Source organism: Nonomuraea sp. JJY05, assembly GCF_043496855.1.
Lineage (GTDB): Bacteria > Actinomycetota > Actinomycetes > Streptosporangiales > Streptosporangiaceae > Nonomuraea.
In genome coordinates, this window is the sequence record NZ_JBIEIS010000012.1 from 7,773 (window position 1) to 63,066 (window position 55,294).

Consider the following 55,294-nt stretch of genomic DNA (forward strand, 5'->3'; position numbering starts at 1 on the left):
TCTCTCCCCTCCCCCCCCCCCCCCCGGCCGCGTTTGCGGGCGGCCCGCCCTCGCGCAGCCGTCGCCCAATCAGTAGAATCTTGTTCGGTTTCGAGCGAGGAGGCTTTGTGGACGCGTTTGCTCTCACCGGAAAGAACGCTCTGGTCACGGGTGCGTCGAAGGGGATCGGGCGGGGCATCGCGCTCGCCTACGCGCAGGCGGGGGCCGACGTGGCGCTCGTGTCCCGGTCGGCCGAGAGCCTGGCCGAGGTGGCCAAGGAGGTCGAGGCGCTGGGCAGGCGCGCGGTCGTCATCCCGGCCGACCTCACCGACCGCGACGCCGCCGCGGGGGCCGTCGCGGCGGCCATCGACGGGCTCGGGCACCTCGACATCGTGGTCAACAACGCGGGCGGGTCCAACTTCCTCGTGGAGTTCAAGGACCTGCGGCTGTCGGGGTGGGACAAGCTGATGCGGCTCAACCTCGACTCGGCGATGACCGTCTGCCACACGGTCGCGCCCCACCTGCTGGAACGGGGTGGCGGCACGGTCATCAACGTGGCGTCGGTGGCGGCGCTCGGCGCGCCCTTCCTCGCCCCGTACGCCGCCGCCAAGGCCGGGCTGGTGGCGCTGACCAAGACGCTGGCCGTGGAGTGGGCGGGGGCGGGGGTGCGGGTCAACGCGCTGTGCCCCGGCTGGACGGCCACCGACCTCAACCGGAACCTCTGGGAGGACGAGACCTCCGGCGCCGCCACGGTCGCCACCGTGCCCATGCGGCGCTGGGGGACGGTGGCGGAGATGGCCCAGCCGGCCGTGTTCCTGGCCAGCTCGGCTTCCGCGTACATGACGGGCCAGGTGCTGTTCGTGGACGGCGGCGCGACCGCCATCTAATTGGGTACGCGATTATTCACCGGCCAGTGCCAGTTTTATAGCTGACATTGGCGAAATGCCGCCTTTATAGGGAGCTTTAGCGAAGCGGTCTCGGTTTTCGGCAGATATAGGCATACGACATTGAGTGCTTGCGGCCGTGAACCGGGCTACCGTGTGGTCCGTGCAGCTCTACACGAGATCGGCCGGAACCGGGCTCCCGGTTGTGCTGCTTCACGCGTTCCCGCTCTCGTCGGCCATGTGGCTGGCCCAGCGCGAGGGGCTGGCCAAGGCCTGCAGGGTCATCACGCCCGATCTGCGCGGCTTCGGCGGGTCGCGGCTGGGCGACGACGAGCCGTCGCTCGACCTGATGGCCGACGACGTCGCCGGCATGCTCGACGACGAGGGCATCGAGCGGGCGGTGGTCGGCGGGCTGTCGATGGGCGGCTACGTGACCATGGCGTTCTGCCGCCGGCACCCCGACCGGGTGCTCGGCGTGATCCTGGCCGACACCAAGGCCGGCGCCGACCCGCCCCCGGCGAGGGAGAACAGGGAGCGCATCGCGCAGGCCGTGCTCTCCGAGGGCAGCGAGGTGCTGGTCAGCGAGGTGCTCCCGGCGCTCATCGGACCGACCACCAAGGAGCGGCGGGCCATGGTGTTCGGGCGCGTCAAGGGGCTCGTGCAGTCCGCGCCGCCGGGCGCGGTCGCCTGGGCCCAACGGGCCATGGCCGCGCGGCCCGACTCGTTCGACACGCTGAGCGCGCTGAAGGTGCCGCTGCTGGTCGTGGTGGGGGAGGAGGACGAGCTCTCGCCCCCCGCCGACGCGGAGGCGATGGCGCGGGCCGTGCCGGACGGGCGCCTGGAGATCATCCCGAAGGCCGGCCATCTGAGCGCAGTGGAGCAGCCGGAGGCGTTCAACACGGCGGTCACCGAGTTCCTCCGCACCGACCTCGTCACCCCCCGCCCCTGACCAGCCCCCGCCACTGCCCGACCGCGTCCCCGCCCGCCCGCGCCCCTGACCGACCGTCCCTGACCGACCGCGTCCCTGACTGACCGCGTCCCTGACTGACCGCGTCCCTGACTGACCGCGTCCCTGACTGACCGCGTCCCTGACTGACCGCGTCCCTGACTGACCGCGTCCCTGACTGACCGCGTCCCTGACTGACCGCCCCACCACCCGGCCCGGAGGTCGCGGCCTTCCTCGGCCCGGGGAGCGCGCCCGTCCCCGATCCCAGGGACCTCAGCTTCCCCTCTCCCTCCCGAAGGACCTCAGCCGGAGTGCGGCGGGTGACGAGGGCATCGGCGGGGAGTCCACGCGGCCCCTTCCCCCGAAGGACATCAGCTTTCCCTCTAGCCCCCGAGGAGCTCAGCCGAAGTGAGACGGCCGACGGGGACGCGGCGGCCACCGAGGGCGGGCTGTCCCCGGGAGGCCCTCAGGCTTGGTCCTGGCGCGGCAGGACCACCTCCCGGACGATCAACGCGATGGCCGCCGCCACCGGAATGGCCAGCAGCGCTCCGACGATCCCCAGCAGCGCCCCGCCGAACAGCGCCGCGATCACCGTCACCGCCGGCGCCACGTCCACCGAGCGCTTCATCACCCTCGGATAGATGAAGTAGTTCTCGACCTGCTGATAGACCACGAAGAAGACCGCGCAGGCGATCCCTGCCGGCACCGACTGCAGCAGCGCGACGCCGGTCACGAGCACCGCGCCGATCGTGGCGCCCACCAGCGGGATCAGGTCGGTCAGGGCCACGACCAAGGCGAGCGCGAGCGCGTACTGCACCCCTGCGACCGACAGGAAGATCCAGGTCAGGAAGCCCGCGATGACCGAGATGAGCACGTTGCCCGCCACGTACCCGCCGATGCCGGAGAGGATCTGCTCGCTGATCGCCCTCGTCCGGGTCCTGCGGGTGGCCGGTACGAGCTTGAGCAGGTAGTCCTTGATCGTCTGCAACGAGCCGAGGAAGTAGAGCATGAGCACCAGCAGCGTCACCGTGGTGTAGACGCCGTTCAGCACCACCAGCCCCGCGCCCATGATGCCGCTGGCAAGTGACGGCCCCAGCGTGCTCGTCACGAACGTCTTGAGCTGCGCCAGGATCTGGTACTCGGAGTCGAGCTGGTGCAGCGTGGGATTCTTGCCGAGCTCGGTGACGTACGTGGGCACCGCCGCCACGAACTCCGACAGCTGCTGGCTCACCGGCGGCACCACGGCCAGGCCGAACAGCGCGAACGCCACGATGACCCCGGCGAACACGATCGAGATCGCCCCGCGCCGGGCGAGGCCCCGGCGCTGGAGGGCCTCGACGGCCGGGTTGAGGCCGACGGCCAGGAACATCGCCACGACGACCAGGATGATCGTGCTCAGCGACGCGACGACCATCTGGGCGATCGCGATCGCCGTCAGCACCCCCAGGCCGCCGACCAGCCCGAACAGGAAGGGGCCGCGGGCGAGCGGCTTCCCGGGCAGCCCGTACGGCTGCGGCCCGCCGTCGCCCTCCTGGGCCCGGCCGGCCCTTCCCGCGGCCGTGGATTCTGCGGACTGCTCGGGCTCCGGGGCGGTGGATTCTGCGGACTGCTCGGGCTCCGAGGCGGTGGATTCTGCGGACTGCTTGGGCTCCGGGGCGGTGGGTTCGACATCCGCGGACAAGGCGACACTCCCGAGATTGTCGGCAAATAGCAAAGAGAGAGCCTAGCGACCATCGGATCGCCAGGCTCTCTCCAGCCTGCTCTTCAGCCCCCGTGTGCAGTCCCGACCTGTGGGCCGGTGGTTACTCCTGCCACCATTCGGCGTCGTCCTCGGACTTGGTCTCGACCTTCGCCGCGGGCGTCGTGGCCGGGGCCTCGGCCGCGGGAGCGGCGAGCGCGGGCTTGGCCGGGGCCGCCGTGACCGCGGGCTCCGGCTCCATGCCGGGCAGGGCCGCGCCGCCGAGCAGCTGGCGCAGCTGGGCCAGGTGGCTGGTGATGCTGTCACGCTGGCGGGTGAGCTCGTCGACCTGGCGCTGCATCGTCGTGCGGGTGCGCTCGGCCTCGTTCTTCGCCTCGGTGACGATCGTGTCGGCGCTCGCCTTGGCCTCGGCCACGATCGTCTCGGAGCTCTTGCGGGCGTTGGCGACGAGCTGCTTGGCGTGCAGGTCCGCCTCGCGGCGGGTCTGCTCGGCCTGCTGGGTGGCCTTCGTGGCCCGCGACTCGGCCGTGGCCGCGCGCTGCTCGGCCTCGGCGACCATGCGCTGGGTGTTGGCCTGGGCGGTGGCGTGGCGCTCGGCCTCCTGGCGCTCGGCCTCCTCGCGGCGGGAGGCGAGCTGGATCTCGAACTCCGCCTCGTCCTGCGCCCGCTTGGCCTCCGACTCCTCCAGCACCCGCTGAGCCTGCGCGCGCATCTCGTCGGCCTGCCGCTTGGCGGTGGTCAGCACCTCGTCGCGCTCGCGCTTGGTCGAGGCCCGCAGCTGGGCGACCTCGCGCTCGGCGGTGGTGCGGAGCTTGGCGATCTCCCGCTCGGCGTCGGCCCGCTTCTCCGCCACCTCGTGGTCGGCGGTGGCCCGCAGCTTGGCGACCTCGCGCTCGGTGGTGTTGGTCAGCTCGTCGGCCTCGCGGCGGGCGGTCGAGCGGGTCTCCTCGGCGTCGCGGTCGGCGGCGGAGCGCATCTCGTCGCTCTCCCGCGTGGCCACGGCGCGCTTCTCGGCGGCCTCGGCCTCGGCGGCGGCCCGCAGGTCGGCGGCCTCGACCTTGGCCGCGGCCTTGATCTCGTTGGCCTCGGACCTGGCGGCCTGGACGAGCTCGGTGGCCTGCTCCTCGGCCAGGCGGAGCAGCTGCTCGATACGGGCACCGAGGCCGGAGTAGGTGGGGCGCTCCTGCTCCTGCAGCTGGCGCTGGGAGTCGGACAGATCGCGCTGCAGGCTCGCCACCTGCTCGCGGGACTGCCGAAGCTCTCCGTCTAGCTGCTTCAGATGATCGTGGACCTGATGCCGGTCGTAACCGCGGAGCACCACGTCGAACTCGCGTGCGGGGGCGTCCTCGAAGAAATTGTTGAGCTGGGCGTCGATGTCGGACTGCATGGAGGCTCAATCCTGGGTTGTCGAGACGGCTACACGGGCCGGACGGGGGGTTCGGGGCATCCGATCCAGGAGCCTGTGCCTAAGGGCAGGCTCCATGTCCGGTGGAAGGTCAAGCGTACTCCGCTGGTGCCACCTGCGAAGCCCCGTCCAACTTTCTGCGTGACTAGTTACATATGAACGTTTTTTAACATTTGTCAGGTCCGGTGTTAGGGCCTGGCCGCCTGCACCAACTCCGTCAGCATTCCTCCCACGTCCTTGGGGTGCAGGAACGCGATCTCGGAGCCCATCGACCCGTGCCTGGGACGCTCGTCCAGGAGTCTCACACCCTTCTCGTTGATCTTAGCCATCGCCTGCGCGACATCGGGCACCCCGAATGCCACATGGTGGACACCCTCGCCCCGCTTGGCGAGGAATTTTCCCACAGGGGAGTCCTCAGAGAGAGGTTCCAGAAGCTGAATGTAGGAGCCCCCACCTTCGCCGTCGGAGATGCGCAGCATGGCCTCCTTCACGCCCTGCTCCTCGTTGACCTCCCTGGCGACCACGGTCAGCTCGAACGTCTCCGAGAAGAACGCGATCTTCTCTTCGATGTCCTTGCACGCGATTCCGATGTGGTCGATCCGCATGAACATATGTGGCCCACCTCCATAGCGAGCGTCCGCCTACTCGTGGGTATGGTGTCAAAGAACCCGACGTGAGCGTAGGAGGCCCCTGTCATGTCCAGTTCCGTCATCGTGGCCGGAGCTCGCACGCCCATCGGCAAGCTCCTGGGATCCCTGTCGGGGTTGCCTGCCGTGGATCTCGGGGGCATCGCCATCAAGGCCGCGCTGGAGCGTGCCAGGGTCGCGCCGGAGGCCGTCGAGTACGTGATCATGGGCCAGGTCCTGCAGGCGGGCGCGGGCCAGATCCCCTCCCGCCAGGCCGCCGTCAAGGCCGGCATCCCCATGACCGTCCCCTCCATCACCATCAACAAGGTCTGCCTGTCGGGCCTGGACGCCATCGCGCTGGCCGACCAGCTCATCCGCGCGGGCGAGTTCGACATCGTGGTGGCCGGCGGCATGGAGTCCATGACCAACGCCCCCCACCTCCTGCCCGGCCTGCGCAAGGGCGTCAAGTACGGCGGTTCGCAGGTCGTCGACTCGATGGCCCACGACGGCCTGTTCTGCGCGTTCGACCAGCGCGCGATGGGCGAGTCGACCGAGCACTACAACGCCCGGCTCGGCATCGGGCGCGAGGAGCAGGACGCGCTGTCGGCCCGCTCCCACCAGCTGGCCGCCGCCGCCATCAAGAACGGCCTCTTCGACGAGGAGATCGTCCCGGTGGAGATCCCGCAGCGCCGCGGCGAGCCGCTGATCGTCAAGGAGGACGAGGGCGTACGCGGTGACACCACCCCGGAGACCCTGGCCAAGCTCCGCCCGGCCTTCGCCGCCGCCGGGACGATCACGGCCGGCTCGGCCTCGCAGATCTCGGACGGGGCCTGCGCCGTCGTGGTCATGTCGAAGTCGAAAGCCGAGGAGCTGGGCCTGGAGTGGCTGGCGGAGATCGGCAGGCACGGCAACGTCGCGGGCCCGGACGCGTCCCTGCAGTCCCAGCCGGCCAACGCCATCAAGCACGCGCTGTCGAAGCAGGGCGCGACGGCCGCCGACCTGGACCTGGTGGAGATCAACGAAGCCTTCGCCAGCGTGGTCCTGCAGTCCGCCAAGGAGCTGGACGTGCCGCTGGACAAGGTCAACGTCAACGGGGGCGGCATCGCCCTGGGCCACCCGATCGGGGCCTCGGGCGCGCGGATCGTGCTGACGCTGGCGTACGAGCTGAAGCGCCGGGGCGGCGGCCTGGGCGCCGCCGGGCTCTGCGGCGGCGGCGGCCAGGGTGACGCCCTGATCATCTCGGTCCCCAAGCAGTAAAGAGTCGCGCAGGCCCCGGGGAGAGCCGCCCCGGGGCCTTTCTCATGCGATGCGATAAACGTGCGCCCGCGAGGACCGGCTCACGCCGATCCCGGGCGACCTCGCGCTCGAGCCCGCGGCGGGGCGGTGGCCGGCCGGCACCGACCGCCATCCGCCTCGGCCCCGGACAGCGCGATGCCCCGGTCCGACCAGGAATGGACCGGGGCTCCGCGATTCAGGGATCCACCAGGATTCGGATCCCTGACGTCGCCCCCTACGGGGGCTGTTCAGCCCGGCCGCGAGGGAGGTTGCGGCCGGGCTGCTTGTGGACGGTCATGAGGCGAGGAACTTGGCGAAGACCGAGCGGCTGCGGCGCTCCGACCGCAGGCTCTTCTGCGCCTCGCGCACCCGCCGCTGCTCGGCCGCGGCGCGGCGGAGCTCGGAGGCGTGGTGCTGCATCACGGTGTACTCGAGTTCGGCGTTCATGGAGGCCCCTTGTGGCTCGTGTTTCTTCCCTGCACTCTTAAGACTCCTCCTAAGGCCCTCCCGGACACATCGGGCGGATGCCTTATCTCCGGGCGTAAGGGCAGATAGGGAGGTACTTAGGCAGGCGCACGAGGCGACTAAGGCGGCCGTGAGCCGCCCTTAGGGCTCGTCCGTGTACTTCACCGTGACCTTCGTGAAGCCGAGCGACTTCAGCAGGCCGGTCATCATGGCCTTGGTGTTGGCGTCCGCCCTGGCGCGCAGGTCGCTCGCCACCGCCGCCTCCGTGATCTTCTTCTCCGCCAGCAGGTAGAGCTCCCGCTGGTCCCCGGGCGACCCGGACAGGAAGTCCTGCACCCGGTCGAACAGCCCGCGCTGCTGCGCGAACACGTACGAGCGGCTGTTGTCCAGGTTGGGCTTCTCCAGCTGGGCGCGGGGCAGGCGCACGGTCGCCTGGGTGCGGTCCTCCGAGACCGTCACGGCGTCCCCGGCCAGGCCGGAGAAGTCCACGTACGCGTCCACCCCGCCCGCTCCGACGAACAGCGTGCGGGTGCCCTTGATCGCGTCGGGCAGGAAGTTGGCGTCCTTCTCGAGGTCCACGACCACCTGGAAGTTCCCCGTGGCGGCCTCGAAGCGGCTCAGGTCCTTGATGGACTGCAGGAGCACCGGCTGGCTGCGGTCGATGGCCTGCTCGCCGAGCGGGTTGAGCCAGGTCCAGGCCAGGCGGCCGCCCACCACGAGCAGGACCGCCAGGACCAGGAAACCCGCCACGTATCGCCACCTGCGGCGCCGCGCGGATGTCACCTCGAGCGGCGTCGTACGGGAAGTCGTCATGCGTGCATGACTACCCTCCGGGCGATCATCATTGCCAGCCGTTTGGTGACATCTTCCGATCCCACGCCGACGCCCGCCTAGCTGAGACCGGCCATGGACATGCTGGGGGCCGAGTTCGGAGTGCCTTCGCCCTCCGGATAAACCGGGTAGACGTGGCTCGACTCCGGGGTCGGGCGGGCCGACGGCGCCACCTGCACCCGCGCCGTGCCCCCGCCGCCGAAGTACATGCTCGACAGCCCGCAGTTGCGGAAGTCGCTGTAGAACATCCGCAGCCACTCCCTGCGTTGGTGCTCGCTCAGCCACGAGAACCACGACGCCGCGTACTGGTGCTCGGGCAGCGGCCCGCCGGGCAGGGGCTCCCCGCGCAGCCACGCCATGACGATCTCCCGGTAACCGTCCGCCACCGTGCCCGGGCAGCGGGCGGCCAGGGACTCGATGTACTCGTACGCCGCCTCCTCCGCGAACCCCGCCGACAGGTCGGGCACGTGGATGGGCGCGAGGCCGTTCGACGGCTTCAGCTCCTCCCCCAGCGGCCGTTGCTCCACCCGGGTGAACGCGGCGGGCGTGCCCGCCAGCCGGGAGGCGATCTGCGTGAACGCCGCCCCCAGCTCGGTCAGCCCCGCCCGCATCCCCGGGTGCACGCACACCGTGATCGGCCAGTCCTGGCAGCTGTAGGCGATGTCCACGGCCGCGGCCGGCTTCGGCTGGGCCAGCACCCGCGACACGCCCATCCCGGCCGCCAGCACGGACAGCAGCGCGCACGCCAGCACCAGCGCCTGCCTGGTCACCAGCGCCGCCCAGCCGAGCAGCAGCGCCGCCGTGATGCCGAGCAGCCAGATCGTCTGGTCGAAGAACGGCGCCCCGCTCAACCCCTGGAACAGGTCGTACGGCTCCCCGGTGCCGGGTGCCAGCTTGTCCGCCCAGCCCCGGTCGTCGGCCAGCCACGAGAACACTCCATAGCAGGCCAGCCCGGCCAGCGGCGGCGTGAACACCTTAGGCACCACCCAGCCGGCCACCCAGCCGATCACCGAATAGAGGGCCAGCCCCGCCATGCCCATGCCCAGGCCGGAGAGGCTCAGCCGCCCCGACTGGTCGGTGAGCACCGTCTTGACCGCCAACACCAGCACCGTCGCACCGAACGAACCCAGCACCACCACCACGATCGCCAGCGGCGCCTTGAGCGCCCGCCACGTCGTGAGCGAGCGCCCGCGCAACGCCCTGCGCTTGCGCAGCGCCACCCATGCCGCGAACGCGGCGGCCACCGGCCCGGTCATCCGCAACGAGCCGATGACCGCGGCCACGATGTTCTCCCACGCGTCCACGCCAGGTATCAGGACGTTCCACGCCGCCAGCAGCCCGAGCGCCAGGAGCACGGCCACCGTGACGGCCGCGCTCTGCTTCAGCTCCTCTCGTGAAACGCCCGCGTGCTCACGCACCCTTTTCCCCGTTGACCTTCATCAAGCACCCCCCGTGCCCCTCGGCAAGGCCGAAGCGAATGAGTCCGGCCTGTCCCCACAGGCCGATGGACTTGGCTTCTGCGTCACCATACGTACGAGAACCATAACTGAGCGTGATGATTGACGTCCGGATTCTTGGTCAAGCGGGGAAGCCTGTCGCTCCAGGTCACCAGACGAACCGGGACGAGGGGCGCGCTAGCGTATGCGCTGTGTCGCACCCCAAGCCGCTCAACCTGCCGTTCGACCCCATCGACCGGGCCGCGGAGAGCTGGCGTGCCCACTTCGGGCCCTCCGCCGCCATGGCCGCCGTGACCTCGATCATGAGAGCCCACCAGATCCTGCTGTCGCAGCTCGACTCGCTCCTGAAGCCGTACGACCTGACCTTCGCCCGGTACGAGGCGCTGGTCCTGCTGACGTTCAGCAAGACCGGCGCGCTCCCGCTGTCGAAGATCGGCGAACGGCTCATGGTCCACCCCACCAGCGTCACGAACACGGTGGACAGGCTGGAGAAGTCCGGTTTCGTCTGCCGGCTGCCCAATCCGCGGGACGGGCGCGGCGTGCTCGCCGAGATCACCAAGACCGGCCGGGACGTCGTGGAGCGGGCCACCCGCGACCTGATGGGCGCCGAGTTCGGCCTGACCATGTACGCCGAGGACGAACTCGACCGGATGTTCACCCAGTTGCGCACCCTCCGGGTGGCGGCGGGCGACTTCCAAGAGGGCGGCGGGTGACTGCGCCGCCCCGGTGATGCGGCAAGATGAAGAGCATGGCGGACTTCTCTAGGCCCGGGTCGCTCTACGGAGCGATTGACCTGGGCGCGCGCAAGCAGGCCCTCGAGGCGCAGGCCCGGCGGGAGGCGGCGGGTCCCCAGGCGGCCGCGTCGGCCTCGATCGTGGACGTGACCGAGGAGACGTTCACGACCGAGGTCATCGACCGCTCGATGACCATGCCCGTGGTCCTCGACCTGTGGTCGCCGCGGGCGCCGGGCAGCGCCCAGCTCAGCCCGGTGCTGGAGAAGGTCGTCGGCGATCTCGGCGGCCGGGCCGTGCTGGCCAAGGTCAATGTCGACACCAGCCCGCAGATCGCCCAGGCGCTGCGCGTGCAGGCCGTGCCGACCGTGCTGGCCATCTTCCAGGGGCAGGCCGTCACCGGTTTCCAGCAGGTGCTGCCCGAGCAGGAGGTGCGCCGCTGGCTCGACGAGCTGATGGGCGCGGTCGAGCAGTTCTACCAGGCCAACCCCGACGCCCGGCCCCCGGCGGCGGCCGGCGAGGAGGAGGCGCCCGCGGGGCCGCCCGCCGACCCCGACCTGGTGGCCGCCGAGCAGGCCATCGACAGCGGTGACCTCGACGCGGCCGCGGCGGCGTACGAGCGGCTGCTGGCCCGCGCGCCGGGCAACGAGGACGCCAAGATGGGCCTGGCCGGCGTCAGCCTCATCAAGCGCACCGAGAGCGCCGACCCCGCCGACGTCCAGCGGCGCCTGCAGGACCCGGCCGACATCGAGGCGCAGCTGCTCGCCGCTGACCTGGAGATGCTGTCCGGCTCGGTCGACGAGGCGTTCAGCCGCGTCATCGCCGTCGTCAAGCGCACCTCGGGCGACGAGCGCGACAAGGCCAGGCGCCACCTGCTCGGCTTGTTCGACGCGTTGCCGGCCGACGACCCATCTTTGGCGAAAGCCCGTAGAGCTTTGGCGAGCGCACTGTTCTAACCTGGTTCTATGCGGGTTGTCACCATATCCGCGACATACGGCACGGCCGGTAGCCAGATCGGCCCGGCCGTCGCGGAGCGCCTCGGCGTGCCCTTCGTCGACCGCGCCATCCCCAGCGCGGTCGCCCAGGAGCTGGGCTGCACGCTGGAGGAGGCGCTCGCCCACGACGACCGGGCCGAACACGGCCTCGGGCGGCTGCTCTCGGGGGCGATGCGGCTACCCACCGTCACGTTCGGCGGCGTCGACATGTACGTGCCCGGCGCGATGCCGCACGCGCCGGAGGAGTTCGTCCGCCGTACCGAACGCATGCTCAAGGACATGGCCCGCGACCAGGGCGGGGTGTTCCTCGGCCGGGCGGGGGCCGTGGTGCTGGCCGACCATCCGGGCGCGCTGCACGTCAGGCTCGACGCCCCGCTCCAGCGCAGGATCCGGCAGACGGCCACGCTGGCGGGGATGAACGAGCGCGAGGCGCGCCGGATCATCGAGGACAACGACCGCGCGAGGATGGCCTACGTACGGCACTTCTATCGGGCGGATCCGACGGACTCCTGTCAATATCATCTGGTCGTCGACAGCACCACAATCCCCGTTCCCACCTGCGTCGAGGTCATCGTCACAGCTGCCGAGGCACTGGATTGACCTGGCGCCCCCTATCATGGGGGAATTCTTGGTCAGTCCCGAAGGAGCGATTGACGTGGCGACCGTCCCGAGTGTGTCGTACTCCATCACCGTGCGTCTCGAGGTGCCGGCCGGCGGCAAGGCCGTCAGCCAGCTCACCCACGCCGTAGAGTCGGCCGGGGGCGTCGTAACAGCCCTCGACGTCACCAACGCGGGCCATGAGAAGCTCCGCATCGACGTGACCTGCGCGGCCAGGGACACCGACCACGCCCAGGCCATCGTCGACCAGCTCGAGGCGGTCGAGGGCGTCGTCATCCACAAGGTGTCCGACCGCACGTTCCTCATGCATCTCGGCGGCAAGATCGAGATGAAGTCCAAGGTGCCGCTGCGCAACCGCGACGAGCTGTCCATGGCCTACACCCCGGGTGTGGCGCGCGTGTCGATGGCCATCGCGCGCAACAAGGAGGACGCCCGGCGCCTGACCATCAAGCGCAACACCGTGGCCGTCGTCACCGACGGCTCGGCGGTGCTGGGCCTGGGCAACATCGGCCCCGAGGCCGCGCTGCCGGTCATGGAGGGCAAGGCGGCGCTGTTCAAACGCTTCGCGGGCATCGACGCCTGGCCGATCTGCCTCGACACGCAGGACGTCGACGAGATCGTCCGCACGGTGCAGGTGATCGCGCCCGGGTTCGGCGGGATCAACCTGGAGGACATCGGCGCGCCGCGCTGCTTCGAGGTGGAGCGGCGGCTGCGCGAGCTGCTCGACATCCCCGTCTTCCACGACGACCAGCACGGCACGGCGATCTGCGTGCTCGCGGCGCTCACCAACGCGCTGCGGGTCGTCGACAAGGACATCGCGTCCGTCAAGATCACCATGGCGGGCGCGGGAGCGGCCGGCAACGCGGTGCTGCGCCTGCTGCTGGCCGCCGGGGCGCGCAACGTGGTCGTCTGCGACTACCTGGGCGCCGTCCACCGCGGGCGCGACGACCTCGACGAGTCGCTGCAGTGGATCGCCGACCACACCAACGCCGATGGATACTCGGGCGACCTGCGGGGGGCGGTCAAGGACGCCGACGTCTTCGTGGGCGTCTCGGCGCCGGGCATCCTGACGGGTGACGACATCGCGACGATGGCCAAGGACGCGGTGGTGTTCGCGCTGGCCAACCCGGAGCCCGAGGTGTCGCCGGACGACGCGCGCGAGCACGCGGCCGTGGTGGCCACGGGGCGCTCCGACTACCCCAACCAGATCAACAACGTGCTGGCCTTCCCGGGCGTCTTCCGCGGGCTGCTGGACGCGCAGGCCAACGGGGTGACGCAGGAGATGCTGCTGGCCGCCGCCGGCGCGCTCGCCGCCGTGGTCACGCCGGAGGAGCTGGGGCCCAACTACATCATCCCCAGCGTCTTCCACCCCGACGTGGCGGGGGCCGTGGCGGCCGCGGTGCGCGAATCGGCCGGCGGGCGCGCGCGCGGCTTCACCGAGGCATAAGAAGCATCATCATCTTTTACGGCGGCGCACGGGGGGCCGCCAACCGCCGCCCGTGGCTGAGGGCCTCCAGGGAGACGCCCGTGACCCGCACGTGGCGGGGCACCGTTACGGCGATCCTTTGACCGTCTCCGCGGCCTCCACCCGTTCCGCCGTCCCCGTGCGCCGGATTGCACTGGGCGCCCGGCCCGCCGTTCGCGTGTGCCCGGCGCCATTGCGCGCTGGTCCCGCCGTCCGCGTTTCGCCGCGCCCGTCCCGCCGCCTGTCCCGCCGCGCCCGTCCCGGCGCCCGCGTTGCGCCCGGCTCCTCCGTGCGGCTGCTCGCCGTACCGGGTGCCCGCGAGGTGGGTGTCGTAGGGCGCGTGATGCCGCCCGTTCGGCGGTCGCGTCCGTCCGTTGGTTCGCCCGTCCGTTGGTGTGCCCGTTTTGAGGGTTCTTCGGTGTGGGTGTTAGGCGGGTTGGGTGGTTATGGCTGGGATGAGGTGGTAGCTCTCCTGGAAGACGAGGTTGTGGGCGTCGCCGGCGGCGATGGCGCGTAGCGTGTCGAGCTGGGACTCGGCGTCCGCGGGGTCGAAGACGTTCAGCGGCCAGTCGCCCACCGTGTTGCCCCGCAGGTGCGGGTGGTGGAAGTCGCAGCCGTAATGGGCGACGATCGCGATCGGCTGGTTGTGGGTGGCGCGCTGTTGCGGCCACGTCAGCGACCACATCGCGTTGAGCCCGCCCTCGCGCGAGCGGGTGACCCCGCTGGCCACCACCTCGCCGGTGCCGAGCAGCAGGTCGGCGTTGAGCTCGTCGAGGGCTCTGCGTGCCACCGGGTCGAGCAGCTCGGCCGCCGTGGCGAAAACGTGTTCCTTGTCCTCCCGCGTGACGGCCCCTCCGTGGTCGCCGTCACGCAGGTCGCGGAAGTGCCTGAGCAGGGCTTCGTTCATCGGAGTGCACATGACTACCCCCTGCCCAGATCCGGGTCAGGTGAGCAGGGCGGCGATGCGATCGCGCACGTCAGGCGTGTCGAGCCCGCGCACCGTCAGCGTCGTGCGGCGGCGTACGACGTCGTCCACCGTGGCCGCCCACTCGCGGTCGCGCGCGTAGACCGCCTGGGCCCAGATGTCGGGGCCGTCCGGGTGGATGCGCTCGCCGAGGGCGGGGTCCTCGCGGATGAGGCGGGCCAGGTCGAACGCGATCGACCCGTAGTGCGTGGCCAGGTGCCTGGCCACCAGAGGATCCATGCGCGCGCCCGGGTCGCGGTCGGTCCACAGCCGCAGGGCCACCGCGTCGGGGCTGGCCAGGCCCGGCAGGGGTACGGCGGGCAGGATGTCGGCCAGGTCGTCGCCCAGGGGCCGGCCGGGCAGGTGGGCGAGCGTGTCGAGGACGTGCCTGCCGATGTGGCGGTAGGTGGTCCACTTGCCGCCCGCCACCGAGAGCATGCCACCCGCCCCCCGGGTCACCACGGTCTCCCGCTTGGCGGCCGTCACCTGCCCGGGGCCGCCGGGCAGGACGCGCAGCCCGGCGAAGGCGTAGGTGATGTCCTCGCGCCTGAGCTGGGCGTCGCGCACGGAGTGACCGGCCTCGTCGAGGATCTGCGCGATGTCGGCCTCGGTGGCGCGCACCCCGCCCGGATCGCCCTCGTACGCCTCGTCCGTGGTGCCGAGCAGCAGGTGGTCCTCCCACGGGATGGCGAACGACACCCGGTACTTGTCGATCGGCGTGGTCAGCGCCGCCTTCCACGGCTCGTGGCGGCGCAGCACCAGGTGGGCGCCCTTGGACAGCCGGATGCTCGGCTCGGCGTCCGGGTCCTCCATCCGCCGCAGGTGGTCCACCCAGGGCCCGGTGGCGTTCAGGACGAGCCGGGCGGAGACCCCGAACTCGGCCCCGTCGAGCCGGTCGCGCAGGTCGGCCCCCGTGACCGTGCCGCCCGTCTTGCGCAGCCCGACGACCTCGGCGTGGTTGAGCACGACGGCGCCCGCGTCCACGGCGGCCCGTACGGTCATGACCGCGACGCGGCTGTCGTTCATCTGGTGGTCGCCGTAGACGGCGGCGGCCCGCAACCCCTCGGTACGCAGGGCGGGCACCTTGGCCAGCGCCTGATGGGGCGTGATCACCTTGCCCATGCCGTCGCCGAACACCGACAGCGCCGAATACAGGAACACCCCCGCGCCCAGCTTGGCCGCCCCGTGCGGCCCGCCCTTGTAGATCGGCACCAGGAACGTCAGCGGCTTGACCAGGTGCGGCGCGATGTCGGCGGCCAGGGCGCGGCGCTCGCGGTGGTTCTCGGCGACCAGCCGGACGTTGCCGGTCTGCAGGTAACGCAGACCCCCGTGGACGAGCTTGGAGGAGGCGCTGGAGGTCGCGCCGGCGAAGTCGCCCGCGTCGACCATCGCCACCCGCAGCCCGGCCTGGGCGGCCATCCAGGTCACGGAGGTGCCGAGGATGCCGCCGCCGATCACGAGCAGGTCGTAGGCGGCCCGCGAGAGCTCCGCGCGGATCTCCGCGCGGTCGGCGGCGGTCGTCGTCGTCATTGCCATACTCCCTAGTGATTGCCCTGCTGCTCGACCGGCTACTGCTCGACCGGTTACTGCTCGATCCAGTCGAGGGTCCGGGCCACGGCCCTCTTCCAGTTGCGGTATTCGTGCTCGCGCGCGGCCTCGTCGATGGCCGGGCGCCACTCGGCGGCCTTGTGCCAGTTGAGGCGCAGGCTGTCGACGTCGGGCCAGTAGCCCGTCGCCAGCCCGGCGGCGTAGGCGGCGCCCAGAGCGGTCGTCTCGGCCACCATGGGCCGGATCACCGGCACCGCGAGCACGTCGGCGAGGGTCTGCATGAGCAGGTTGTTCGCGGTCATGCCGCCGTCGGCGCGCAGCGTGGTGAGGTCGAGCCCCGAGTCGGCGTTCATCGCGTCGACCACCTCGCGGGTCTGCCACGCCGTGGCCTCCAGCACGGCCCGCGCGATGTGCCCCTTGGTGACGAACCCGGTCAGCCCCGCGATCACGCCGCGCGCGTCCGAGCGCCAGTGCGGCGCGAACAGCCCCGAGAAGGCCGGTACGAAGTAGCAGCCGCCGTTGTCGTCGACCGTCCTGGCCAGCGTCTCGATCTCGGCCGCGCTGGAGATCAGGCCCAGGTTGTCACGCAGCCACTGCACCAGCGACCCGGTGACCGCGATCGCGCCCTCCAGCGCGTAGGTGGCCGGGCCGTCGCCGATCTGGTAGCCGACCGTGGTCAGCAGGCCGTGCTTGGAGACGACGGGCTCGTGGCCGGTGTTCATCAGCAGGAAGCTGCCGGAGCCGTAGGTGCTCTTGGTCTCGCCGGGCGCGAAGCACGTCTGGCCGAACAGCGCCGCCTGCTGGTCGCCGAGCGCCGAGGCGACGGGGAGGCCCGCCGTGGTGCGGCCGTAGACCTCGGCGGACGGGCGGATCTCCGGCAGCATCGCGCGGGGCACGCCCAGCGCGTCGAGCAGCTCGTCGTCCCAGGCCAGCGTGTGGATGTTCATCAGCATCGTACGGCTCGCGTTGGTCACGTCGGTGACGTGGCGGCCGGTGAGGTTCCACAGCAGCCAGCTGTCCATCGTCCCGAACAGCACCTCGCCGCGCTCGGCCCGCTCCCGCAGCCCGTAGGCTTCCAGCAGCCAGCGGATCTTCGGCCCGGAGAAGTACGTCGTCAGCGGCAGCCCCGCCTTCTCCTTGAACAGCCCCTCCTGCTCGGCCAGCGCCCGGGTCAGCTGGTCGGTGCGGGTGTCCTGCCAGACGATCGCGGGGCACACGGGCCGGCCGGTCGCCCGCTCCCACAGCACGGTGGTCTCGCGCTGGTTGGTGATGCCCAGCGCGGCGATCTGGCCGTCCTCGATGCCGGCGCCGCCGACCGCCTCGGCCAGCACGCCCTGCACGGCCTGCCAGATCTCGGCCGCGTCGTGCTCGACCCAGCCGGGCTTGGGGAAGATCTGGCGGTGCTCGCGCTGGGCGACGGAGATGATGTTGCCGGCCTGGTCGAAGACGATGCAGCGGCTGGAAGTGGTGCCCTGGTCGATGGCTGCGACGTATTGAGGTCGAGGCACGGGGTTCCTCGCTTGGTTCTGGTTCGGCAATGCCGAACGAATGCTATTTCGTGGCCTTAGGGATGTTCAAGTGAGCGGGTGATCGCGCGGGCGGCGTCCCGTACGTACGAGACGAACTCCATGTGCAGGGTGCCGTCGGAGGCCAGCCGCTCGACGGCGCCGCGGATGCCGATGGCGCCCACTACCAGGCCGCGCGGGTCCTTGATGGGCGCGGCGATGGCCACCTCGCCCTCGGTGAGCTCCTCCGTCTCGGCGGCCCAGCCGCGCGTCCTGACCAGGCCGAGCTCCTTGTCCAGCGCCGTGGGGTCGACGATCGTGTTCTTCGTGTACGGCTGCAGCGGCGGCGCGGGCGGCTCGCCGTACGGGTCGTGGGCGAGCAGGACCTTGCCGAGCGCGCTGGCATGGGTCGGCAGGTAGGTGCCCACCTGGAGGGTCTGCATGCTGTCGTCGGGCCGGAACACGTGGTGGATCACCAGCACGTGGCCCTCGTGGAGGGTGCCGATCCAGGCGCTCTCCCTGCTGCGCCCCGCGAGGGCGTCGGCCCAGTTGATGGCGCGGGTGCGCAGCTCGTTGACGTCGAGGTAGCTGCTGCCGAGATGGAGCAGCGTGGCGCCGAGCCGGTATTTCCCGCTCGCCGGGTCCTGCTCGACGAACCCGACGTGGACCAGCGTGCGCAGGATGCCGTGCAGCGTGCCCTTGGGCAGGCCCAGCGCCCTGGCCAGCTCGGCCACCCCGAGCTGGCGCGGCCCCGAGGCGAGCAGCCTCAGGATCGCGGCCGCCCGCTCGACCGACTGAATCGTCTCTCCCACAGCTCGCACACTAGCGCAGCTTCGTTCGGTATTGCCGAACGGCCTCCGGAATGGAACCGATCTTCGCATGGCAGCGTCCAGGAGGTGGGGGAAATGCGCCGTCAATCCTTAATGGGATGACAGTTCCGTTAAAGTGGAACGTTGCGACAAGGAGACTAGATGGACCAACCTTCCCGTTCGGCGGGAACCGTGCGGCCCGGGGGCCGTACGGCGCGGGTGCGCGCGGCCGTCATGGAGGCCACGCAGGACGAGCTGGTCGAGCACGGTTTCCATGGCCTGACCATGGACCAGGTGGCGGCCAGGGCGGGCGTCGGCAAGACCACGGTCTACCGGCGCTGGGGGAGCAGGGCGGGTCTGGTCACCGATCTCATGACCGAGCTGGCCAACCAGTCCACGCCCCATGCCGACACGGGTGGCGTCGAGGCCGACCTGCGGGCCAACGCGCTGTCCGTCCTGGGGGCGATCAACGACGGGCGGCTCGGCGCCACGTTCCAGGCGGTGATCGCCGCCGCCACGAGCGACGAGCAGGCCGCCGGCGCGCTGCGCGCCTTCTACCTGCGCAGGATCGCGGAGTGGGCCAACGTCGTGGACCTGGCCGTCAAGCGGGGCGAGCTGCCCGCGGGCACCGACGGCGCGGAAGTGATCCGCGCGATCTCCGCCCCGCTCTACTACCGGCTGGTGGTCACCAGGGAGCCGGTGACCGAGAAGGACGCCGAGCGGTCCGTGGCGCGCACGCTGGCCGCCGCCAGGGCCGGCGCGTTCGTCGTGACAGAGCCCTAGCTCACGGGGTCGAACGCGGCCAGATGGAGCCGTACCACCACAGGATGCCGCCCACCACGATCAGGCCGCCCGCCGTCGCCAGCTTGCCCATGAGGTCGGCGGGCGGGCCGGTGAAGGGCAGGTTGTTCAGGTGGTGGCCCCACGGGCAGTCGTTCTTGACGCGGGTGGAGTCGACGAGCGTGTTGCGCTGCGGGTCGCCCAGCGAGTACGCCTCGACATCCGCGGTGCTGCCCTTGGCCACCGGCACCTGCCTGACGATCGTCTTGTGCGCCGGGATGGCCCCGTTCGCCACGCTGACCCCGTCGGCCTGGACGTCGAAGCGTGCGGGCTGCTCGGTCAGGTTGTGCAGGGAGACGTGCGCGCGCCCCGAACGGCAGTGCACGTCGTCCACCGTCATCGTGAACGGGTCGCCGTGGTCCTCATGCCAGGGCCACGCCTGCGCGCTCTCGGGGAGGAGCAGGACCGCGCACACCGGGAGTGCGGCCAGCAAGAGACGTGTCCTGATATGCATGAGCTCCCCCCAACGAGTGATCTTTGCTACAGAAGGTGCCCAAGTGTGCACGAAAAGTAACATCGGCACACTGGGGGAGCGCGAGCCTCGCGAACCCTTCATGATGGAGGTATGGCGGAAGCGATCTACGTCGGCGGTTTGTTGGTGGCGACGCCGCTTCTCGACGACCCCAACTTCCGGCGTAGCGTCGTGCTGATTCTCGAACACGACCACGACGGCGGCACCCTGGGTGTGGTGCTCAACAGACCGAGCGACATCTCGGTGACTCAGGTGCTGCCCGTGTGGGATCCGCTGGTGACCGGGCCCTCCGTGCTCTTCGAGGGCGGCCCCGTGCAGACGGACAGCGCGCTCGCGCTGGCGGCGGTCCCCAGCGGTGAGGAGCCGCTCGGCTGGCGCAGGCTGCACGCGGGCACCCCGGCCGTCTCGAGACTCGGGACGGTGGATCTGGACGCGCCGCCCGAGATCCTGCAGGGGGAGATCGCGCAGATGCGCATCTTCGCGGGGTACGCGGGCTGGTCGTCGGGCCAGCTGGAGAGTGAGATCGCCGAAGGCGCCTGGTATGTGGTCGACTCCGAGGCCGGCGACACCTTCCACGCCGATCCCCGAGCGCTCTGGCGGCACGTGCTGCGGCGGCAGCCCGGCGAGCTGGCCTTCGTGGCGACCTGCCCGGACGACCCGACGATGAACTAGCTAGCGGTCCCAGCCGGGTCGCAGCGAGCGCTCGGCCAGCTCGATGGTCTCCGCCATCCGCTGCGTGATCTCCGGCAGGCCGCTGTCGCGCCGCGGGCACTCGAAGCCGACGCGCAGGGTGCAGGCGGCGAACGCCACGATCAGGGGCGTGAGCTTGTCCTCGTCGGGGTCCACGCCCCGGCGGGCGGCGATCACCTCGATGAGGCGGCGCTCGGTCGCCGCGCCCCTGGCCACCGACATGCCCACCAGTCTCGGATGGTCCTCCATGAGCCGCCGCAGCTTCAGGAACCTCGCCCGGTCCTCGGGCGTTGACCCCTCCAGGTCGCCCACGACCGCGCGCATGGCGTGCATGAGCGCGGTGAAGGGCGACTCATCCTCCGGGCGGGACGCCAGCGTCTCGAGCATGATCTCCTCCCCGTGGTCGTGGTGCCACAGGACCAGGTGATCCTTGCTGGTGAAGTAGCGGAAGAACGTGCGCGGTGAGATCTCGACCGCCCCCGCGATCTGCTCGACCGTGGTCGACTCGTATCCTTGTTCGAGGAACAGGTCGAGCGCGGCGTCGAGGATCGCCAGGCGCGTCTTCTCCTTCTTGCGTTCCCGTAGACCCACAGCGGTCACTCCCTCGAAACCTTTCTGTCACAGTGTGCCATAAGTCATATGACGACGAATAAAACTGGTTTGTCATTAGTCAGTGGCTGCCATAGATTACCTGAGGCTTACGAGATCTATGCCCCGGTGTGGGGCTGTTCGTGTACTTAGGGGGACCTCATGGCTCAGGCGAAGGCGGTGGATGCGCCGTCGTCGCACGGCGCGGTGAAATCGGGGGCCGGCGGCAATCCCTGGCTCGTGCTGCTGGCGGTCAGCTTGGGCGTCATCATGGTCATGCTCGACGGCACCGTGGTGGGCATCGCCAACCCGTCCATCCAGGCCGACCTGAAGGCTTCGCTGTCGGACCTGCAGTGGGTGACCAGCGGTTACCTGCTGGCGCTGGCGGTGTTCCTGATCACCGCCGGCAAGCTCGGCGACCTGTTCGGGCACAAGCGCGTCTTCCTGATCGGCGTGGCGGGGTTCGCCATCTCCTCGGTGGGCATCGGGCTCAGCGCCGAGCTGGCCGACATCATTCCCGGCCTCTCCCCGGTGGGCGCGCTGATCGCCCTGCGGGTGCTGCAGGGCCTATTCGGCGCGCTGCTCCAGCCGGCCGCCCTGGCGCTGCTGCGTGGAGCGTTCCCGGGTGAGAAGCTCAACCAGGCCATGGGCGCCTGGGGTGCGATCATCGGCCTGTCCAGCGCCGCCGGCCCGATCGTGGGCGGCCTGCTGGTCGAGAACGCGAGCTGGGAGACGGTCTTCTTCATCAACGCCCCCGTCGGCCTCGCCGCCCTCGTCCTCGGGACCATCCTGATCAAGGACAGCCGCGCGCAGACGCTGGCGCGGATCGACTGGCTCGGCGTGCTGCTGCTGTCCGGCGCGATGTTCTCGCTCGTCTGGACGATCATCAAGGCTCCCGAGTGGGGTTGGGGCGACAGCACGACGCTGACCTTCGCGGCCCTGTTCGCGGTGCTGATCGGCGCGTTCGTCTTCTGGCAGAGCAGGGCCAGGCAGCCGCTGGTGCCGCTGTCGCTGTTCAAGAACGCCTCGATCTCCATCGGCACCGTGCTGATGATGATGGTCGCGTTCGCCATGTTCGGCGCGATGTTCTTCCTCGGCTTCTTCTTCCAGGGCGTGCACGGCCTGTCCCCGCTGGAGGCCGGTCTGCGCATGCTGCCGATGAGCGCCGGCATGATCGTCGCCTCGCCGCTGGCGGGCATGGCGATCGGCAGGCTGGGGCCGAAGATCACGATGGCGGCGGGCCTGCTGATCACGGCCTTCTCGATGTTCCTCATGTCCCAGCTCAGCATCGACGCGTCGTTCATCGAGAGCGGCATCCCGTTCCTGCTGCTGGCCTTCGGCATGTCGCCGGTGTTCGTGGGCGCCACGGAGATCATCGTGGGCAACGCCCCGGTCAATCTGACCGGCGTCGCGGGTGGCGTGCAGCAGTCGGCCATGCAGGTCGGCGGCGCGCTCGGCACCGCGATCCTGGGCGCCGTGATGGCCGGTGAGATCTCCGACAAGCTGCCCGGCTACCTCGGCCCGGCGGCCCAGGCCATCCCGCCCGCCCAGATGACGGGGCTGGAGAAGGCCGCCGCGTTCGGCGCCGTCCCGCCCGGCGTGCCGCAGCAGATCGGCGACGCCGTGCACAACGCCTTCATGGACGGCATGCACGTGGCCTTCCTGGTCAGCACCGGCATCGCGGTGCTGACCGCCGTACTGACGCTGTTCGTCAAGGCCGGCAGGAAGACCGAGGGCGCGCCCGTCCACATGGGCTGAGCCTGATTCCACGTACGGTCCCCGCCACGCGGCGGGGGCCGTATCGCTATATGGGGGACCTGGTCGCGCCCGGGCATAAACTCTGTGGGGTGAGCACCACGAAGATCCTCCCAGAGCAGGAGGCCACGCCCCGGACGTCGCACGGCGACGGCGATCACGAGCGGTTCGCCCACTACGCGGACAAGCACAAGATCACCGAGAGCATGGTCACGGGCACGCCCATCCGGGCCCTGTGCGGCAAGGTCTGGGTGCCCAGCCGCGACCCGAAGAAATATCCGGTCTGCCCGGAGTGCAAGGAAATTTACGACGGCCTGCCCCCGGGTGGCGGCGACGGCGGCGACAACAAGCAGTGAGTGTTGCTGACCGGTAATCTCCCCAGGTCAAGCTACGGTCGGTAGCCATAGAGGCTCTGATCGTAGTGGTGGGGGATTTGCATGGTCCGGCGCGCGACCGCCGTCTCGTTGGCATGTCTGCTCGCGGTCGGGTTCACGCCCCCGCTGCGTACCGAGGCGGCGCAGGCGTCGCGCTGCGCGGGCCAGGTGCCCCGCAGGACGGGGCCGCGCTCGCCCAAGCCGGAAGACGTGGCCAAGGTCCTGGTCGAGCTGGGCAAGCGGCTCGCCGGCACCACGACGCCCAGCCAGGTCACCGTGCCCACGCGGGTGCACGTCATCACGCGTGGTGAACGCAAGGTCACCGACCAGGACGTCAAGGCCCAGATCGACGTGCTCAACGCCGCGTACGGCGGCACCTACGGCGGCGTCGACACCGGCGTGCGCTTCCGCCTCGACGGCATCTCGGTCACTGACAACGCCTTGTGGTTCAACGACCCCGTCGGCAACGAGCGGCTGATGAAGGTGGCGCTGCACCAGGGCGGTGCCGACACGCTCAACCTCTACATCGCCCAGCTCAGCGAGCAGATGCTGGGATTCGCCAGCTACCCGTACTGGCATCACGAGGCGCCCAGGCTGGACGGCGTCGTGATCGACTGGCGCAGCCTGCCCGGCGGCGCGATGAGCAACTACAACCGCGGCTTCACCGGAGTGCACGAGATCGGGCACTGGCTCGGCCTCTTCCACACATTCGAGAACGGCTGCGAGCTGCCCGGCGACGGCATCGCCGACACCCCGATGGAGGCCCGGCCGACCGAGGCCTGCCCGGCGGACAAGGACAGCTGCGCGCAGCATCCCGGCATCGACCCGGCGCACAACTTCATGGACTACGCGCACGACAAGTGCATGTCGGAGTTCACCCCCGGTCAGGCGGAGCGCATGCACCAGATGTGGGCGGTGTACCGGAACACCACCCCATCAGCCTAGATTTCCGGCAAATTACGATGTGTGGGTGACAGGTCCAAAGGCGCTCGACACTCCCTACGAATCCACCCGCATCCTCAGCCCCGAATACCGCATCGCGACGGTCGGCATCGTGCTGACGATCACCTTGGTCGCCTTCGAGGGCATGTCGGTCGGGGTGGTCATGCCGGCGGTGGCCCACGAGCTGAACGCCCTCGACCTGTACGGGATCAGCTTCTCGGCCTTCCTCATCGCCAGCCTCTTCGCGAACGTGGTGGCGGGCCTCTGGTCGGACCGCCGCGGCTACCAGCTGCCGTTCCTGTCGGGGGTGGTGCTGTTCGTGGCGGGGATGGCGCTGGCCGGGGCGGCGCACTCGGCGGGGCTGTTCCTCGTGGCGCGGGCCGTGCAGGGGCTGGGCGCGGGCGCCTCGATCGTGGCGCTGCTCGTGATGATCGCGCGCGTCTATCCGGAGGCCCTGCGGCCCAAGGTCTTCGCGGCCGTCTCCGCGGCCTGGGTGGTGCCCGCCATGGTGGGGCCGGCCGTGGCCGGGTTCGTGGCCGTGCAGTGGGGCTGGCGGTACGTCTTCTACGGGATCATCCCGCTGGTCGTGCCCGCTCTGGTGATGCTCGTGCCCGCGCTGCGCAGGCCGTCCTCGTCCCATGAGCCGTCGACCGGTCCGCGCTCCAGGCCGGTCGCGATGACGCTGGCCGCCACCGCCACGGCGGGCGGGGCCGGGGCGCTGCTGCAGGGCGTGGACCTGCTGCACAGAAGCCCCGTGACCGGGGTCCTGGAGGCGGTCGCGGGCCTGGCGTTCCTGATCTACGGGCTGTACCGGCTGCTGCCTCCCAGGGCGCTGCGGTTCGCGCGCGGGCTGCCCACGACCGTGCTGATGCGGGGCTTCTTCTCGGCCGCCTTCTTCGGGGTGAACTCCTTCATCCCGCTGGCGCTGCAGGAGGTGAAGCACTTCGACCTCAAGCTCGCGGGGATCGCGCTGACGACGGGGGCGCTGGGGTGGTCCGCGGGGTCGTTCCTGCAGAGCAGGCGGGAGGGGGAGGCGTACAAGCGGATCCGGCTGGGAGCGGGCTGCGTCACCGTCTCCATCCTGATCTGCACGCTCTGCGTCGTTCCCGGGGTGACCGGGTGGATCGCGGTGCCCGCGTGGATCGTGGCCGGGTTCGGGATGGGCTTCGGCATGACCACGGTCAGCGTCACCGCGTTGCGGCAGTCCCCGGTGAACGAGCAGGGGGCGAACTCCGCCGCCCTGTCGGTCACGGACATGCTCGGCTCCGCCCTGGCGATCGGGGTCGCGGGCGCGCTGGTCAACCTGATCGGGCACGCCCCGGACGAGATCGCCACCGGGTTCGTCGTGATCTCGTTCCTCATGGCCGCCATCGCCCTCAGCGCGACCCTGCTCGCCGGACGCACCCGCTGAATTCCGCCCCTCCTGTCACACCGATCACGGTTCTCCTGACCCTCGTCGCGCGGAGTGATAGGACAGCGGTCAGGGAGGTGCCATGGAGGATGACGCCGATAGTGACCGCCGGGTCTGGCCGCCTCAGCCCGCTCCCAGGCATCGCCGTACTCCTCCGCGGTACGCGTGGGGCGCGCCCCACGAGGAGGAGCCGCGGCGGGGGCGCGCGGGCCCACTGGAGGCCGTGCCGGACCCCGACCCGGAGCCGGTACGGCGGCATGCCCGCTCCAGCGGCCCGGAGCCGGTCCGCGGCGAGCCCGACCCCCTGGCCTTCGAGCCCGAGGAGCCGTGGAACCCGCAGATCCGCAGAACCGCCGCCTACGGCCTGGACCGCGAGTTCGAGCCCTGGGACACCCTTCCCCCGTCCGCGCGCCTCTACGGCTCTCCGGTGGACCCCGGGCGGCGCACAGGCGTGCCCGGGAGGGCGCTGCGGCGGTGGGCGGCCGGGTCGGTGGCCCTGCTGGCGGGCGTCGGCCTGGTGGCGGGGGCGACCGTCGTGGTGCTGCGGATCACGGCGCCCGCGGCGGAGACCGGGCGGCTGAGCGACTCCCTGGCCAAGGTGTCGGTGACGCTGCCGCAGGGGTGGAGCCAGGAGGCGGTGCCGCCCGTGACGGGCTTCACCTCCGTGGTCAGGGACGGCGGCGGCGGGCTCGTCATGGCCAGACCGGTCTCCGGGGCCGTGGCGGACGCCAGGAAGGCCACGGCCGAGGCGGCGGAGCTCTACTCCAGGCTGCTGCTCAAAGGAGACCGGGTGACCGTCGTCGAGGACAAGGAGTTCCCCGGCGGCCACACCCGGGCGCTGCGGGCGGAATATCAGGATGTGGCCAACCGGCCGGCGTTCCTGAGAGTGACGCTTCTCACTCGCGCGGGCTCCGCCGTCATGCTCCTGGGGTTGCTCCAACCCGAGGAAACCGCACGCAGACAGGCCCTCGACACGGTCATGACGAAGATCAAGTACGGATGAGAAACCTGCTAAATGGACTGCCGCTACGGCCTTACCCGGCATCTCGGAGCGGCGGTCTGATGAGCAGGTTTCTTGTCCGCCAGGCCCTATCACGTGAGGAAGAGCTTGGCCAGAATCCTCGGCTCACGGCACGTCTTGTCGGTCGGCCCGATTACTATCGGGTCACTGTGAGAGAGCGAAGCACACGAACCCCAGAGGTGATGCGGTGAGCACCTTCGCCGCGTCCCACCTTTCGCCTTCCTATCCCGACCGGGCCGCATGGGGCACCGCCCCCAAGCTCCGTGCGTGGCAGCAGGAGGCGTTCGACCTCTACTTCAGGCGCGAGCCGCGTGACTTCCTCACCGTGGCGACCCCGGGCGCGGGCAAGACGACCTACGCCCTGCGCATCGCCAGCGAACTGATCGCCAACGGCGTGATCAGGTCGATCACGATCGTCACGCCCACCGAGCACCTCAAGCGGCAGTGGGCCGACGCCGCCGGGCGGGTCGGCATCGGCATCGACCCCGAGTTCAAGAACAGCCAGGGCACGACGTCGCGCGACTACACCGGGGTGGCGGTGACGTACGCGCAGGTCGCCATGCACCCCGCGCTGCACCGGGCACGCACGGAGGCGCGCAAGACGCTGGTGATCTTCGACGAGATCCACCACGCGGGCGACGCCAAGTCGTGGGGCGACGGCGTGCGCGAGGCGTTCGAGCCCGCCACGCGCCGCCTCCAGCTCACCGGCACGCCGTTCAGGTCCGACGACAACCCCATCCCGTTCGTCGCCTACGAGGAGGACGGCGAGGGCCTCAAGCGCAGCGTCGCCGACTACTCCTACGGCTACGGCCCCGCGCTCGACGACGGCGTCGTGCGCCCGGTCATCTTCCTGGCCTACTCCGGCGAGATGAAGTGGCGCACGCGCGCCGGCGACGAGATCGCCGCGACGCTCGGCACGCCGCTCACCAAGGACCAGCTCTCGCAGGCGTGGCGGGCCGCGCTCGACCCGAAGGGCGACTGGATCCGCCAGGTCATGCAGGCCGCCGACCGGCGCCTCACCGAGGTGCGCAGGGGCGTGCCGGACGCGGGCGGCCTGGTCATCGCCACCGACCACGAGACGGCCCGGGCCTACGCCCGCCACCTGCGCAACATCACCGGCGAGGGCGCCACCGTGGTCCTCTCCGACGACCCCGGCGCGTCGAAGAAGATCAAGCAGTTCGCGGCCTCGCCGGACCGCTGGCTGGTGGCCGTGCGCATGGTGTCGGAGGGCGTCGACATCCCCCGCCTGTGCGTGGGCGTCTACGCCACCTCCACCTCGACCCCGCTCTTCTTCGCCCAGGCCGTGGGCCGCTTCGTGCGTGCCCGCAAGCGCGGCGAGATGGCCTCGGTCTTCCTCCCCTCGGTGCCCACGCTCATGGGGCTGGCCAACGAGATGGAGGTCGAGCGCGACCACGTGCTCAACAAGCGGCCTCCCGAGGACGGGCTCGACGACAGCCTCCTCGAGCAGGCCAACCGCCAGAAGGACAATCCCGACGTCCTGGGCGACGAGCTCCCGTTCGAGACGATGGAGACGTCGGCCACATTCGACCGGGTGCTGTTCGACGGCGGCGAGTTCGGCACGGGCGCGGCGGTCGGCTCGGCGGAGGAGGAGGACTTCCTCGGCCTTCCGGGGCTGCTGGAGCCCGACCAGGTGGCGACACTGCTGCGCAAGCGGCAGTCCGACCAGCAGGCGGCCAGGCGCAAGCAGGCGGAGGAGCAGCCGCGCGAGACGCTGGCGCCGCACGAGCAGATCGCGGAGCTGCGGCGCGAGCTCAACGGCCTGGTGGGCGCGTGGAACCACCGCACGGGCCAGCCGCACGGGGTCATCCACTCGGAGCTGCGCCGCTCGTGCGGCGGGCCGCCGATCGCGCAGGCGACGGCGGAGCAGATCCAGGAGCGGATCGACACCATCCGCCGCTGGGCCACCCAGCGCCGCTAGCCGGCTCGCGCTCAACCGAGCTTTCTGACGAGGATGCGGCACAGCTCGGGCCGGAGCTCGAGCCCGCCGTTCGGGTGGTAGACGACGTCGGTGGTGGCCACCTCGCCGTGCGGCCATTCGGCGTAGCCGCGGCGCTGGTACAACCTCAGGGCGTCGGGGTTGTCCAGGCCCACGCCGAGGGCGACCTGGTCGTGGCCGTCGGCCAGGAGCCGCTCCTCGGCGGCCCAGAGCAGCGCCGTGCCGATGCCCCGGTTGCGCATCCAGGGCACGACCTCCAGGTGCGTGAGCAGCGCCACGCCCGGTAAGTGAGTACGCAGCTCCGGCTCCTCCGCGGGTCCCAGCCACACGTAGACGTCGCCGACCGCCACCTCGCCCTTCCAGGCGACGAGCAGGACCCCGTGACCGGAGTCCTGCCTGGCGAGCCGGTCGGTGAAGTAGGCCTCCTGCCCGAGCGAGTCGACCATGGCAGGGAGGTCCGTATGGACGGCCTGGCGGATGTCACGTGGCCCCACGGACGACAGATTCCCGGTTCGCCCTGTTATGAATCAAATGAGGTCCACTGGCGCAATTGTGGTGCACCAGGTTTGACCAGCCATTTCATGGCATCGGCCACGCTCGGCCCGAGTTGCGGGATCTTGGCGAAGTGGGCGGCCCACTCGTCGCGGTCGGCCGCCCACGCCTCCAGGTACTTGACGCAGAACTGCGGCGTGATGCGGTTGAGCCGGCCCAGCGCGGCCAGCAGCGACTCCTCCATGGCCCGGCGGCTCGTCGTCGCGCCCGGCGGGAGCTCTCTGACGCGGCGCAGCACGTCCTTGACGAAGTCACCGCGCCTGGCGAGGGCGCCGACCCAGTACGCCGGGTCGGCGGCGGCCTGCCAGCCCGTGCCCTCGTCGCCGTCGAGCAGCCAGTAGACGCCCTCGGCCAGCACGTCGCCGAGCTCCTGGTCCCGCGCGCGGATGGGGCGGTCGAAAGGGTCGTACGGGCGCTGCTTGACCATCCCCGTGACCGCGAGCGGGCGCACCGACTTCTCGCCCAGCAGGTAGAACCAGTCCTCGTTGTAGATGTTGGGGAAGAACGAGGGGCTGCGGGTCGTCTCGACGGCCAGGGCGCCACCGCCCACGAACGACTCCTGATGCCCGCCGGTCAGCCGGTGGGCGTGGCACACCACCGAGTTGTCCGGATAGCCGCCGATGTGCATGCCCACGGCGTCGTACGAGTCGAGCAGGGCAGCCGCGTGCGCGACCTCCTCGTGCCCGCCGACCTCGATGTCGTCGTCCAGGAAGACGATGCGCCGCCAGCCCATCAGGCGGGCCAGGAGCAGGCCCGTGTTGCGCTTGGCGCTGAGGTCGGTCGCGCGGGCGAACGGCGTGCCCTTCAGCAGGGCCGTCGTCGCGAAGTCGGGCAGGTTGAGCCGGGCCGGGTTGTCGATGTCGACGGAGATGAACCGCAGGCCGGCCGGCATCAGGAGGTTGGCCAGGCCCGGCCTGCTCCACTTGCTGTGTAGGGTCACGAGGGGGCAGTCCAGCGCGATCGCCAGCCGGATCGCGTGGCTCAGCCAGCGCGGATGCCTGATGGTCGGCACGACGATGGCGTCCACGCGGCCGGACTTCGCGACTCGCGGGTGGATCTCGATCAGGGCCCGATGGGAGCCGTGGTGATGCTCCGATCCGACCTCAGTCACCATGAGAGGGCTCCGACCACTCATGCAGCCGGAACGTGTCCAGGGTCCAATCAGGTGTGACGACCACGCGGTCCCTGATCCTGACGCGCGTGAGAATGCTGTAGGCCGCGGCGGTGCCGAAACGGTCCCGCAGATAGACGGCGTTGCGGTCGCGGAATCGCTCGTCGGTCAGGGCCCGCACCGCACCGTAGACGCCTCTGCCGTACATCCCATTGCAAATGGTCAACGTGCGCTCGACATTGTCGGGATTGACGCCGCGGTAGAAGAACCCGACGTCCTCAAGGAGTTGCAGATTATCGCCGGATCCGGCGGTGACGGTGTAGTGCCTGCGCGTGTCGTCCCCCTCGATGACCTCGAAATACGGCCCCTTTTCCCCCTCCCAGTCGGGCACCTGCCGCACGGGGAGTTCGGCCTGCGCGAGCACCGCCCCGGTCACCGCGTTGTAGTCGACGCCGCCCAGCAGCACCACGTGCGTCGTCAGGTCGTCGGAACGCAGATCCTCCGTGGAGACCAGCTTCACCGGGCTGCGCGGATTCGCGGCCCGCAGGTGGCCCCACAATTCGAAGAGGGAGTCGAGGTCCGAATACTTGTACAGCTCGATGTAGTCGGGGCTCGACGGGTCCGCGTACGGGATCTTGGCCCGGTCCTCCTCCGGGACCTGCGAGCAGATGACCGTGATCGGCTCCCCGTCGCGGAAGTGCCAGGGGCCGGTCTGGAGCGCGTCCCGCGCCGTCGCCGGCTCGGCGCCGTCACCCGAGGCCTGGGCTTTCAGCGCGGCCTGGCGCAGCCGGTTCAGCTCGCCGAGCAAGTGACGGTGGTCCTCGAGCTCGCCCGGTGTCAGCTCGGACACCGGGAGCACGCGCGCGCTCCCGTTGGAGATCGATCGCTTGGTCGCGAAGAACGCGGCGTACTTCTCCAGCCGGTGTAAGGGCGGGATCTTGCTCGTATGAGTCGACTCCCATGACGAGATCAGCGCGACGCTGACCTGGAACGCGTCGCGCAGCTGTGCCTGGGTGACGCGCAGGTCAGGCCAGTGGCTCTCGCGCAGCTCGCGCAATCGGCGCGCCAGCGCGGAATTGACGCCGCTCATGCCAGCCCCATTGGTGTGAACTTCAGTAATCTCTAGTGAACATCAACCCGGCGGCGGAATCGATGAAGAATCCGCAGCTAAGGCCTAACAGAACAGCCAACGTGCACAAACGAGTGAGCACAAGAGCCATCAGTCTAACCATTCAGCTGTCACAGCCGTGTACGAATAGGGCGGTTCAGTCGGGGTAAACCTCTAATTAGAGAAGGTTCACTGAAGTTAGCTGAATATGGGTGGAGGTGGTTCGTGGCGAGGGTCCGATGAGCCACACCCGGTACGAGCGGCATCCCACGCAGAAAGACAGCGGACACCCCCGCGACGAGCCCAATCATCGGCGGAGGTGCCCGCGAGCGAGGTTTCTGTCAGAGCGCGTATCCGCACCAGGGAAAACCTTCATGACCACACTAGCCCTCCACCTCTCGGTGGCAATACCAACATCAACCGATACCAGAGCCTTGACCCTCCTCCTCCTGACGACCTTGATCACACTGGCAGCGGCGGCCATCCGCTGGATGGTGAAGCGGGCCAACGTCGTCATGGTGATCAGCGGCACGGGCGTCCTGCTGATCGTCCTGTCCGTGCTGCTCGCCGCCTATGTGATCACCTTCGGGACAGTCTGAGGGAGCCGTCGCGCGCGGCGCTCCGCCCCCCGGCGCTGCGCGCGTGCCGGTCGCCTGTGACGGTGGGTGACTCTGTGCGTTTGGCCACAGAGCGCTGCCCATCTGTTAGAAACTCGACGGAAGAGGCAACAACCACTCTTGGCTTGTCTCGGGATACGCAGAAGGACTTTGCCCATGTCGTCTGAGGTCACCAGAAAGCCGACGCTGACCGTGACTTCCGGCCTCTCGCGAAACGCCGTCATCCTCAAGCTCGAGGGCGAACTCGACGTCAACGCCCTGCGGGTGCTGCGCGAGCACCTCGAGCCCGTCTGGGCGCTTCCCCCCAAGCCCTTCCTGATCCTGGACCTGGGCGAGCTCTCGTTCTGCGACTCCATGGGGATGAACGAGCTCGTCGGCGTCATGCAGCGGTGCGAGTCGAGAGGGACCCGGCTGCTGCTCGGAGGAGTTCAGGGGGTCATGGCCAGAGTGCTGTCGATCACCGGACTGCGGCACGCGTTCGAGGTCTTCGCCCGGCTCGACGACGCGCTGCGGCTCGCGGTGGCCGTGCCCTGATTACGTCTGGGGGATGCGTCGCCCGGTGCGGCCATCGGTCAGGACGTAATCCGGCTTGTCCCGCATGGGCAGCCTCAGCGCGGCCCTGCCGCTCTCGACGTGCACGGGCAGCGTGAACACGCGCTGGTGGCGCGCGGTGAGCGCGGCCAGGCGGCTGCCGACGTTGGGGCCCTCGTACAGCCACAGGCGCAGCTTGCGCCCCTCGGCCCGGACCACGACCTCGGCCGCCCCGCACTCCTGCGGCGCCGCCGCCCAGGTCAGCACGATCTCGTGGGCCACCTTCGCCGACCGGGGGACCGGGACGCGCTCCTGGCAGGAGGGCATGACGTTCGCCACGATCGCCTGACGGGCGGGCGGCGGTCGTTCCTCGGCGCCCATCGCGATCGTCCCGCCTTCCAGCAGCGCCAGCGTCACGATCGCGGCCAGCCGCTCGCCGGTGCTGCCCCGGACCAGCAGCCACAGGCAGAGAGGGCCGAGGACGAGCCAGGCCACACCCAGGGAGATGGCCAGCATGTATCTACCTCCCGCGAAAAGGAGTTTGTGACTCTCCGTATTACTACGGCTCCGGAGGGGGTTCGTCCTCTTGAATATCACATGAACGCAGCGTTGCCTATCGCATACGCTTCGCGATCAAGGATGACGCTGTCAGCCCAGGAAGGGCGCTCCCCGGAGAGTGGCGCCCGCGTCCTTGAGCTCCGCCAGTGCCACCTCCGTGGTCGTCGGGGCCACGCCGGCCGTCAGGTCCAGCAGCACCCGCACCGCCAGCCCGTGCTTGAGCGCGTCGAGCGCCGTCGCGCGCACGCAGTGGTCCGTGGCGATCCCGACCACGTCCACCTCGTGCACCCCGCGCTCCCCGAGCCACTCGGCCAGCGGGACCCCGTCGCTCGAAAGGCCCTCGAAACCGCTGTACGCGGCGGCGTAGGCGCCCTTGCTGAACACCTCCTCGACCTCCGACACGTCGAACGACGGGTGGAAGTCGGCTCCCGGGGTCCCGGCCACGCAGTGCGCCGGCCACGTGGAGACGTAATCGGGCGATTCGGCGAAGTGGTCGCCGGGCGAGATGTGGTAGTCGCGGGTCGCCACCACGTGGTCATAGCCGTGTTCGGTCACGTGGCGAGTGATCGCCGCCGCCACCTCCGAGCCGCCGGCCACGGGCAGGCTGCCGCCCTCGCAGAAGTCGTTCTGCACATCGACGATGATCAATGCGGTCCCCATATTCAGCACTCTAATAACAGGGCCCGCCCTTCACCCCGCCACCCCACCGCCGCGGGGAGCCTCAGGCGAACTCCGTGGGGATGGCCGCGTACCCCCTGCCGAGGTGCAGGGCCTCCTGGGGGAGGCTGGCGACGGCGGTGGCGTGGCGCTCGCGGGCGGCGGACAGGGGCTCCCTGCCCACGACCTGCCCGTCGCGCACCAGCTCGTGCAGCAAGGGGATGCCCCCTTCGGGGGCCAGGCCGCCGGTGGTGATCAACTCCGTCTCCACGTTGCCCGCGTCGTCCAGGAGCCGGTACGCCTGCTTGCGGCCCCCGCGCGACGGTTTGCCCACCGAGCGCTTGGCCACGGCCTCCAGCTTGCCCGAGACCGTCTCCCTCGCCACCAGCTTGTACACCAGGGCGGCCGTGGGCACGCCGGAGCCGGTCACCAGGGACGTGCCGACGCCGTAACCGTCGACGGGGGCGGCGGCGAGCGCGGCGATGGCGTATTCGTCCAGGTCGGAGGTGACCAGGATGCGGGTGTCGAAGGCCCCGAGCGCGTCGAGCTGCTCGCGCACCTCCTGCGCGGCGGCGGCCAGGTCGCCGGAGTCGATGCGGACCGCGCCCAGCTCCGGCCCGGCCAGCTCCACGGCCGTGCGCACCGCCTCGGTCACGTCGTACGTGTCCACCAGCAGCGTCGTCTTGCGACCGAGCGAGGCGATCTGGGCCTCGAACGCGTCCTTCTCGGAGTCGTGCAGCAGCGTGAACGCGTGCGCCGCCGTGCCGGCCGTGGGCACACCGTAGGCGTACCCGGCCATGAGGTTGGAGGTGGAGGCGAACCCGGCGATGTACGCGGCCCGCGCGGCGGCGACGGCGGCGCCCTCGTGGGTGCGGCGCGAGCCCATCTCGATGAGCGGCCGCTTGCCGGCGGCGTTGGTCATGCGGGAGGCTGCTGAGGCGATGGCACAGTCATGGTTCAGGATCGACAGCGTGAGGGTCTCCAGCAGCACGGCCTCCGCGAAGGTGCCCTCCACGATCATGATCGGGGAAGCGGGGAAGTAGAGGTCGCCCTCGCGGTAGCCGTAGATGCTCCCGGAAAACCGGTAATCGGCGAGAAACGCCAGAGTGTCGGCGTCGACGACGTGCCGCTCTCGCAAATAGGTGAGTTCTTCCTCACTAAAACGGAAGCGTTCTAGCTCGTCCAGGACACGTCCCGTACCGGCGACAACCCCGTAGCGCCTGCCACCCGGTAGATGTCTGGCGAACACCTCGAAAACGGCGCGCCTGTGCGCCGCCCCGCTCCGGAGTGCCGCCTGCAGCATCGTCAGCTCATAGTGATCTGTGAGCAACGCAGTGCTCATGGTCATTGTCACGACTCGAAGACTACGGCCCAGATAGGGCAGACTCGGGGATGTGGGTAGCACCGCTCCAATCGCCGTTGAGCGTCCGTCATCGGACGTCCGACCCGATCTGCCATGGGTGACCATCGTCTGGAACGACCCGGTCAACCTCATGTCCTACGTGACCTATGTCTTCCAATCGGTCTTCGGCTACACGAGGGAGAAGGCCGAAAAACTCATGCTGGACGTACACCAGAAGGGCAAGGCCGTCGTGTCCAGTGGCACGCGGGAAGAGATGGAACGCGATGTGCAGATTCTCCACTCCTACGGCCTGTGGGCGACGGTCCAGCCGGACTCGGTCAAGTGAGGCACATGAGGTCAGTGAGGCGGCGCGGGTGACATCGGGGTTCTCGTCGGGCAAGGGCGGCGTCGTCGTCGCGGAGTTCGAGGCCGCGGAGGTCTCGCTCCTGCGCTCGCTCGTGTCGATGATGCTGGGCATCGTGGAGCCGGGGCGCACCAGCGACGACCCGCTGGAGCGGGCGCTGGGCATCGGCGGGGGAGAGGCGCCGACCGACCCGGTGCTGGCCAGGCTGTTCCCGTCGGCGTACGAGGACGAGAAGGACTCGGCGGAGTTCCGCCGCTACACCGAGGCCACCTTGCGCGACGGCAAGCGGGCCGACGCGCAGACCGTCTTCGACACCGCCAGGTCCGGCCGCGCGGAGCTCACGCCCGAGCAGGCCCAGGCCTGGCTGCGCTCGCTCAACGACGTGCGCCTGACGCTCGGCACCAAGCTCGACGTGACCGAGGAGGTCCACGACGAGATCGCCGTGATGTCCGAGGACGACCCTCGCTACCCGGCCTACCTCACCTACGACTGGCTGACCTACCTCCAGGACAGCCTGGTCCGGGCGCTCTGGTAATTTCCGGGCATGCTGTCGATCTCGCAGGAACTGGTGGACAAGATCGTCGCCCATGCCCGTGCCGACCACCCCGACGAGGCGTGCGGGGTGATCGCGGGCAAGAACGGTGTCCCCGAGCGGTTCGTCCCGATGGAGAACGCCGAGCGCTCGCCCACCTTCTACCGCTTCGACTCCATGGAGCAGCTGCGCGTCTGGCGTGAGATGGACGACCGCGACGAGGAGCCCGTCGTGATCTACCACTCCCACACGGCCACCGAGGCGTACCCGTCGCGCACCGACGTCTCCTACGCCTCCGAGCCGAACGCCCACTACGTCCTGGTCTCCACGCGGGACGAGGCCGAGGTGGAGTTCCGCTCGTACCGGATCCTCGACGGAGTGATTACCGAGGAAGAGGTAAGGTTTCTCCCATGATGGCCAGGCCGGTGCAGAGCTTCCTCTTCGCGCACACTCCGGCTGTCGTTGTCTACGACTGTCCCGCGAGAAATCTGCCGCTCCACTGCCACGGGGTGTGACAGCAGGGCGGCAGCCCGACGAGCAGATTTCTTGCTGGAACGTCACGCGGAATCCGCGTACGGCCATCGGTGTTGCTGCCGATGGGACGACGACCTGATCTGAGGAGACTGAGCGCGATGGCCATCGAGGTTCGCATTCCGACCATCCTGCGTAACTACACCGACGGCGCCAAGGCCGTCGACGCCGAGGGCGCCACCCTCGAAGAGCTGATCAGCAATCTGGAGTCGCGCCACCCCGGCATCAAGGAGCGCCTGGTCGACGCGGGCAGCCTGCGCCGCTTCGTCAACGTCTACCTGAACGACGAGGACGTGCGCTTCCTGGGCGGCCTGGGCACGCCGCTGTCCGACGGCGACACGGTGACCGTGCTGCCTGCCGTCGCCGGCGGGTGACATGCGGTTCGACTCGCTGATCGACTCGGTCGGCCGCACGCCCCTCGTGGGGCTGCCGCGGTTGTCGCCCTCCGCCGACGTGCGGATCTGGGCCAAGCTCGAAGACCGCAACCCGACCGGGTCGATCAAGGACAGGCCCGCCCTGTGGATGATCGAGGAGGCCGAGAAGGACGGCCGGCTCACGCCCGGCTGCACGATCCTCGAGCCCACCAGCGGCAACACCGGCATCTCCCTCGCCATGTCGGCCAAGCTCAAGGGCTACAGGCTGATCTGCGTGATGCCCGAGAACACCTCGGAGGAGCGCCGTCAGCTCCTGCGCATGTGGGGCGCGGAGATCATCTCCTCGCCCGCGGCGGGCGGCTCCAACGAGGCCGTACGCGTGGCCAAGGAGCTGGCGGTCCAGAATCCCTCCTGGGTGATGCTCTACCAGTACGGAAACCCGGCCAACTGGCGCTCGCACTACGAGACCACCGGCCCGGAGATCCTCGAGGACCTGCCCACCGTCACCCACTTCGTGGCCGGGCTCGGCACGACGGGCACGCTGATGGGCGTCGGGCGGTTCCTGCGCGAGCGGGTGCCGGACGTGCAGATCGTCGCCGCCGAGCCGCGTTACGGCGAGCTGGTCTACGGGCTGCGCAACGTGGACGAGGGCTTCATCCCCGAGCTCTACGACGAGTCCGTGCTGACCACCCGCTTCTCGGTGGGCTCGGCCGACGCGCTGCGGCGCACGCGCGAGCTGCTGGCCTCCGAGGGCATCTTCGCCGGCGTCTCGACCGGCGCGGCGCTGCACGCGGCGCTGGGCGTGGCCAAGAAGGCGGTCAAGGCGGGCGAGCGCGCCGACGTCGTGTTCGTGGTGGCCGACGGCGGCTGGAAATACCTGTCCACGGGCGCCTACGAGGGCACCCTGGAGGAGGCGGAAGAGCGCCTCGAAGGCCAGCTCTGGGCCTGAGACGAGCATGAAACAGGCGGCCGGCCCATGAGGGTCCGGCCGCCTGTTCCGTTGCGTGCTCAGTTGAACAGCAGCCGCAGCGAGAACGTCGCCTCGGTGTCGGTCTGCGTGCCGCTCATCCCGACGGCCCGCAGCACCTGCAGGTTGGCCTTGTCGTCGCCCTCCATGGACTTGAGGTAAAGGCTCTCCACCTTGTCCAGGTCCACGAAGACCGCGTAGTTGGCGTCGTCCGCGTTGGGGATCGCCGTCTGGAACGTCTCCGAGTCGCCCAGCGTGCCCTCACCGGCCAGCTGCTTGGCGTACTCGTCCGTCGTCGCCACGGTGAAGACGCCGTCGCCGGCGACCTTGGCGATCTGCGGCATGGTCTGGCCCTGGGAGGTCAGCGCCTTCTGGACCTTGTCGACGATGGCCTGCGCCTTGGCCGGGTCGGTGGCGATGCGCACGCCGCCCTTGATCTGGTCGCCGCCCAGGCCCTGGCTGTCCACGGCGAGCGTGAAGTTCTTGCCGAAGATCGTGGCCAGGTCGCCGGGCAGCTGCAGCCCGAGCTGGCTCTGCGCCTGCTCCAGCATCTGCTTGACCTCGGCGCCGCCGGTCGCCGCGGCCTGCTTCTGGATCTGGTCCCACTGCTTGGTGACCATCTGGTCGAGGCCGGAGATCGACACGGCGGCCGCCGTGGTGGCGGGCAGCGTGCCCAGGTTGGCCTTGGGCAGGTCACCCTCGGGGGTCATGCCCTTGGCGCCGCGCACGAGGCCGGCGAGCTCGACGTAGGCGCTGTCGAAGCGCAGCGCGCCGGCGAACCTGGCGTCCTTGACCTGGTCCACGAGGGCGGCCTGCTCGGCCGGGACCTCCTTCTTGGCCAGCTCCATGAGCCCGCCCATGTCGGCCCAGTACGACAGCACGCCCTGCTCGCCGACCGCGCCCATGTCGTCGTTGAACTCGGCGTTGTCGGCCAGGCTGCCCTCGGATTTCGCGAACTTGTCGGCCAGCTCCTGGGTCGAGCTCAGCAGCGCGTAGTCCTCACGGAAGGCGAGACCGTACTTCTCCTCCTTCATCAGCTTGGCGATGCCGGCCTTGGCCTGCGCCTCGTCCTTGATCTGGACGGCCACCGCGAAGTCGGGCTCCTCCTTGCCCGAGGGCACGGCGGCGAAGCCGACCCGGCTGCCCAGCCAGGGGTCGACGTCCTTGGCGAAGTCGACCTTGGAGGAGTCGGAGTTGATCGTGTCGAAGAGCGCCTTGCGCGGGTCCTCGCCGGTGAAGGAGTCCTTGGTGACCGTGAACTTCCTGGCGATCTCGAACAGCGCCAGCTTCTGGTTCGCGGCCGGGTCCAGGTCGAGCCGGGCGTAGGCGATCGAGTTGGCGGGCAGGACCTCGTTCGGCTGCGTGCCGCCGCCGCCGATGGCGCCCATGGCCCATACGGCGCCGCCGCCGAGCAGGATCACCGCGAGCGCGGCGGCCGCGGCGACGATCCAGGTCTTGCGGCCCTTCTTGGGCGGTTGCGCCGGGCCGAACCCGTCGGGCCCCTGCTGCTGCCAGCCGCTCTGGGCGTACTGGTCGTTCTGCCAACCCTGCTGCTGCTGTTCCTGCTGCCAACCCTGGCCCTGCTGCCAGCCCTGCTGCCAGTTCTGCTGCTGGCCGTACGAGCTCTGCTGGCCGTAGCCCGCGTCGTAGGTGGGCTGCTGCTGGCCGTACCCCTGCTGCGGGTTGTACGGCTGCTGCTGCCCGTAGGACGCCTGCTGGCCGTAGCCCCCCTGCTGGTAGGGCTGCTGCGGCGGGTACGGCTGTCCCGATGACTGAGGCATCGTCGGGGGGTTCTCCGGCTGCTGCCCCTGGTTCCAGTTGTACGCCGTGGTCCGGTCAGGATCCTGGCCGTAGGGGGGATTATTCGCAGACATCACTCAACTCACAATGTGGACTTTTGACCACAGAGAAGTTAGCTGATGTTGCTAGACGGGCGCTTGCAATGTGCTGAAGTGTGATTCAGACCCTGCTGAGTTCCTTTCTGAGCGCGTTGATGTGGACCTCGCCCGTTCCATAGTCGGCTACGCACGACCAGGGCACGAACGTGCAGCCCACATAGACCAGCCGGGACAGTGCGCGGGAGAGCCAGGACGCGCGGTCCTGGTTGTCCCGGGTGAGACCGAGCAGCAGCGGCGCGCGGCGGCTGGAGACGATCAGTCCGTAGACGGTGTGGCTCCTCTGGAGCTCGCCCTTGTGCTTGATCACGCGGATGTCCACCACGTGGCCGACCCATATCCCGTCGGAGTCCCAAACGGACTGACCGAGGAGTTCGGTGACACTTGCCATGATCGAACTTTCTCAACCGAATCATGTTTTCGCAGGTAGGCACGCTGATAGGGGGATGCCATAGACTATGCGGACGCTAGAACATAATTCCGGAGTTGAGGCGGGCGCGGATGACCAAGTTCGACGAGGCGACTCAGGCGATCAGGATCGACGAGGGCACGTACGACGTGTGCCTCGACCCCGGATACGCGATCGGCGGCCCCCTCAACGGCGGCTACCTGATGGCCGTGATCCTGCGCGCGGCGGTGGACGCCTCGCCGTTCGAGCATCCGGTGAGCACGACGGCGCAGTTCCTGAAGGCGCCGGTCGCCGGGCCCGCGCAGGTCAGGATCGAGCCGCTCAAGGCGGGCAGGACGGCCGCGTTCGCCCGGACCACGCTGGTGCAGGACGGCGTGGCGCACATCGAGGGGCTGGTCACGACGGCCACGTTGAACGAGGTCGAGCCGATTTATGCGGAAAAACCGGCGTACGACATGCCCGGCATCGAGGACTGCGCCAAGCTCCCCGACCCCAAGCCCGAGTCGGGCATGAACCTGAACGCCCGGATGGAGCTGCTCTTCGACCCGCCCACGATCGGCTGGCTGAAGGGCGAGCCCAGCGGCAGGCCGGAGTCGCGGGCGTACTTCAGGATGGCCGAGCCCCAGGACCCGGACCCGTACGTGCTCGCGCTGGCCGTGGACGCGCTGCCGCCGGTGGTGTTCTCGGCGGGCGCGCGGGGCTGGGCGCCGACCGTGGACCTCACCTGGCACCTGCGGGCGCTGCCCGCCCCCGGCTGGCTCACGCTGCTCGGCAGCGGCCGGCTGATCTCGGACGGCTGGTTCGACGAGGAGGTCGAGGTGCGCGACTCCACGGGCCGCCTCGTCGCCCAGTCGCGCCAACTCGCCCGGGTCGGACGCGGCTGACCGGCCCGGATGTGACGAACCCAACACCGCCGCACGCCCGCGTGTCGTACCTGTGAGCATTCTTACGCAGAGTTGATCGTGCAGGTCGCCTACCCTCTAGAGCGTGCCGGACGCGAGTATTGGGATCTTCGACAGCGGGGTCGGCGGCCTTACGGTCGCTCGCGCGATCATCGACCAGTTGCCCCATGAGTCCATTACGTACGTGGCCGACACGGCCCGTCAGCCGTACGGGCCGAAACGCATCGCGGAGGTCCGCGCCTACGCCCTGGAGGTGATGGACCACCTCGTCGAGCACGGCGTGAAGATGCTCGTGATCGCCTGCAACAGCGCCAGCGCCGCGGTGCTGCGCGACGCCCGCGAGCGTTACGACGTGCCGGTCGTCGAGGTGATCCAGCCCGCCACCAGGCGCGCGGTGCGGGCCACCCGTACGGGCAGGGTCGGCGTGATCGCCACCAGGGCCACGATCGAGTCCATGGCCTACCACGACGCCTTCACCGCGGCGCCCGACGTGCAGCTCACCGGCGTGGCCGCCCCACGCCTGGTGGAGTACGTCGAGCGCGGGGAGACGATGAGCGACGAGCTCATCGAGGTCCTGGGCGAGTACCTGGAGCCCATCAGGGCCGCCGGATGCGACACCCTCATCCTCGGCTGCACCCACTATCCGCTGCTCACCGGCGCCATCTCCTATGTCGTCGGCGACGGTGTCACGCTGGTCTCCAGCGCCGAGGAGACGGCCAAGGACGTCTATCGGATCCTGCACGACCGCGATCTGGCGGCAGGAGGCGAGGCCACCCCCCGGCACCGTTTCCGCGCCACCGGCGACTCCCTGCTCTTCGCCCGGCTCGGGCGACGTTTCCTGGGGCCGGAGATCGATGTGGTCGAAGTCGCACCAGTGGGGGGTACTACCTCTAACGGCCACTCGGCCGCGCCGGTGTCGGGACTGAGAGGCGACGACACCGGGTTCGTGCGGCCGGGGCGCGACGCGGAGCGTCGCATCGGGAAGGAGCCCACATGAAGGTGACCATCGTCGGGTGTTCGGGCAGCTTCCCCGGGCCCGACAGCCCCGCGTCCTGCTACCTCATCGAGGTGGACGGGTTCAGGATGCTGCTCGACCTCGGCAACGGGTCGCTCGGCGCGCTCCAACGCCACATCAGCCCGTACGACGTGGACGCGATCTGCCTGTCGCACCTGCATGCCGACCACTGTCTCGACCTGTGCTCCTACCACGTGGTCCGCACGTACGGGCCCGGCGCGCCGTACCCCACCGTGCCCGTCTACGCGCCGGCCGGCGCGCCCGCCCGGCTGTCGGCCGCGTACGGGATGCCGGACGAGCCGGGCCTGGAGACCGCGTTCGACTTCGTGCCGCTGGCGCCGGGCTCGTTCGAGATCGGTCCGTTCACGCTGACCGCGGGGCTGGTCAACCACCCGGTCGAGGCGTACGGCTTCCGCGTGAGCGGCGGCGGCCGGTGCGTGGCCTACTCCGGCGACACCGGCGAGTCGAGCGAGCTGGTGAAGCTGGCCACGGGCGCCGACCTGCTGCTGTGCGAGGCGTCGTTCGTGGAGGGCCCGGACCTGCCCGCCGACCTGCACCTGACCGGCCGCCAGGCCGCCCGGCACGCGGCCGAGGCCGGCGTCGACCGGCTCGTGCTCACCCACCTCGTCCCGTGGAACGACCAGGCCACCGTGCTCGAGGAGGCGATGGGTGGCGGCTTCGACGGCCCGATCGAGCTGGCCCGCAGCGGCGCGGTCTACGACTTGGCCTGAACCTGGGTGAAGTCGCGCAAGCGGGGTAACGGGGAGAACAGCAGCGGCACGAAGGTCAGCAGCCGGGCCGCCATGATCACCCACAGGGCCTCGCGCACGCCGATCTGCTGGGCCAAGAGGCCGCCGAGCACCGCGCCCAGCGGGGCGATGCCCCAGGTCATGAACCTCACCGACGCGTTGACCCGGCCGAGCAGGTGCTCGGGGGTCACGGTCTGCCGATAGGTGATCTGGCCCACGTTCAACAATGTCGCGCTCCAAGTGAGCGCGATCGAAGTGATCGCGAAGCACACCACGCGCCAGTCGGCCTGCGTCATCGGCAGCAGCAGGCCGAAGGGCGAGCCCAGGGTGGCCGCCAGCCAGGTCATCCTCGCGGTGCCGTACCGCCTGGACAGCCAGGAGCCGGTCAAACCGCCGATCAGGCCGCCGATGCCGCCCGACATGAGCAGCAGGCCGATGGTGCTGGGGGGCAGCTTGACCACCTGGGCCAGGAACAGCACCGACAGGCCGAGCACGGCGCTGGTGCACAGGTTTCCGGCCACCGACGAGGTGGCTAACATGCGCAGCAGCCGGTCGCGCCACAGGTACGAGAGGCCCTCGCCGATGCCCCGCAGCAGCGGGGTGCGCTCGGTGACGGCGGGCGGCTTGTCGGGGGCCCTGATCGTGCCCAGGAAGAGCACCGAGGCGAGCGCGCCCAGCGCCGTGGCGAACAGCGTGCGCGGCGCCCCCAACAGCTGCACCAGCGCGCCCCCCACGACCGGCCCGGACAGGAACGAGCCCGACCGCACGATCTCCAGCTTGGAGTTGCCGTCACTGAGCTGCGTGGTGCCGACCAGCTCCGGCAGGTACGTCTGGTCGGCCACGTCGTTGAAGACCTGGGCCACGCCGGCCAGCAGCGCGATGGCGAACATCAGGCCGATCGTCAGCAGCCCCAGCTCCGCGGCCAGCGGGATGCTCGCGAGCAGCAGGAACCTGGCCAGGTCGGAGACCAGCATCACGCGCCGCCGGCGCATCCGGTCGACCCACACCCCCGCGGGCAGGCCGATCAGCAGGAACGCCGTCGTCTGCAGTGCTGACAGGACCCCGATCTCCACCGGACCGGCATTCAGCGCGAGCACGGCCGCGAGCGGGAGCGCAACACGGGAGATATTCGCCCCGAGTTCACTGGCGACGTGCGAACTGAGGAACCGGAGGAAGTCAGGGTTACGCAACACCCCCGTTGTCATTGCGTAAGGATCCATGTGGCGGACACATTTGGTCAAGAGTGTCGTGGCGCGGAGATAGGGTGATCTGCATGTCCCGACAGGATGGCCGCAACCCTGACCAGCTACGTCCCATAACCATCACCAGGCGTTGGCTCGCCCACGCCGAGGGATCGGTGCTGGTCGAATTCGGCAACACGCGGGTGTTGTGCGCGGCCTCGGTCCAGGACAGCGTGCCCAGGTGGCGCAGGGGCAGCGGTCAGGGGTGGGTTACGGCCGAATACGCCATGCTGCCCCGGGCGACCAATACTCGCAACGATCGCGAATCGGTCCGCGGCAAAATCGGCGGCCGGACGCACGAGATTTCCCGGCTGATCGGCCGTTCCCTTCGCGCTTGCGTCGATTACAAGGCGCTGGGAGAAAACTCCATTCTGCTCGACTGCGACGTGCTGGACGCCGACGGCGGCACCAGGACCGCCGCGATCACCGGTGCCTATGTGGCGCTCGCCGACGCGATCGCCTGGATGCGCGAGCGCCGGATGTGCCCGGGCGAGCCGCTGATCGGCTCGGTCGCGGCCGTGTCCGTCGGGGTGGTCGGCTCGGTGCCGATGCTCGACCTCTGCTACACCGAAGACGTGGCCGCCGAGACCGACATGAATGTCGTGATGACCGGCGAGGGCAGCTTCGTCGAGGTGCAGGGCACCGCCGAGGGCGCCCCCTTCGACCGGGCGGCGCTCAACCAGCTCCTGGACCTGGCAGTGGGTGGCTGCGAGGAGCTCGCGCTGATCCAGCAGGAGGCCCTGGGCTCATGAGGATCGTGCTGGCCACCCGCAACGCGGGCAAGATAGCGGAGCTGCGCCGGATCCTGTCCGGGTTCGACATCGTCGGGCTCGAGGAGTTCCCCTCGATCGGCGAGGTCGCCGAGACGGGCGTCACGTTCGAGGAAAACGCGCTGCTCAAGGCGCACGCCGTGGCTCAGGGCTCGGGCCTGCCCGCGGTGGCCGACGACTCGGGGCTCTGCGTCGACGTGCTGGGCGGCATGCCGGGCGTCTTCTCCGCCCGCTGGTCGGGGCGGCACGGCGACGACCAGGCCAACCTGGATCTGCTGCTCGCGCAGGTCTCCGACGTGCCCGCCGACAAGCTGACCGCGCACTTCGCCTGCGCCGCCGCGCTGGCGCTGCCGTCGGGGGAGTCCCGGGTGGTGGAGGGCGCGCTCCAGGGCCATCTGATCTCCGCCCGCCGGGGGTCCAACGGGTTCGGCTACGACCCGATCTTCGTGCCCGACGGCGAGGAGCGCACGACGGCCGAGATGTCGCCGGACGAGAAGGACGCGATCAGCCATCGGGGCCGGGCCTTCCGCGCGCTGGCGCCCCTCGTGCGCGATCTGCTCAGCTCGTAACCACCGTGTAAGAACCGCTCCGCGCCGGGCGGCGTAACGTCGGACTGTGCAGAGTAATTCGGTGGTGCCCGCCTGGGCGAGGGGCCTGATGGGGCTGGTGGCCGGGGGCGTGGCCCTCGGGATCGCGCAGCTCTTGGCCGCGTTCGCCGGGCCCAAGTCATCGCCCGTGGTGGCGGTGGGCGACGCGACGATCGATCTGACGCCCGCTCCGGTCAAGGACTTCGCGATCAGAGCGTTCGGCGAGAACGACAAGAACGTCCTCATCGCGGGCGTGCTGATCGTGGTGCTCGGCGGGATCGCGCCCCTCATCGGGACGCTGGCCGTCCGCAGGCTCGCCTACGGCTACGCCGGGCTGGCCGTTTTCGCGGCGATCGGCCTGGTGGCGGTGCTGACCCGGTCCGATGCCGGGGTCCTGGACGCGCTGCCGACGGTGGTGGGGGCGGCGGCCGGCGCCTGGACGCTGAGCCGGCTGGTACGGCGAGCAGCGGGCGAGCCCTTCACCTCTCCGGCGCCCCGGTCCGCCGATGCCTTGGAGTCTGCCGGCGCCGCGGAGAACGCCGGTGCGACCGCGTCAGTCGATGCGACGGAGTCCACCGGTGCCCTTGGGGACGGTCGTGGCGAGGGCCGTGACGGCCTGGAGCGGCCCGCGGTGATGCTGGCCGGGGCGGATCTGTGGACGTTCGACCGGCGGCGGCTGCTGACCGGAGCCGCCGGCGGGGCGGTGGTCGCGATCGGGGGCGCCGTGCTCGGGCAGTCGCTGGGTGGGCGGCGGGCCGTGGACGCCGCGCGAGTGAGGGTGGCACTGCCCAGGCCCGCGACCCCGGCCAAGCCCGTTCCGGCAGGCGCTGACCTCCACATCAGGGGCTTGTCTCCATTTATTACGAGTAATCGTGACTTCTATAGGGTCGACACGGCGCTGGTCGTCCCCCAGGTGGACCCGGACGCCTGGAAGCTGCGCATCCACGGCATGGTCGACCGGCCTATCGAGCTCACGTACCAGGAGCTTCTCGGCATGCCGCTCACCGAGGCCGACGTCACGCTCACCTGCGTCTCCAACGAGGTCGGCGGCGAGTACGTCGGCAACGCCCGCTGGCTCGGCGTCCGCATGGCCGAGGTGCTGCGCCGGGCCGGGCTCCGGTCCGAGGCCGACATGCTCCTGTCCACCTCGGCCGACGGCTTCACCTGCGGCACCCCGGTCGACGTGATCATGGACGGCCGCGACGCGCTGTTCGCGATCGCGATGAACGGCGAGGCGCTCCCCGTGGCCCACGGCTTCCCCGTGCGCCAGGTGGTGCCCGGTCTGTACGGGTACGTGTCGGCCACCAAGTGGGTCGTGGACATCAAGGTGACCAGGTTCGACCAGGACGAGGCGTACTGGACGCCGCGCGGCTGGTCGGCCAAGGGGCCCATCAAAACGCAGTCGCGGATCGACGTGCCCAAGTCGGGCGATTCACTGAAGGCCGGACGCGCCACGATCGCCGGTGTGGCCTGGGCGCAGCACACCGGGGTGGACGCCGTGGAGGTCAGGGTCGATCAGGGGCAGTGGCGGCAGGCGAGGCTGGCCGAGGTGCCGGGGCCCGACACCTGGCGGCAGTGGTCGATCGACTGGGACGCCACGGCGGGGGAGCACACGATCCAGGTGCGGGCGACCGACGCCGCCGGGCGTACCCAGACCGAGCAGGAGGCCCCGCCCGCGCCCGACGGCGCGACCGGGTGGCACACCATCACGGTGAAGGTGACCTGAGCCCCGCTTGTCCCTGTTTCTGCTGGTACGGCCGGTGGTTCTGGCGGAGAATCTTGCCGACTTCCCCTCCCCGCCTCGACGACCCCTCTACGATCGGTCGTCGAGCATGACAGGAGGCAGGACGTGTTCCGCGAGCGCAAGCCGGGCGTCCGGTGGGTCCTTCCAGACGGACAGTACAACCCCGTGGTGGCGGAGGGGGTGCGGTGGCTCGACTACGAGCGCGCCGCCGAGACCGGCACCGCCCCCACGCGCTCTCCAGGGGGCCCGGCCACCTTAGAGCCCCAACCGCCCGCCGACCCCCGTCCCCGCCGTGACCGCCGGTCCGACCGGGACTCCGGGCCCGACCACGATCACCGGCCCGACAGGGACTCCGGACCCGACCGTGATCCCCGGTCCGACCGTGATCCCCGGTCCGACCGTGATCCCCGGTCCGACCGTGATCCCCGGTCCGGGCGTGACCATGGGGCCGGCGGCGATCACCGGTCCGGGGACGATCGCGACCGCCGGTCCGAGCGTCCTCGCGTGCCCGACATGTCTGAGACGCCGGGTGACCTCCTCGACGTCGAGGAGGGCGACTGGTTCGACCGGACGCGCCGGCCATCCCGGCTCGCCGACTCCAGGCCGTACGGGGAGCCGGGCGGGCTCGCTCAGCCGGACCCACAGGTGGAGCAGGACCTCGCCGAGGCGCTGCGGCCCGGCGATCGCTTCCCCGACCCGCGCGGCACCTGGGTGCGGCTCATCAACGGCGGCGGCCCCGCAGACGACCCGTTCCGGGCCTCCAACGCCGCAGACTGCGCGCTGGCCGTGCTGTCCACCTGGCACGGCGAGCCCGCCACGGCCGCGCCCAGATTCCCGGAGTACGACCGGATCGGCCGGCCCCTGCTGACCGGCGAGCAGGGGAGCCTGGCCCGGATCGAGCGGTGGATCGGGCAGCGCTTCCAGTGCGCGGGGCAGGGACGGCACGCCTACCCGATGATCGCGCGGCGGCTGCGCGACGCCGGGCACGGGGCCGGGGCCGTCATCGTGGTGCGCTGGCCCGGAGGCGGCTCCCACGCCTGGAACGCCGTCAACTACGACGGCGAGGTGATCTGGATCGACGCTCAGAGGGGGCACATGTCCGTCGAACCGGCCTACATGACGGTGACCGGGGTGTTCTGCGTGATACTCGACCGGCAGGGACGGCCACGGTGAACCTCGACCAGGCTCGGGCGCTGGCCGAGGAGTACTTCAACGGCGTGCTGCCGCCCGGCGAGGCGGTGCCGGTCGGGGTGCACGGGTTCCGCGACGGATATGTGGCGTGGGTGCGTGAGCTCGAACCCGACGACCCGGCCACGCTGCCGGAGACGATCGGGGGCGGGTGCATCGTGATCGACCGCGCCACGGGCGAGGTGGTGGCCCGGCCGCTCCTCGACCCCGAGTCGGTCGCCGACCTCTGGCCCGGCCGCACACCCCGCTGAGACAGCCCTGGCCCCGCGCCCGAGAGCCGCGGCTTCGCCCGCACGACAGGGCCGGGCGGGCCGCCGGCGTCAGCCGGCGGCGAGTGAGCCGACGATCGAGGCGCGCGCGGCGCGGCGGGCCGGGAGCACGGCGGCCAGCACGCCGGCCGCCCCGGACAGCAGCACGAACAGCGCGATCTGCCCGGTGGGCACCGACAGGACGGCCCCGTCCAGCATCGCCATGATCGCGGCCCAGCCGAAGATCCCGCCGAGCACCACCCCCACCAGCGCTCCGATCAGCCCGAGCACCAGCGCCTCGACGGACAGCATCCGGCGCAGCTGCGGCCGGGTCAGGCCCAGGGCGCGCAGCAGCGCCGACTCCCTCGTGCGCTCGTGGACCGACAGGGAGAGCGTGTTGGCGATGCCCAGGAGCGAGATCAGGATCGCCAGCCCGAGCAGCCCGGTGATGATCATGAGCAGCATGTCCAGCGTCTCGTCGAACTGGCCGCGTACCTCCGTCGAGCTGGACACCTGCACGGTCGGGTAGGCCGCGACGGCGGCGTCCACCACCTTGCGGGCCCGCTCGGGCGGCACGCCGTCCTTGATGTTGATCAGGACGCGGGAATCGGGCAGCGCTCCGAAGTACGTGTCGAACGCCGCCTCCGCGACCGTGACCGGAGACAGTGACGACTGGCTCCCGTCGAGCAGCGCGACCACCTTCAGCGAGACGACCCCGGAGCCCTTGGTCCTCAGCGGGACGGAGTCGCCGAGCCGCACGCCCAGCTCCTTGGCCACGCTGCCGTCCACCGCCACCTGGCCGGGGCCGAAGCCCTTCATGGAGCCGGAGGTCACGTGCGGGTTGATCGCCCCGCTGAACGTGCCGACGTCGAGCCGACGGTCCGAGACCTCGGCCTTGGTGGCGCGCAGCTGCGCCACGGAGGCCAGCTCCGGCTCGCCGCGCAGCTCCGTGGCCACGGACCGGGGGATGACCGCCCCGCGCTGCTGGCCGGCCAGCATGTAGTCGATCGGGAACTGGTCGTCCAGCTTGGCCGTCAACGTCATCCTCGTGGACGCGGTGACCACCGAGATCAGGGTCATGAGCGTCACTCCGATGGTCAGCGCGACCGTGGTGGTGGCGGCCCGCTTGGGGTTGCGGCTCGAGTTGTCCACCGCGAGCCGCCCCGGCACCCCGAACAGCCTGCCGGGGATCCAGCCGACCAGCGTGCTCAGCGGTTTGATCAGCACCGGGCCCAGGATCAGCACGGCCAGGAACGTCAGCGCGCCCCCGGCCATGACGACGAAGAGCGAGACCTGCTGGCCGGGCGTGACCACGAAGACGCCGACGGCCGTCGTGCCGAGGCCCGCCACGAGGAAGAACGCGGCGAGGACGCCGCGTACGAGGGTCGCGCGGAACGTCTGCTCCTCGGCCTGGCTCCGCAGCGCCGCGATCGGCGCGACCCGGGTGGCCGACCTGGCGGGCAGCAGGGCCGCGCCCAACGTGACCGCCAGGCCGACGGCCAGGCCGATCCCGATCGTGGCCGGGCTGAGGGCGACGGACGCGTCCGTGGGCAGCGGGGCGTCGAACGAGGCCAGGACCGTCAGCGTGAGCGATGCCAGGCCGTACCCGATGACCAGGCCGAGCACGGAGGCGATCAGCCCCACCACCGCGGACTCCAGCACGATCGAGCCGAACACCTGCCCGCGCGTGGCCCCGATGCACCGCAGCAGCGCCATCTCCCTGGTGCGCTGCGCGACGAGGATGTTGAAGGTGTTGTAGATGACCAGCGCGGCCACCATCATCGCCACGACGCCGAACATCAGCAGGCCCAGCGTGAACGTGCGGGTCTCCACCCCGGCCGCCTTGGCCAGGTCGTCGGCCAGCTCGCCGCCGGTCTTGACCACGTACGCACCGCCCACGGCCGCCGCGACGGCCTGCTTGAGCCCGGGAGCCCGGCCCGCCACGTCGATCTCGCGGTAGCCTTCCGCGCCCGTCATCCGCTGCGCGGTGGCCGTGGTGAAGCCCACCGCGCCGGTGTAGGAGAGCTCCTGGTCCACGCCGGGGTCGAGCAGGCCGACGAGCCTGAACTGGTGCTTGCGCCGCCTGGCGTCGAGCACCGTGATCGGGTCGCCGAGCTTGAAGCCCTGGGCCTTGGCGGTGTTCTTGTCCAGCACGGCGGCCTGGTCGTCGGTTCCCGGGCCGGTGCCCGAGACGATGTCGGTGCGGTCGAGCGGCCCCCGGACGACGGACAGGGCCGTGGTGGGGGCGTTCCCGACGGCCTTGCCGTCCTTGCCGAGCACGGGCGCGGGGGCGCGGATCAGGCCCTGGGCCTCGGTGACGCCGTCCAGGGCGCGCACCTGTTCGAGGACGCGCTCCGGCAGCACCGCGTCGGGGCCCTTGGGCAGCACGGCCACGTCCACCTTGCCCGCGTCGGCCGTGACGCGCTGCGCGAACCCGGCCTGCACGGTGTCGTTCAGCACGAACGTGCCCGCGATGAACCCCACGCCCAGCGTGATCGCCAGCGAGGTGAGCAGCAGCCTGAGCTTGTGCGCGCGCAGCCCGGCCAGTGCCGTCTTCAGCACCTCCTCACGCCCTTTCCAGCTGTACGAGCGTGTCCAGCACGGACTGCGGCGTCGGCGCGCCGATCTCGCTGACCAGCTCGCCGTCGCGCAGGAACACCACGCGGTCGGCGTACGAGGCGGCCACCGGGTCGTGCGTGACCATGACGATGGTCTGCCCCAATTCGCGTACGGAGGTGCGCAGGAAGGACAGCACCTCGGCGCCGCTGCGGGAGTCCAGGTTCCCCGTGGGCTCGTCGGCGAAGATCACCTGAGGCTTGCTGATCAGGGCCCTGGCCACGGCCACGCGCTGCTGCTGGCCGCCGGACAGCTCGCTCGGCCGGTGCCCGAGCCGGTCCTTCAGCCCGACGGTCTCGATCACCCGGTCGAACAGTGCCTGATCCGCCTGGCGGGCGGCGATGTCCAGCGGCAGGCGGATGTTCTGCTCGGCGGTGAGCGTGGGCAGCAGGTTGAAGGCCTGGAAGACGAACCCGATCCGCTCACGGCGCAGCAGCGTGAGCTGCCGGTCGTTCAGCCCGGTCAGCTCCACGTCGCCGATGTGCACGGTGCCCGAGGTGGCGGCGTCGAGCCCGGCCAGGCAGTGCATCAGCGTGGACTTGCCGGAGCCCGACGGGCCCATGATGGCGGTGAAGGCCCCGGTGGCGAAGGACACGTTCACCGCGCGCAGGGCGCGCACCTGGGCGTCGCCTTCGCCGTACACCTTGGTCAGATCTCTGGCCACCACCGCGGGCGGTGCCTGGCGCCGGGTATCGGTGAGCGTCACTTTCACTCCTTGTCGCGGTTTTTCAACGCGAACCACGCTAGGAGTGGAATTTTCAGGATTTGTGGGACCTGCGGATGGACTTCGTGTAGGACTTCAGACGACTCCGGTCAGACTTTCGGCCGATGGCTTTCCGGCCGATGACTTTTCGGTCGGTGCGACGGCACGATCAGCCCGGCCTCGTACGCGTACACCACGACCTGCGCACGATCCCGCAGCCCCAGCTTGGCCAGCACCCGCCCCAGGTGCGTCTTCACCGTCGCCTCCGCCACCTGCAGGCGGCCGGCGATCTCCATGTTGGACAGGCCGCGGGCCACCATGAGCAGCACCTCGCGCTCGCGCGGCGTGAGGTCGGCCGTCGCCACCGGCTCGTCCGTCGGGAGCTGCGCGGCGAACCTGTCCAGCATCCGCCGTAACGTGCTCGGCGACACCACCGAGTCGCCCGCGTGCACGACCTTGATCGCGTCGACCAGGTCGGCCGGCGGCACGTCCTTCAGCAGGAACCCGGCGGCACCCGCCTTGACCGCGGCGAACGCGTACTCGTCGAGGTCGAAGGTGGTCAGGATCAGCACCTTCGGGCCCTGGATACGGCTGGTGGCCTCGACGCCGTCCATGACCGGCATGCGCACGTCCATGAGCACGACGTCCACCTCGGTGGTCTCCAGCAGCTCCAGCGCCGCGGCCCCGTCGCCGGCCTCGGCCACCACCTCGATGTCCGGCTGGGCCGCGAGCACCATCCTGAACCCGGCGCGCAGCAGCTGCTGATCGTCGACCAGCATCACGCGAATCACCCGGCCACCTCCTCTATGCCGCCTTGACCATGGGCAATCTGGCCAGCACCTCGAACCCGCCGCCCCGCAGGGGCTCCGCCGACACGGCGCCGCCGTACATGCCGACCCGCTCGCGCATGCCGATCAGGCCGTGACCGTCGGCGCTCCTGGGGGCCGCCGCGCCCCTGCCGTCGTCGGTCACGCGTACGACGAGCTCGGGGCCGCTGTAGTCGATCTCCACGAGCGCCTGGACACCCGGGCCGCCGTGCTTGAGCGCGTTCGTGAGGGCCTCCTGGACGATGCGGTAGACCGCGAGCTGCTGGCCCTCGGGCAGCTCGACGGGCGCGCCGCCGACCTGGAGCCGCGCGGGCACGGCCGAGCCGCGCACCAGGTCCTCCAGCTGGCCGAGCCCCGGCTGCGGGGTGTAGTCGGTGCCCGCCTGCTCGCCCTCGCGCAGGACGCCGACCAGCCTGCGCATCTCGGCGAGCGCGGCACGGCCGGTCTTGGAGATGGCCCTGACGGCCTCGCGGGCCTGCTCGGGGTCGCTGTCGAGGGCGTAGCCCGCGCCGTCGGCCTGCACCACCATCACGCTGACGTTGTGGGCCACGACGTCGTGAAGCTCCCTGGCGATCCTGGCCCGCTCGGCCGCGGCGGCCATCCTGGCCTGCTGGTCGCGCTCGCGTTCCGCCCGTTCCGCGCGCTCTTCGAGCCCTTCCAGATATCGCCGGCGCGTGCTGGCGTACAGGCCGGTCAGCCAGACCGTCACCGTGAAGATCGAGGCGCTGAAGAACATCCCCAAGGTGGGCGTGTCCCACCTGGCCAGGGCCAGGAACACCCCCAGCTCCGTCACCAGCCCCGCGGCCAGCGACCAGCGGAACGAGCACCGGTACGCCACCGCCCAGAGCGCGACCAGCACGGCGAGGTTGGCGGGCAGCGGGTTGACGCCCGCCAGCCACTGCCCGAAGCTGATCAGCGCTATCGCGGCGAACGAGGCGACCGGGCGGTCACGCCAGAGCAGCGGCAGCAGCAGCACCGCCGACAGGGCCGCGTATCCGGCCACGCCGAGGTAGGGGCCGCTGGTCGCGGTCGAGGGGGCGGACGCGTACGGGATCGCCAGGATCGCGCACAGCGTGGCGAGCGGGGCGACCCGGAGGGCGCCCGCCAGCTTCTCGTGGCGTCTCGACCACGCCCGCACCTTACCGAACACACCATCACGATATGTACCGCCGTCTGACCGTTGTTCCGCCTGTAGGTGGAAGTGCGTCTACGACCCAGGTCTTACGTGGCAGGGAACAGACCGGGGTCTTACGCCGGGCTTACGGTGACTTGGGCATTCTTGTCTCTGGGAGCGCCCCTCTAGCGGGCGAGTAAAGGGAGATCGTGATGGCGGATCATGATCGCGACGCCGGGTCGCGCGGTGAAGAGGAAGCACCGCGCGACCCGACCCCTGCGGACGAGCTGCACGAGCCTGAAGGGCCGAGCAGGCTGAAGTACGGCCAGGCCCCTCCGGGCCCCGGCTTCACGATGCCTCTCACGCCACCCCCGCGCCCTGACTCCTACCGGGAGTTCTTCCGGCAGAAGCAGGCCCAGGTCCTCGGCGCCGGCCTCATCGGCCTCGTGATCGGCGCCCTGCTGGGCGGCACCGCCGTGGCTTTGGTCAGCGGATTCGCGCACCGGGAAGAGGTGCACGGGATGTACTGGCAGGAGCCGGACCGGCAGCCCAGGCGCTTCCAGGTGCCCGAGCGCCTCGACGGCTCCGCCTGCGAGGAGGGGGAGGACGGCGACGTCTGGTGCGGCTGGGTGGTGCCGAAGGCCCCGCGGTCCGACGTCCCACCGGCGCCGGACCCGAGGCCGACCAGCAGCGGCTAGGTGTCCGGTCATAGCCCTGTATAAGGTCATCAAGACTATATGGGACACCAGCCGAGACCTGCTGGACAAGTGCCCGGAAACTTCGCGGGCCGGCCCGGTCCTCAACGTGATCGAGTAGCAAACCGGGCGATTATTGCAGTAAATGGTCGATCGGCGAGATCGTTTCTCGAAAGTGTCGGTCCCCAGCCGTAGCCTGCATCCATGTCGAATGCCGATCCAACCCCCGAAGAGCTGGCCGGATTCGTGCGCCGGGCTCGGCCACTTACCGAGGTCCTGTCCTTGCTGGGCTGAGAAACTCCGGCGGCCGGCGCGCGAGCTTGAGCCGGAAAATAGCCGAACTCGGCATCGACACCAGCCATTTCCAGATCTTGACCGAGGCCGTAGCGGCGTCGACGAGTGTTTGCGAAGTGCTCGATCACCTTGAAATTCCACGTAGTGGTGGGGCGCATTCGCATATCAGCCGTCGGATCAAAGCCATGAGCATTGATGTATCACATTTCAATCGCCTTCCCGGGTATCGAGAGAGCGTGCTGCCCGAGGCGTTCGAGCGCGACGCTCTGGAAGAGGCGGTCAAGGGTGCGAAGGGCATGCGGGAAATTCTGCGGCGCCTTGGCATGGCTGAGAGCGGGAGATTCCGGGAGGAGGTCCGTCGTCAGCTCCGATCTTTCGACATCGCCGAACCCGTCGGCTTCCAGCGTCTCCGGCTAAACGAGAGCGATGTCAGATCTGCGGCGAAAGAGTCCCGGTCGGTGGCGTCGATGATGCGCCGACTTCGCCTGCCCGTCAGCGAAACGAATCGGCGGCGACTCCTTCGGCACATCGCACGCCATGGCATCGACACGGCCCACTTCCAACGCAAGATCACCAGTTCGGTGATGAGCAAGCCACGCAGAGACCCTGCCGCCGTTCTCGCGGAGCGCCCTCTTCGGACGAGCCGCACTCCAGGTGCGGTGCTGCGCCGTGCTCTGGACGAGATCGGCGTGCCCGCACGTTGCGTCATGTGCGGGACCGGAGAGACCTGGCAAGGGAAACCACTGATCCTTGAGGTGGACCACATCAATGGCAATCCGCTGGACAATCGGAGAGAGAACC

At 70.1% G+C, this 55,294-nt stretch carries 57 protein-coding genes and 1 pseudogene (1 of these 58 running past the window's edge); 32 read left to right on the forward strand and 26 right to left on the reverse strand.

Annotated elements, in window-relative coordinates; translation table 11 throughout:
- Positions 1-107: 107 nt before the first annotated feature.
- Positions 108-866, forward strand: coding sequence for an SDR family NAD(P)-dependent oxidoreductase (locus ACFKCF_RS20110; protein WP_394495600.1), 759 nt, complete (start codon positions 108-110; stop codon positions 864-866).
- A 160-nt stretch (positions 867-1,026) separates the two neighbouring features.
- Positions 1,027-1,812 carry an alpha/beta fold hydrolase gene (locus ACFKCF_RS20115; protein ID WP_394495602.1) on the forward strand — a complete coding sequence of 262 codons (786 nt, stop codon included), beginning with the start codon at positions 1,027-1,029 and terminating at the stop codon, positions 1,810-1,812.
- 463 nt (positions 1,813-2,275) lie between these two features.
- Here the strand turns inward: ACFKCF_RS20115 and ACFKCF_RS20120 are convergent, their stop codons facing one another.
- The 3 genes from ACFKCF_RS20120 to mce form a co-directional block, all read right to left on the reverse strand.
- The gene (locus ACFKCF_RS20120; RefSeq protein ID WP_394495604.1) at positions 2,276-3,490 is read right to left on the reverse strand and encodes an AI-2E family transporter; all 1,215 of its coding nucleotides are present in this window, start codon (positions 3,488-3,490) and stop codon (positions 2,276-2,278) included.
- 121 nt (positions 3,491-3,611) lie between these two features.
- Positions 3,612-4,895, reverse strand: coding sequence for a DivIVA domain-containing protein (locus tag ACFKCF_RS20125; protein ID WP_394495606.1), 1,284 nt, complete (start codon positions 4,893-4,895; stop codon positions 3,612-3,614).
- A 206-nt stretch (positions 4,896-5,101) separates the two neighbouring features.
- The gene (gene mce, locus ACFKCF_RS20130; protein ID WP_357754794.1) at positions 5,102-5,524 is read right to left on the reverse strand and encodes a methylmalonyl-CoA epimerase; all 423 of its coding nucleotides are present in this window, start codon (positions 5,522-5,524) and stop codon (positions 5,102-5,104) included.
- Between the two features lie 84 nt (positions 5,525-5,608).
- Here mce and ACFKCF_RS20135 point away from each other — a divergent pair, with 84 nt between their 5' ends.
- Complete coding sequence (locus ACFKCF_RS20135; protein ID WP_394495608.1) at positions 5,609-6,796, forward strand: acetyl-CoA C-acetyltransferase; 1,188 nt, start codon at positions 5,609-5,611, stop codon at positions 6,794-6,796.
- A 312-nt stretch (positions 6,797-7,108) separates the two neighbouring features.
- On the opposite strand, the gene ACFKCF_RS20140 is transcribed toward ACFKCF_RS20135, so the two are convergent.
- The 3 genes from ACFKCF_RS20140 to ACFKCF_RS20150 form a co-directional block, all read right to left on the reverse strand.
- The gene (locus ACFKCF_RS20140) at positions 7,109-7,261 is read right to left on the reverse strand and encodes a hypothetical protein (RefSeq protein ID WP_394495610.1); all 153 of its coding nucleotides are present in this window, start codon (positions 7,259-7,261) and stop codon (positions 7,109-7,111) included.
- 159 nt (positions 7,262-7,420) lie between these two features.
- Positions 7,421-8,092 carry a DUF4230 domain-containing protein gene (locus ACFKCF_RS20145; RefSeq protein WP_394495612.1) on the reverse strand — a complete coding sequence of 224 codons (672 nt, stop codon included), beginning with the start codon at positions 8,090-8,092 and terminating at the stop codon, positions 7,421-7,423.
- A 77-nt stretch (positions 8,093-8,169) separates the two neighbouring features.
- Positions 8,170-9,528 carry a hypothetical protein gene (locus ACFKCF_RS20150; protein ID WP_394495614.1) on the reverse strand — a complete coding sequence of 453 codons (1,359 nt, stop codon included), beginning with the start codon at positions 9,526-9,528 and terminating at the stop codon, positions 8,170-8,172.
- 230 nt (positions 9,529-9,758) lie between these two features.
- Between ACFKCF_RS20150 and ACFKCF_RS20155 the strand changes: the two genes are divergently transcribed.
- The 4 genes from ACFKCF_RS20155 to ACFKCF_RS20170 are packed head-to-tail and all read left to right on the forward strand — an operon-like array spanning position 9,759 to position 13,358.
- Complete coding sequence (locus ACFKCF_RS20155) at positions 9,759-10,280, forward strand: MarR family winged helix-turn-helix transcriptional regulator (protein WP_394495616.1); 522 nt, start codon at positions 9,759-9,761, stop codon at positions 10,278-10,280.
- A 35-nt stretch (positions 10,281-10,315) separates the two neighbouring features.
- Positions 10,316-11,254 carry a tetratricopeptide repeat protein gene (locus ACFKCF_RS20160; protein ID WP_394495617.1) on the forward strand — a complete coding sequence of 313 codons (939 nt, stop codon included), beginning with the start codon at positions 10,316-10,318 and terminating at the stop codon, positions 11,252-11,254.
- 9 nt (positions 11,255-11,263) lie between these two features.
- Positions 11,264-11,893, forward strand: coding sequence for an AAA family ATPase (locus ACFKCF_RS20165; protein ID WP_394495619.1), 630 nt, complete (start codon positions 11,264-11,266; stop codon positions 11,891-11,893).
- Positions 11,894-11,948: 55 nt separating this feature from the next.
- Positions 11,949-13,358, forward strand: a complete 1,410-nt coding sequence (locus ACFKCF_RS20170) for an NAD-dependent malic enzyme (protein ID WP_394495620.1) — start codon at positions 11,949-11,951, stop codon at positions 13,356-13,358.
- A gap of 445 nt (positions 13,359-13,803) precedes the next feature.
- Here the strand turns inward: ACFKCF_RS20170 and ACFKCF_RS20175 are convergent, their stop codons facing one another.
- The 4 genes from ACFKCF_RS20175 to ACFKCF_RS20190 are packed head-to-tail and all read right to left on the reverse strand — an operon-like array spanning position 13,804 to position 18,205.
- On the reverse strand, positions 13,804-14,283 hold the full coding sequence (locus tag ACFKCF_RS20175) for a hypothetical protein (protein ID WP_394495621.1): 480 nt from the start codon (positions 14,281-14,283) through the stop codon (positions 13,804-13,806).
- A 36-nt stretch (positions 14,284-14,319) separates the two neighbouring features.
- Entirely contained in the window at positions 14,320-15,876 is a 1,557-nt protein-coding gene (locus tag ACFKCF_RS20180; protein ID WP_394495623.1) for an FAD-dependent oxidoreductase, read from the reverse strand.
- Between the two features lie 47 nt (positions 15,877-15,923).
- Complete coding sequence (gene glpK / locus ACFKCF_RS20185; RefSeq protein ID WP_394495625.1) at positions 15,924-17,396, reverse strand: glycerol kinase GlpK; 1,473 nt, start codon at positions 17,394-17,396, stop codon at positions 15,924-15,926.
- Between the two features lie 56 nt (positions 17,397-17,452).
- On the reverse strand, positions 17,453-18,205 hold the full coding sequence (locus tag ACFKCF_RS20190; protein WP_394495627.1) for an IclR family transcriptional regulator: 753 nt from the start codon (positions 18,203-18,205) through the stop codon (positions 17,453-17,455).
- 159 nt (positions 18,206-18,364) lie between these two features.
- Here ACFKCF_RS20190 and ACFKCF_RS20195 point away from each other — a divergent pair, with 159 nt between their 5' ends.
- A complete protein-coding gene (locus tag ACFKCF_RS20195; protein WP_394495628.1) occupies positions 18,365-18,985 on the forward strand; it encodes a TetR/AcrR family transcriptional regulator in 621 nt (206 codons plus the stop codon).
- A 1-nt stretch (position 18,986) separates the two neighbouring features.
- On the opposite strand, the gene ACFKCF_RS20200 is transcribed toward ACFKCF_RS20195, so the two are convergent.
- Positions 18,987-19,475, reverse strand: coding sequence for a hypothetical protein (locus ACFKCF_RS20200; RefSeq protein WP_394495630.1), 489 nt, complete (start codon positions 19,473-19,475; stop codon positions 18,987-18,989).
- Positions 19,476-19,607: 132 nt separating this feature from the next.
- On the opposite strand from ACFKCF_RS20200, the gene ACFKCF_RS20205 reads away from it, so the two are divergent.
- Entirely contained in the window at positions 19,608-20,186 is a 579-nt protein-coding gene (locus ACFKCF_RS20205; RefSeq protein WP_185071411.1) for a YqgE/AlgH family protein, read from the forward strand.
- On the opposite strand, the gene ACFKCF_RS20210 is transcribed toward ACFKCF_RS20205, so the two are convergent.
- Positions 20,187-20,795, reverse strand: coding sequence for a TetR family transcriptional regulator (locus ACFKCF_RS20210; RefSeq protein WP_394495632.1), 609 nt, complete (start codon positions 20,793-20,795; stop codon positions 20,187-20,189).
- Between the two features lie 159 nt (positions 20,796-20,954).
- Between ACFKCF_RS20210 and ACFKCF_RS20215 the strand changes: the two genes are divergently transcribed.
- From ACFKCF_RS20215 to ACFKCF_RS20240, 6 genes are all read left to right on the forward strand, one after another.
- Positions 20,955-22,550 (forward strand): DHA2 family efflux MFS transporter permease subunit, encoded by a 1,596-nt coding sequence (locus tag ACFKCF_RS20215; protein WP_394495634.1) that lies wholly within the window; start codon positions 20,955-20,957, stop codon positions 22,548-22,550.
- Positions 22,551-22,639: 89 nt separating this feature from the next.
- On the forward strand, positions 22,640-22,903 hold the full coding sequence (locus ACFKCF_RS20220) for a DUF3039 domain-containing protein (RefSeq protein ID WP_394495636.1): 264 nt from the start codon (positions 22,640-22,642) through the stop codon (positions 22,901-22,903).
- A gap of 81 nt (positions 22,904-22,984) precedes the next feature.
- Positions 22,985-23,866 (forward strand): zinc metalloprotease, encoded by an 882-nt coding sequence (locus ACFKCF_RS20225; protein WP_394495637.1) that lies wholly within the window; start codon positions 22,985-22,987, stop codon positions 23,864-23,866.
- 25 nt (positions 23,867-23,891) lie between these two features.
- Positions 23,892-25,274: an MFS transporter gene (locus ACFKCF_RS20230; protein ID WP_394495639.1), complete on the forward strand. Its 1,383-nt coding sequence runs from the start codon at positions 23,892-23,894 to the stop codon at positions 25,272-25,274.
- Between the two features lie 82 nt (positions 25,275-25,356).
- On the forward strand, positions 25,357-26,277 hold the full coding sequence (locus ACFKCF_RS20235) for a hypothetical protein (protein ID WP_394495640.1): 921 nt from the start codon (positions 25,357-25,359) through the stop codon (positions 26,275-26,277).
- Positions 26,278-26,482: 205 nt separating this feature from the next.
- Entirely contained in the window at positions 26,483-28,234 is a 1,752-nt protein-coding gene (locus tag ACFKCF_RS20240) for a DEAD/DEAH box helicase (RefSeq protein ID WP_394495642.1), read from the forward strand.
- Between the two features lie 11 nt (positions 28,235-28,245).
- On the opposite strand, the gene ACFKCF_RS20245 is transcribed toward ACFKCF_RS20240, so the two are convergent.
- The 3 genes from ACFKCF_RS20245 to ACFKCF_RS20255 are packed head-to-tail and all read right to left on the reverse strand — an operon-like array spanning position 28,246 to position 31,005.
- On the reverse strand, positions 28,246-28,746 hold the full coding sequence (locus ACFKCF_RS20245) for a GNAT family N-acetyltransferase (RefSeq protein ID WP_394495644.1): 501 nt from the start codon (positions 28,744-28,746) through the stop codon (positions 28,246-28,248).
- Positions 28,747-28,772: 26 nt separating this feature from the next.
- Positions 28,773-29,918 (reverse strand): hypothetical protein, encoded by a 1,146-nt coding sequence (locus ACFKCF_RS20250; protein WP_394495646.1) that lies wholly within the window; start codon positions 29,916-29,918, stop codon positions 28,773-28,775.
- The gene (locus tag ACFKCF_RS20255; RefSeq protein WP_394495647.1) at positions 29,908-31,005 is read right to left on the reverse strand and encodes a helix-turn-helix domain-containing protein; all 1,098 of its coding nucleotides are present in this window, start codon (positions 31,003-31,005) and stop codon (positions 29,908-29,910) included. Before ACFKCF_RS20255 ends, ACFKCF_RS20250 begins: the two co-directional genes overlap by 11 nt.
- 476 nt (positions 31,006-31,481) lie before the next feature.
- Between ACFKCF_RS20255 and ACFKCF_RS20260 the strand changes: the two genes are divergently transcribed.
- Both ACFKCF_RS20260 and ACFKCF_RS20265 read left to right on the forward strand, forming a co-directional pair.
- A complete protein-coding gene (locus ACFKCF_RS20260; RefSeq protein ID WP_394495649.1) occupies positions 31,482-31,622 on the forward strand; it encodes a hypothetical protein in 141 nt (46 codons plus the stop codon).
- A 174-nt stretch (positions 31,623-31,796) separates the two neighbouring features.
- Positions 31,797-32,174, forward strand: a complete 378-nt coding sequence (locus ACFKCF_RS20265) for an STAS domain-containing protein (RefSeq protein ID WP_394495650.1) — start codon at positions 31,797-31,799, stop codon at positions 32,172-32,174.
- Here the strand turns inward: ACFKCF_RS20265 and ACFKCF_RS20270 are convergent, their stop codons facing one another.
- The 3 genes from ACFKCF_RS20270 to ACFKCF_RS20280 all read right to left on the reverse strand — a co-directional run bounded on the left by ACFKCF_RS20270 (position 32,175) and on the right by ACFKCF_RS20280 (position 34,734).
- Positions 32,175-32,687 carry a hypothetical protein gene (locus tag ACFKCF_RS20270; RefSeq protein ID WP_394495652.1) on the reverse strand — a complete coding sequence of 171 codons (513 nt, stop codon included), beginning with the start codon at positions 32,685-32,687 and terminating at the stop codon, positions 32,175-32,177. It abuts the gene before it with no gap.
- A 132-nt stretch (positions 32,688-32,819) separates the two neighbouring features.
- Entirely contained in the window at positions 32,820-33,389 is a 570-nt protein-coding gene (locus tag ACFKCF_RS20275) for a nicotinamidase (RefSeq protein WP_394495654.1), read from the reverse strand.
- 61 nt (positions 33,390-33,450) lie between these two features.
- On the reverse strand, positions 33,451-34,734 hold the full coding sequence (locus ACFKCF_RS20280; protein WP_394495656.1) for a nicotinate phosphoribosyltransferase: 1,284 nt from the start codon (positions 34,732-34,734) through the stop codon (positions 33,451-33,453).
- A gap of 46 nt (positions 34,735-34,780) precedes the next feature.
- On the opposite strand from ACFKCF_RS20280, the gene clpS reads away from it, so the two are divergent.
- The 5 genes from clpS to ACFKCF_RS20305 all read left to right on the forward strand — a co-directional run bounded on the left by clpS (position 34,781) and on the right by ACFKCF_RS20305 (position 37,478).
- Positions 34,781-35,074 carry an ATP-dependent Clp protease adapter ClpS gene (gene clpS / locus ACFKCF_RS20285; RefSeq protein WP_394495657.1) on the forward strand — a complete coding sequence of 98 codons (294 nt, stop codon included), beginning with the start codon at positions 34,781-34,783 and terminating at the stop codon, positions 35,072-35,074.
- A 28-nt stretch (positions 35,075-35,102) separates the two neighbouring features.
- On the forward strand, positions 35,103-35,627 hold the full coding sequence (locus ACFKCF_RS20290) for a DUF2017 domain-containing protein (RefSeq protein WP_185071428.1): 525 nt from the start codon (positions 35,103-35,105) through the stop codon (positions 35,625-35,627).
- Between the two features lie 9 nt (positions 35,628-35,636).
- Positions 35,637-36,038: a Mov34/MPN/PAD-1 family protein gene (locus ACFKCF_RS20295; protein WP_394495659.1), complete on the forward strand. Its 402-nt coding sequence runs from the start codon at positions 35,637-35,639 to the stop codon at positions 36,036-36,038.
- 218 nt (positions 36,039-36,256) lie between these two features.
- Positions 36,257-36,529 carry a MoaD/ThiS family protein gene (locus ACFKCF_RS20300; protein ID WP_394495660.1) on the forward strand — a complete coding sequence of 91 codons (273 nt, stop codon included), beginning with the start codon at positions 36,257-36,259 and terminating at the stop codon, positions 36,527-36,529.
- 1 nt (position 36,530) lies between these two features.
- Positions 36,531-37,478, forward strand: a complete 948-nt coding sequence (locus ACFKCF_RS20305) for a PLP-dependent cysteine synthase family protein (RefSeq protein WP_394495662.1) — start codon at positions 36,531-36,533, stop codon at positions 37,476-37,478.
- Positions 37,479-37,537: 59 nt separating this feature from the next.
- On the opposite strand, the gene ACFKCF_RS20310 is transcribed toward ACFKCF_RS20305, so the two are convergent.
- Positions 37,538-39,370: a DUF3352 domain-containing protein gene (locus tag ACFKCF_RS20310; RefSeq protein WP_394496051.1), complete on the reverse strand. Its 1,833-nt coding sequence runs from the start codon at positions 39,368-39,370 to the stop codon at positions 37,538-37,540.
- 85 nt (positions 39,371-39,455) lie between these two features.
- Positions 39,456-39,782 carry a hypothetical protein gene (locus ACFKCF_RS20315; RefSeq protein ID WP_394495664.1) on the reverse strand — a complete coding sequence of 109 codons (327 nt, stop codon included), beginning with the start codon at positions 39,780-39,782 and terminating at the stop codon, positions 39,456-39,458.
- A 110-nt stretch (positions 39,783-39,892) separates the two neighbouring features.
- Between ACFKCF_RS20315 and ACFKCF_RS20320 the strand changes: the two genes are divergently transcribed.
- From ACFKCF_RS20320 to ACFKCF_RS20330, 3 genes are all read left to right on the forward strand, one after another.
- Positions 39,893-40,684, forward strand: coding sequence for a thioesterase family protein (locus tag ACFKCF_RS20320; RefSeq protein ID WP_394495666.1), 792 nt, complete (start codon positions 39,893-39,895; stop codon positions 40,682-40,684).
- Positions 40,685-40,787: 103 nt separating this feature from the next.
- The gene (gene murI / locus ACFKCF_RS20325; protein ID WP_394495668.1) at positions 40,788-41,699 is read left to right on the forward strand and encodes a glutamate racemase; all 912 of its coding nucleotides are present in this window, start codon (positions 40,788-40,790) and stop codon (positions 41,697-41,699) included.
- The gene (locus ACFKCF_RS20330) at positions 41,696-42,448 is read left to right on the forward strand and encodes an MBL fold metallo-hydrolase (RefSeq protein ID WP_394495669.1); all 753 of its coding nucleotides are present in this window, start codon (positions 41,696-41,698) and stop codon (positions 42,446-42,448) included. Before murI ends, ACFKCF_RS20330 begins: the two co-directional genes overlap by 4 nt.
- Here ACFKCF_RS20330 and ACFKCF_RS20335 read toward each other — a convergent pair.
- Positions 42,433-43,686 carry an MFS transporter gene (locus tag ACFKCF_RS20335; RefSeq protein ID WP_394495671.1) on the reverse strand — a complete coding sequence of 418 codons (1,254 nt, stop codon included), beginning with the start codon at positions 43,684-43,686 and terminating at the stop codon, positions 42,433-42,435. The two genes, ACFKCF_RS20330 and ACFKCF_RS20335, sit on opposite strands and share 16 nt — an antisense overlap.
- 53 nt (positions 43,687-43,739) lie before the next feature.
- Here ACFKCF_RS20335 and rph point away from each other — a divergent pair, with 53 nt between their 5' ends.
- From rph to ACFKCF_RS20360, 5 genes are all read left to right on the forward strand, one after another.
- Positions 43,740-44,459: a ribonuclease PH gene (rph, locus tag ACFKCF_RS20340; protein WP_394496053.1), complete on the forward strand. Its 720-nt coding sequence runs from the start codon at positions 43,740-43,742 to the stop codon at positions 44,457-44,459.
- Positions 44,456-45,046 carry an RdgB/HAM1 family non-canonical purine NTP pyrophosphatase gene (gene rdgB, locus ACFKCF_RS20345; RefSeq protein ID WP_394495672.1) on the forward strand — a complete coding sequence of 197 codons (591 nt, stop codon included), beginning with the start codon at positions 44,456-44,458 and terminating at the stop codon, positions 45,044-45,046. Before rph ends, rdgB begins: the two co-directional genes overlap by 4 nt.
- Positions 45,047-45,092: 46 nt before the next feature.
- The gene (locus ACFKCF_RS20350) at positions 45,093-46,790 is read left to right on the forward strand and encodes a molybdopterin-dependent oxidoreductase (RefSeq protein ID WP_394495674.1); all 1,698 of its coding nucleotides are present in this window, start codon (positions 45,093-45,095) and stop codon (positions 46,788-46,790) included.
- 531 nt (positions 46,791-47,321) lie between these two features.
- Positions 47,322-47,981, forward strand: a complete 660-nt coding sequence (locus ACFKCF_RS20355) for a toxin glutamine deamidase domain-containing protein (RefSeq protein ID WP_394495676.1) — start codon at positions 47,322-47,324, stop codon at positions 47,979-47,981.
- Entirely contained in the window at positions 47,978-48,247 is a 270-nt protein-coding gene (locus ACFKCF_RS20360) for a hypothetical protein (RefSeq protein ID WP_394495678.1), read from the forward strand. Before ACFKCF_RS20355 ends, ACFKCF_RS20360 begins: the two co-directional genes overlap by 4 nt.
- Before the next feature lie 69 nt (positions 48,248-48,316).
- On the opposite strand, the gene ACFKCF_RS20365 is transcribed toward ACFKCF_RS20360, so the two are convergent.
- From ACFKCF_RS20365 to ACFKCF_RS20380, 4 genes are all read right to left on the reverse strand, one after another.
- The gene (locus tag ACFKCF_RS20365; protein ID WP_394495680.1) at positions 48,317-50,806 is read right to left on the reverse strand and encodes an ABC transporter permease; all 2,490 of its coding nucleotides are present in this window, start codon (positions 50,804-50,806) and stop codon (positions 48,317-48,319) included.
- A gap of 4 nt (positions 50,807-50,810) precedes the next feature.
- Positions 50,811-51,566 carry an ABC transporter ATP-binding protein gene (locus ACFKCF_RS20370; RefSeq protein WP_394495682.1) on the reverse strand — a complete coding sequence of 252 codons (756 nt, stop codon included), beginning with the start codon at positions 51,564-51,566 and terminating at the stop codon, positions 50,811-50,813.
- Positions 51,567-51,673: 107 nt separating this feature from the next.
- The gene (locus ACFKCF_RS20375) at positions 51,674-52,354 is read right to left on the reverse strand and encodes a response regulator transcription factor (protein ID WP_394495684.1); all 681 of its coding nucleotides are present in this window, start codon (positions 52,352-52,354) and stop codon (positions 51,674-51,676) included.
- A gap of 13 nt (positions 52,355-52,367) precedes the next feature.
- The gene (locus ACFKCF_RS20380) at positions 52,368-53,540 is read right to left on the reverse strand and encodes a sensor histidine kinase (protein WP_394495686.1); all 1,173 of its coding nucleotides are present in this window, start codon (positions 53,538-53,540) and stop codon (positions 52,368-52,370) included.
- A gap of 176 nt (positions 53,541-53,716) precedes the next feature.
- Between ACFKCF_RS20380 and ACFKCF_RS20385 the strand changes: the two genes are divergently transcribed.
- A complete protein-coding gene (locus tag ACFKCF_RS20385) occupies positions 53,717-54,202 on the forward strand; it encodes a hypothetical protein (RefSeq protein WP_394495688.1) in 486 nt (161 codons plus the stop codon).
- Between the two features lie 101 nt (positions 54,203-54,303).
- Here the strand turns inward: ACFKCF_RS20385 and ACFKCF_RS20390 are convergent, their stop codons facing one another.
- Entirely contained in the window at positions 54,304-54,621 is a 318-nt protein-coding gene (locus ACFKCF_RS20390; protein ID WP_394495690.1) for a hypothetical protein, read from the reverse strand.
- Between the two features lie 579 nt (positions 54,622-55,200).
- Here ACFKCF_RS20390 and ACFKCF_RS20395 point away from each other — a divergent pair.
- Positions 55,201-55,294: pseudogene (locus tag ACFKCF_RS20395) on the forward strand (HNH endonuclease); its annotated part runs 8 nt beyond the window's last position; the annotation flags it as partial.

Coding starts and splice junctions, on each gene's coding strand:
- ACFKCF_RS20300 (WP_394495660.1), top strand. CDS start 36,257: ATGGCCATCGAGGTTCGCATTCCGACCATCCTGCGTAACTACACCGAC.
- ACFKCF_RS20165 (WP_394495619.1), top strand. CDS start 11,264: ATGCGGGTTGTCACCATATCCGCGACATACGGCACGGCCGGTAGCCAG.
- ACFKCF_RS20175 (WP_394495621.1), bottom strand. CDS start 14,283: ATGAACGAAGCCCTGCTCAGGCACTTCCGCGACCTGCGTGACGGCGAC.
- ACFKCF_RS20265 (WP_394495650.1), top strand. CDS start 31,797: ATGTCGTCTGAGGTCACCAGAAAGCCGACGCTGACCGTGACTTCCGGC.
- ACFKCF_RS20355 (WP_394495676.1), top strand. CDS start 47,322: ATGTCTGAGACGCCGGGTGACCTCCTCGACGTCGAGGAGGGCGACTGG.
- ACFKCF_RS20335 (WP_394495671.1), bottom strand. CDS start 43,686: ATGGATCCTTACGCAATGACAACGGGGGTGTTGCGTAACCCTGACTTC.
- rdgB (WP_394495672.1), top strand. CDS start 44,456: ATGAGGATCGTGCTGGCCACCCGCAACGCGGGCAAGATAGCGGAGCTG.
- ACFKCF_RS20330 (WP_394495669.1), top strand. CDS start 41,696: ATGAAGGTGACCATCGTCGGGTGTTCGGGCAGCTTCCCCGGGCCCGAC.
- rph (WP_394496053.1), top strand. CDS start 43,740: ATGTCCCGACAGGATGGCCGCAACCCTGACCAGCTACGTCCCATAACC.
- ACFKCF_RS20205 (WP_185071411.1), top strand. CDS start 19,608: ATGGCGGAAGCGATCTACGTCGGCGGTTTGTTGGTGGCGACGCCGCTT.
- ACFKCF_RS20195 (WP_394495628.1), top strand. CDS start 18,365: ATGGACCAACCTTCCCGTTCGGCGGGAACCGTGCGGCCCGGGGGCCGT.
- ACFKCF_RS20180 (WP_394495623.1), bottom strand. CDS start 15,876: ATGGCAATGACGACGACGACCGCCGCCGACCGCGCGGAGATCCGCGCG.
- ACFKCF_RS20215 (WP_394495634.1), top strand. CDS start 20,955: ATGGCTCAGGCGAAGGCGGTGGATGCGCCGTCGTCGCACGGCGCGGTG.
- ACFKCF_RS20310 (WP_394496051.1), bottom strand. CDS start 39,370: ATGTCTGCGAATAATCCCCCCTACGGCCAGGATCCTGACCGGACCACG.
- ACFKCF_RS20255 (WP_394495647.1), bottom strand. CDS start 31,005: ATGAGCGGCGTCAATTCCGCGCTGGCGCGCCGATTGCGCGAGCTGCGC.
- ACFKCF_RS20235 (WP_394495640.1), top strand. CDS start 25,357: ATGGAGGATGACGCCGATAGTGACCGCCGGGTCTGGCCGCCTCAGCCC.
- ACFKCF_RS20320 (WP_394495666.1), top strand. CDS start 39,893: ATGACCAAGTTCGACGAGGCGACTCAGGCGATCAGGATCGACGAGGGC.
- ACFKCF_RS20315 (WP_394495664.1), bottom strand. CDS start 39,782: ATGGCAAGTGTCACCGAACTCCTCGGTCAGTCCGTTTGGGACTCCGAC.
- mce (WP_357754794.1), bottom strand. CDS start 5,524: ATGTTCATGCGGATCGACCACATCGGAATCGCGTGCAAGGACATCGAA.
- ACFKCF_RS20385 (WP_394495688.1), top strand. CDS start 53,717: ATGGCGGATCATGATCGCGACGCCGGGTCGCGCGGTGAAGAGGAAGCA.
- ACFKCF_RS20295 (WP_394495659.1), top strand. CDS start 35,637: ATGCTGTCGATCTCGCAGGAACTGGTGGACAAGATCGTCGCCCATGCC.
- ACFKCF_RS20225 (WP_394495637.1), top strand. CDS start 22,985: ATGGTCCGGCGCGCGACCGCCGTCTCGTTGGCATGTCTGCTCGCGGTC.
- ACFKCF_RS20140 (WP_394495610.1), bottom strand. CDS start 7,261: ATGAACGCCGAACTCGAGTACACCGTGATGCAGCACCACGCCTCCGAG.
- ACFKCF_RS20280 (WP_394495656.1), bottom strand. CDS start 34,734: ATGACCATGAGCACTGCGTTGCTCACAGATCACTATGAGCTGACGATG.
- ACFKCF_RS20275 (WP_394495654.1), bottom strand. CDS start 33,389: ATGGGGACCGCATTGATCATCGTCGATGTGCAGAACGACTTCTGCGAG.
- ACFKCF_RS20250 (WP_394495646.1), bottom strand. CDS start 29,918: ATGGTGACTGAGGTCGGATCGGAGCATCACCACGGCTCCCATCGGGCC.
- ACFKCF_RS20270 (WP_394495652.1), bottom strand. CDS start 32,687: ATGCTGGCCATCTCCCTGGGTGTGGCCTGGCTCGTCCTCGGCCCTCTC.
- ACFKCF_RS20305 (WP_394495662.1), top strand. CDS start 36,531: ATGCGGTTCGACTCGCTGATCGACTCGGTCGGCCGCACGCCCCTCGTG.
- ACFKCF_RS20145 (WP_394495612.1), bottom strand. CDS start 8,092: ATGACGACTTCCCGTACGACGCCGCTCGAGGTGACATCCGCGCGGCGC.
- ACFKCF_RS20125 (WP_394495606.1), bottom strand. CDS start 4,895: ATGCAGTCCGACATCGACGCCCAGCTCAACAATTTCTTCGAGGACGCC.
- ACFKCF_RS20160 (WP_394495617.1), top strand. CDS start 10,316: ATGGCGGACTTCTCTAGGCCCGGGTCGCTCTACGGAGCGATTGACCTG.
- ACFKCF_RS20135 (WP_394495608.1), top strand. CDS start 5,609: ATGTCCAGTTCCGTCATCGTGGCCGGAGCTCGCACGCCCATCGGCAAG.